The sequence below is a fragment of the Aeromicrobium sp. genome (assembly GCF_014378035.1).
Taxonomy (GTDB): domain Bacteria; phylum Actinomycetota; class Actinomycetes; order Propionibacteriales; family Nocardioidaceae; genus Aeromicrobium.
This window is the reverse complement of the sequence record NZ_JACMOM010000320.1, coordinates 1-57,671: the sequence shown is the minus strand read 5'-3', so window position 1 is coordinate 57,671 and position 57,671 is coordinate 1. Positions and strand designations below refer to the sequence as shown.

Below are 57,671 nucleotides of genomic sequence, written 5' to 3'. Positions count from 1 at the left end.
GCACGCCGAGCATGAATCCGACCAGCAGCCCGAAGATGTTCCCCAGGATGATCAGCAGCATGTCGGACACCTTCATGTCCCACACCGCATCGACTCCGGCGATGGCCGAACCGATGATGTTGCCCAGTGCGCCGATCGCGAAGGCCAGCAGCATCGAGACGATCGCCACGAGGACGGCGGCGATGGCCTTGGCCACGATGACCTGCCCCCGGTGCGGGAGCAGGGTGAACGTGATCAGACCCGTCCGCTGACTCCACTCGCCCGTCACGGACAGGATCGCGACGATGGGCAACAGGATCGTCATCGGGAAGCCGACCGCCGCGCCGAACAGCCCGAAGCCGAGGTCGGAGTCGTTGGCGATCAGGATGACGCCGACCGTCGCGATCAGGGCGACGATGCCGATGCTGGCCATGAGCCATGCTCCGGACCGGGTGTCGAACATCTTTCGAAGCTCGACCTTGACCACCCGCAGGAGCGGGATCGGGTCTTTGGTGGTGTCGATCGTGGCGATCGCAGTGGTGCTCATGCCGAGACTCCTTCGGGGATGGTGCGTTCACGTTGGGTGCCAGCGGTGAGCTCGAGGAACATCTCTTCGAGGCCTGCGCCCTCGGCGGGTCGCAGCTCAATGAGGGCGACTCCGGCAGCGGCGGTGAGTCCGCCGACCTCTTCGGGTGTCGACTCGGTGCGCATTCCGCCGTCGCCGGACGGCGCGGCCGTGAGGCCCGCTGCGGTCAGGGCATTGGCCAGGGCCGACGCATCGCCCGCCCTGACGAACGTCCCTGCCGTCTGCAGCAGATCAGCCTTCGTGCCCTCGGCCACGATGCGTCCCTCACCGATGACGATGATCTCATCAGCAATGACCTCGATCTCGTGCAGCAGGTGCGACGAGAGCAGCACGGTGCCACCGCGGTTGGCGTACTCGCGGAGCAGGAGGCGCATCCAGTGGATGCCGGCCGGATCGAGGCCGTTGGCGGGCTCGTCCAGGACCAAGATCTTCGGGTCGCCGAGCAGGGCGTTCGCGATACCTAGGCGCTGCCGCATGCCGAGTGAGTAGTTACGCACGCGGCGCTTGGACTCCTGGGGCGTCAGGCTGACGACCTTGAGCATCTCGTCGACCCGTGACATCGGGAGGCCCATCGTCAACGCACTGAGGGTCAGGATCTCACGCCCTGTTCGTCCGGCGTGCTGTGCGGAGGCGTCCAGCAGGACGCCGATCTGCGTGCCGGGGTTCGGGATGTCCTGGTAGTGGACGCCGCCGACGCGAGCGTCGCCGGACGTTGCGGGCGTCAGTCCGGCGATGATGCGCATCGTGGTCGACTTGCCGGCACCGTTGGGCCCGAGGAAGCCGGTGACGGCTCCCGGTCGGCACTCGAATGAGACATTGTCGACGGCTTTGTCGCCACCGTACGTCTTGGTGAGTCCTTCAACTGTGATCATGCCGCCAGTCTGCCTTGCCCCGGACGCCTCGTGCATCGGTCCGGTGACCATTGTGTGTCAGCCGAAAGTATGAGAGGCCGTAGCCACTCGGCCGTCGTCCAGCAGCCACCTTCGCCCTAGCCTTGGCTCGTGCAGGACATCGACTACCAACCCCGGCTCTCCCGCTGGAGCCAGGTCTGGCGCCTTGGCGTAGTCATTGTCATCTCGGGCTTCGCGTGGGCTCCCATGGCCGAGTACCAGTGGAAGCACAACCACGTGTGGCTCGCGATCGACCTGTCCGTGGGCGCGGCCAGCCTGGTGCTGGTGTGGTGGCGGCGCAGGTTCCCCGTGGCTGTCGCCTTGATCACGGCGATGGCGTCCGCCGTCTCAGGAACAGCGGCGGGACCCGCAACCCTCGCGCTGGTGTCGATGGCCACGAGGCGGCGGTGGCGCGAGATACTGCCGGTCACCGTCGTGACTTTCGCCAGCGCCATCGTCATGGAGTGGCTCAACAAGGGAAACAACGATCCGGCATTCATCACCGGGCCGGTCATCGTCGCGGCCATCGCTGTCACGGTGGGCTGGGGCCTCTACATCGGCTCCCGCCGCGAGCTGCTCAAAACCCTGCGCGAACGGGCCGACTCCGCCGAAGCCGACCAGGTGGCGCGCGCCACCCAGGCTCGGACGAACGAGCGCGCCCGCATCGCACGGGAGATGCATGACGTCCTCGCCCACCGCATCTCGCTCGTCACGATGCACGCCGGTGCCCTGACGTTTCGCCGAGACCTCGACGCCGAACAGATGCGAGACACTGCCGCCATCATCCAGGAGAACTCGCACCAGGCCCTCGTCGAGCTGCGTGCGGTGCTCGGCATCCTGCGCGAGGAGCCCGGCGATGCCGCTCCCGAGCTTCCCCAGCCCTCGGCCGAGGACCTGCCCGACCTGATACTGGAGGCCGGCCGATCTGGCATGCGCATCGAGACCGAGCGGGGTTTCGTGCTCGACGACGTGCCCGAGATGCTCGGGCGCACCCTTTACCGCGTCGTTCAGGAGGGTCTGACCAACGCCCGCAAGCATGCGCCCGACACCCGCGTCACCGTCAACCTCGATGGCGGACCCGCAGACGGCCTGACCGTCGAGGTGCGCAACCCGTTGCGCATCGGCTCGGCGATGACGGGTGCCCCTGCCTCGGGCCTCGGACTGATCGGCCTCACCGAGCGCACGACCTTGGCCGGCGGGCGCATGTCACACCTTGTGTCGGCCGACCGCGAGTTCGTCCTGCGCGCCTGGCTACCGTGGCCCTCATGACGGTGCGCGTGCTGCTGGCCGATGATGACGCCCTCGTGCGTGCGGGCCTGGCCCTGATGCTCGGCGGGTCGGACGCCATCACCGTGGTTGGCGAGGCGGCCAACGGGCAGCAGGCTCTCGACGCTGTCAAGGCGGGCGGCATCGACGTCGTGCTGATGGACATCCGCATGCCGGTCATGGACGGCATCGAGGCCACGTCACTGGTACGGAGCCTCGACGGTGCGCCCAAGGTCATCGTCCTGACGACCTTCGATGCCGACGAGTACGTCGTGCGGGCCCTGGCTGCCGGTGCCACGGGCTTCCTGCTCAAGGACACACCTCCGTCCGACATCGTCGCCGCCGTCGGCAAGGTGGCCGCGGGCGAGCCGATGCTCTCCCCCACGATCACGGTGCAGCTCATCCGCCAGGTCACCGATGCTGCACCCGACCACCGGGCCGGGGAGGCTCTGGCCAGGCTCTCGTGCCTGACGGAGCGGGAGAAGGGGGTGGCCGTCGCGATCGGGCGCGGCTCGTCCAACGCCGAGATCGCCACTGCCCTGCACCTGAGCGTCGCCACCGTCAAGGCACACATCTCCCACATCTTCACCAAGCTCGACGCGACCAACCGGGTGCAGGTCGCGATCACGATGCACCAGGCCGGTCTCCTCTAGCCTGCCCCTCGTGGGTCATCACCACCGATCGGCGTCCCCGGGGTCTTGACGCTGATGACGTCACATGTCCGAGCCCGGCGGCCACGGCCGTGCAGCCATATCGTGGACACATGCCCTCTCCCTTCACGTCTGCGCTCGACGCCCTGCTCGACAAGTCGGTGCTGCTCGGATACTCATCGATCGGTCCGGCAGTGCGTCGCCGGTGGTGGCCCGCCGACCCGCCCGTCGGCTCGTTGACCGGTCGCCATGTCGTCGTCACCGGGGCCAGCGGAGGTCTGGGACAGGCCGCGGCGACGGGTATCGCTCGCTACGGCGCGACGGTGCACCTCGTGGGGCGCACGGCTTCGAGGCTCACCGAGTCGGCCGAAGCGATCCGACGTGCCGTGCCCGATGCTGAGCTGCTCGAGGAGGTCTGTGACGTCAGTGACCTCGACGCCGTGCGGACCTACGCCGCTGAGCTTCGCGGCAGGCTCGGCGCCCTGCACGCGATCGTGCATGATGCCGGAGTCATGCCTCCGGAGAGGTCGGAGTCCGCGCAGGGTCACGAGCTGGCGCTGGCGACCCATGTGCTCGGACCGTTGCTGCTCACCGAGGAGATGCGGCCGGCGCTCGCCGCCTCCGAGTCACCGCGAGTGGTCATCGTGTCGTCGGGCGGGATGTACAGCGCACCGCTCAACGCGTCGATCAGCGACGACCTCGAGTACCGGTATGGGCGGTACGAGGGCATCCGCGCCTACGCCCGAACCAAGCGCCTCCAGGTGACGATGGCCGAGCTGCTCGCCGAACGCTATGCCTCAGACGGCATCGCGGCGCACAGCATGCACCCCGGCTGGGCCGACACCCCCGGCATCACCGACTCGATGCCCAGCTTCTCGAAGGTCGTCGGCCCGATCCTGCGCACCGCGGAGGACGGCGCCGACACCATCGCCTGGCTCACCGCTGCCGATCGCGCGGCCCTGGGGACCGGCCGATTCTGGTGCGACCGTCGTCCCCGCGACGCGTCGTACCTCCCCTGGCAGCACGACGACCCCGCCGCGCGCCGCAGCGTGTGGGAGCAGTGCTGCGCCGCCGTCGGCATCGACCCCCACGTTGCATAGAACATCAGCCCCCCAGCGGCCTGGCCCACACGGCCAGGTCAGGCTGGGTCGAGCTCCTTCTGGCCCCAGGGTGAGCCGTAGGCGGTGAGCAGCTCAAGGAACGGCTCGGCGTCGAATGCCTCCGGGCCCAACACACCCGCGCCTGCCCAGACCCCGGTGGCCAGCAGCTCGAGTGCGACGACGGGGTGGATCGCAGTCTGCCAGACGACGCACTGGTGTCCGTACTCCTTCATCGACCAGTCGTTGTCGACGACGTGGTAGAGGTACGTCGACCTCGGCTGTCCGTCCTTGCCGGTGCCCGTCACCCAGACGCCGGCGCAGGTCTTGCCGTGCATCCGGTCGCCCAGCGTCGCCGGGTTGGGGAGGCACGCCGCGACCACGTCACGGGGGCTGACCGCGACGACGGTCGGACGTCCACCGACGATCGACGTCACGTTGACCTTCTCGGTCGAGTCGAGCCCGAGCTTGTGCAACGTGCGGAGCACGTCGATGAACTCGTTGCCGAGCCCGTACTTGAACGTCGCACGCTTCGTGTCGACCCATCGTGGCATCAGGAGCACCTCCTCGTGCTCGACGTTGACGCACTCGACCGGTCCGATGCCCTCGGGGAAGTCGAAGATCTCCGGCTCACTGAACGGCGGTGTCGTGAACCACGCGCCGTCCTGCCAGATGACGGGAGGGTTGAGGCACTCCTCGATCGTCGTCCAGATCGAGAACGAGGGAGCGAAGTCATGGCCATCGACCGTGAGGTTGGCGCCGTCGCGGGTGCCGAGCTCGTCGATCGAGGAGAACAGGTGGTCAGCGGCGTAGCGGGCGAAGACGTCGGACAACCCGGGCTCGACACCCATGCCGCACAGCGCGAGCCGGCCGGCGGACTCCCACGTGCCGGCAACCGCGAACTGCTCGTCGCCGAGCTTGACCCCGGTCTCGGAGTGCGGGTTGTCGGGGTGCGGCTTCGAGAGACTCATCGCCATGTCCAGGTAGTCCGCCCCGGCGGCGAAGGCACCGTCGAAGATCGGCATGACGAATCGGGGGTCGATGGCGTTCATGACGTGCGTCGCGCCCACCTCACGTGCGAGTGCCTCGACCGAGCCAGCGTCGGAGGCGTCGACCTGGGCTGCGGTGAAGCGGTCGTCGTCCACCCCCGCGACGGCACGCTCGGCACTCTCCAGCGCGTAGTCGGCGACCACGATCGACTCGAAGAAGTCGCGGCGTGCGGCGATGGCGCAGAACGCGGAGCCAACACCGCCGGCGCCGACAAGAAGGATCTTCATCTCAGGCCTCCAGGTTCGTCATGACGTGCTTGATGCGGGTGTAGTCCTCGAAGCCGTACATCGAAAGGTCCTTACCGTAGCCGGAATGCTTGAAACCACCATGGGGCATCTCGGCGACGATCGGGATGTGCGTGTTGATCCACACGCAACCGAAGTCGAGCCTGCGGGCCATGCGCATCGCCCGGCCGTGGTCCTTGGTCCACACCGACGACGACAGTCCGTACTGGACGCCGTTGGCCCAGCGCACAGCCTCGTCCTCGTCGGTGAACTCCTGCACGGTGATGACCGGACCGAAGATCTCGTCCTGGCTGGCGTGGTCGTCCTGGCGCAGCCCGGAGAGCACCGTCGGCTCGAAGAAGTAGCCCTCCCCCAGCGAAGCGACGCGTGAGCCACCGGTCTCGAGGTTGGCGTGGTCGGGCAGGGAGTCGATGAACTCCTGGACATGTGTCAGCTGGTTGGCGTTGTTGACCGGCCCGAAGTAGGTGTCCTCGTCGTCGGGCATGCCCACCTTGGTGCCGCGTGCCGCCTCGACCAAGGCGGCGGTGAACTCGGCGGCGATGCGCGGGTGCACCAGCACCCGCGTCGCGGCAGTGCAGTCCTGGCCCGCGTTGAAGTAGCCTGCGCCGGCGATGCCTGCGGCCGCGGCGGCGATGTCGGCGTCGTCGAACACCACCACCGGTGCCTTGCCACCGAGCTCGAGGTGCGGCTTCTTGAGGCCGGCAGCGGCGGAGGCCGCGACCTCCATCCCTGCGCGCACCGACCCGGTGATGGCGACCATCTGCGGGGTCGGGTGGGTGACGAGCGCACGCCCGGTGTCCCGGTCGCCGCACACGACGTTGAGCACGCCCGGCGGGAAGAACTCCTGAGCGATCTCGGCCAGCAACGCCGTGGAGGCCGGTGTCGTGTCACTCGGTTTGAGGACGATCGTGTTGCCCGCGGCCAGAGCCGGGCCAATCTTCCAGATCGCCATCATGAGCGGGTAGTTCCACGGTGTGACTTGTGCGACGACGCCGATCGGCTCTCGCCGAATCATCGACGTGTGACCCCGCATGTACTCCCCCGCCGACCGCCCCTCCAGCGTGCGGGCGGCGCCGGCGAAGAACGTCAGCACCTCGGTGGCCTGGTACATCTCCTCGCTCATCGTGAGCGACTTGGGCTTGCCGGTGTCGCGCGACTCGACGTCGACGATCTCTGCGGCTCGCTCCTCGACCGCGGCAGCCAGCTTGTTGAGTGCCCTGAACCGTTCGTACGGCGTCGTGTCGCGCCAGGTCTCGAAGGCCGTGGCTGCAGCACCGAACGCGCGGTCGACGTCCTCGGCCCCGGACAGGGGTGCGGACGTGTAGACCTGACCCGTCGACGGATCCTCGACGTCGTACGTCGCTCCACCTGCCGCCGCGACTAGCTCTCCGTTGATGACGTTGGTGATCGCGTGTTCCATGGCTCCATGTAACCCCACGGGCTCTACGCGATGCAACGGATTCCGAAGTAAACTATGGATAAGACGACTAAATCACTTGAAATTAGTACCCGAGTCTTGCGAGAATGGCGACATGACCCTGAGCCACGAAGACTACTCACGCCAGCAGAAGGCCGCGAAGGAGCATCTGTGGATGCACTTCTCCCGCCACGGATCCTACGAGGAGAACGACATCCCCGTGATCGTCAAGGGAGAAGGCGCATACATCTGGGACAACAAGGGCAAGCGCTACCTTGACGCGCTTGCCGGACTGTTCGTCGTCCAGGCCGGTCACGGTCGCGAAGAGCTGGCCGCGGCCGCCTACAAGCAGGCCAAGGAGCTTTCCTTCTTCCCGCTGTGGACGTTCGCGCACCCCACCGCCATCGAGCTGGCCGAACGACTCGCCGCGTACGCGCCGGGCGACCTCAACCGGGTGTTCTTCACGACCGGCGGTGGCGAGGCAGTCGAGACCGCGTGGAAGGCAGCGAAACAGTACTTCAAGCTGACCGGCAAGCCGCTCAAGACCAAGGTCATCAGCCGGCAGATCGCGTACCACGGCACGACTCACGGAGCCCTGTCCATCACCGGCATCCCCGCGCTCAAGCAGATGTTCGAGCCGCTGGTGCCGTCGACGGTGCACGTGGCGAACACCAACTTCTACCGCGCGCCCGAGCACGGCGACGACATCGACGCATTCAGCATGTGGGCCGCCGACCAGATCGAGCTGGCCATCATGGCCGAGGGTGCTGACACCGTCGCCGCCGTCTTCCTCGAGCCGGTGCAGAACGCCGGCGGCTGCTTCCCACCCCCGCCCGGGTACTTCCAGCGCGTCCGGGAGATCTGCGACCGGCACGACGTGCTGCTCGTGTCGGACGAGGTCATCTGCGCGTTCGGTCGCCTCGGTGAGATGTTTGCTGCCAACCGCTACGGCTTCGTGCCCGACATGATCACGTGCGCGAAGGGCCTCACGTCGGGCTACTCCCCCCTCGGCGCCATGATCGCGTCGGACCGCATCATGGAGCCGTTCCTGCAGGGGCACACGAGCTTCGCCCACGGCTACACGTTCGGTGGGCACCCCGTGTCGACCGCGGTCGCGATGGCCAACCTGGACATCTTCGAACGCGAGAAGCTGAACGAGCACGTGCGTGACACGGAGGGCGACTTCCGCGCGACCCTCGAGAAGCTGCGCGACCTCGACATCGTCGGCGATGTCCGCGGCGACGGCTTCTTCTACGGGATCGAGCTGGTGAAGGACAAGACGACGAAGGAGTCGTTCAGCGACGCCGAGTCCGAGATGTTGCTCCGCGGCTTCCTGTCGAAGGCGTTGTTCGCCAACGGCCTCTACTGCCGCGCCGACGACCGCGGCGACCCCGTCATCCAGCTCTCGCCGCCGCTCATCGCCGACCAGAGCCACTTCGATGAGATCGAGCAGATCCTGCGAAGCGTCCTGACGGAAGCCCAGAGCCTGATCTGAGGAGCCACCCCGCGGCGAGCCGACGCCTCATCCTCGCCGCGGGGGGCACCAAGGCCCAGCAGCCCGCTACGGCCCACCCGCAAGCCATCTCCTTGACGTCGCGCAAGCTGCGCGATGACCAAGAAGGTGTCTCGTGGGTGGGCCGTAGTTGGCTCGAGAGCAAGTTGGCTCGAGAGCATTGCTGGAGCGGACAAGGTTACCCGTGGAGCGGAGCGGAGGTCAGCACCCGACGTGTGACCCCCGCCAGGATTCAGGCAGCCAATGCCTTCTGCCCCCGCCGGCGGAAGATCTCCCCACCGACGACGATCGAGATGGCGATGACGAACATCGCCGTGCCGATGACGTTGACCTCCATCGGAACACCCCGCTGTGCTGAGCCATAGACGAACATCGGGAAGGTCACCGACTGGCCGGCGTTGAGGTTCGTGATGATGAAGTCGTCGAACGACAACGAGAAGCTCAGCAGCGCCGCCGCGATAATTCCGGGCAGGACCAGCGGGAAGGTGATGCGCCGGAACGTCTCGAACTCGTTGGCGTAAAGGTCCATCGCCGCCTGCTCGAGATTGTCGTCGAGCCCGCCGAGGCGGGCCTTGACCGTCACGATGACGAACGACAGGCAGAACATCACGTGCGCGATGAGGATCGTGATGAAGCCGAGCCTGCCGCCGAACCCGCTCGACACGAACAGCGCCAGCAGCGACGAACCCATCACGATCTCGGGTGAAGCCATGGGCAGGAAGATGATCAGGTTGGCGGCTTTGCGTCCGGCAAAACGGTGCCGGACGAGAGCAAAAGCGGCGAGGGTGCCCAGGATCGTCGCAATGATCGTCGCTGCGAGAGCGATCTCGATGCTCAGGAGCACCGAGTCACCCATGCCGCTCGGCTTGAAGGGGTGCAGCCAGTTGCTGAACGTGAAGCTTTGGAACTTGTAGACGTTCCTGGACTTGCTGCTGTCGTTGAAGCTCATCAGCACCACCACCGCGATCGGCACGAAGGTGTAGACGAGGACCAGGAGACCCAGGCCGAGAATCAGGTGGTCACCGATCCATCGCCGGGCGCGGGCCATGGGGCTCATACGAGATCCTCTGTTCCTGAAGTACGGACATAGATCAGAACCGCCACGACGATGACGATCATCAACGTCACCGACAGGGCGCCGGCCGCAGCGTAGTCGCCCTGTGTCGTGAAGAGGCTCTGGATGACGTTGCCGACCATGCGCTGGTTGGGGCTGCCGAGAAGCTGCGAGTTGATGTAGTCGCCGGCTGCCGGGATGAAGGTCAGCAGCGTGCCGGCCACGACGCCCGGCAGCGACAGCGGGAACGTGACTTTGAAGAACCCACGGAGCGGAGAGGCGTAGAGATCGCTCGACGCCTCGATGAGCCTGATGTCGATCTTCTCGAGGCTGGCATACAGCGGCAGCACCATGAACGGCAGGAAGTTGTAGGTCAGCCCTGCGATGACCGCGACCGGTGTCGCCAGGAGCCGGGAGTCGGCGCCCATGATGTGCACGGTCTGCAGCGCGTCGACGACGAATCCGTCATCGGCGAGGATCAGCTTCCACGACAGGGTGCGGAGCAGGAAGCTGGTGAAGAACGGCGCAATGACCAGCACGAGCATGAGGTTCTTCCACCGCCCTGCCTTGAACGCGATCGCATATGCCAGCACGTAGCCGATGACCAGGCACAGTGCCGTGGCGACACCGGAGTACCACAGCGATCTCCACAGCTGGCTCTTGTACTGGCTGATGGCGTCGACGTAGTTGCCGAAGTGCCACGTCATGTTGTAACCGGTCAGCACCGACCCGTTGGGGTCGAACAGGCTCGTGGAGATCAGCGAGTAGAAAGGGATGAGGAAGAACAGACCAAGCCAGACGGCGCCGGGCAGGATGAGCCAGTAGCCGGTGAGCTTGCGTTTTGTCTTCGGGGCGTGGCCGCGCGGTGCGTCCGGCAAGGTGTCGAGGTTCGCCACGTCAGTCGTCCTCGATGCCGGCTTTGGCATCCTGGCTGGCGTCCAGGAGGAAGGCGTATTCCGGGCGCCACGAGATGTCGACCTTGGTGCCCACCGAGAGCATCCGGCGCGCACCGGTGTTCTGCTCGAACACCATGAGCTCCTGCGCCCACGGCATGCGCACCATGTACTGAGTGCTCACGCCGACAAAGCTGACGTCGGTGACGTAGCCGCCTGTGATGACGTCGCCCGGCGCGTCGATCGGGTGCCCCGCCTCGGCGATGAGCACCTTCTCCGGACGGATGCCCAGCCAGCCCTGGCCCGAGTCAGAGTGTGCCCGCTCGGCCGGGATCGACGCGAGCGCACCCTGCACCCGCACCTTGACGTGCTCACCATCCCGGCCCTCGATCTCGCCGGCGATCAGGTTCGACTGCCCGAGGAAGTTGGCGACGAAGGTCGTGCGCGGGTTCTCGTAGAGCTCGCTCGGCGCGCCCATCTGCTCGATGACGCCATGGTTCATCACAGCGATGGTGTCGGCCATCGTCATGGCCTCCTCCTGGTCGTGGGTGACGTGCACGAACGTCAGGCCGACCTCGGTCTGGATGCGCTTGAGCTCGAGCTGCATGCCGCGTCGCAGCTTGAGGTCGAGGGCGCCGAGCGGCTCATCGAGCAGCAGCACCTCGGGCTTGTTGATCAGGGCCCGCGCGAGGGCGACGCGTTGCTGCTGGCCACCGGACATCTGGGCCGGCTTCTTGTGCGCCTGCGACGTCAGCTCGACCAGCTCGAGCATGTCGGCCACCTGCTTCTTGACGTCCTTGACGCCGCGCCGCTCGAGACCGAACGCGACGTTCTTGGAGATGTCGAGGTGAGGGAACAGGGCGTAGTTCTGGAACACCGTGTTGACCGGACGACGGTAGGGCTTCTCGTAGGTCACATCGGTGTCGCCGAGGTGGATCGTGCCCGATGTCGGTGTCTCCAGGCCGGCGACCATGCGCAGCGTCGTGGTCTTGCCGCAACCTGACGGGCCGAGCAGGGCGAAGAAGCTGCCCTGTGGCACGACGAGGTCGAGGGACTTGACGGCGGTGAAGGTCGCGTACTCCTTGGTCAGATCAGCCAGTCGCAACGACCGATCACCATGGTCTGCAGACCTGTCGGTCGGCGCCTCATGAACCTGTGACATCAGCAAAATCCCCTTCGTAGGTGCGCATCTTGGCCTCATCGAGCGCCATGAAGCCGTGGGTCACGGCGAGTGTTTCCGCTGTCGGGAAGATCAGCGGGTTGTCGACCTGCTCGGGGTCGACCTTCTCCATCGCCGCCTGTGCACCCTTCACAGGACAGATGTAGCTGTTGTAGGCCGCGAGCTTGGCGGCCACCTCGGGCTCGTAAAAGTAATTGATCCACTGCTCGGCGTTGGCCTGGTGGGTCGCGAGGTTGGGCACGAGCATGTTGTCGGCCCAGATCATGTGACCCTCCTCCGGCGTGACGAAGACGAGGTTGTCGTCACCGGCATTCGCGATGTCGCCCGACCACGCCTCACACGCCACAATGTTGCCTGACGCCAGGTCCTGGACGTACTCGTTGCCGGTGAACGACCTGACCTGCCCGTCACTGCGTGCCTTGCGCAGGCGGTCGATGGACGTCTGCCACTGGGCGTCGGTGAAATCGTTGGGATCAGCGCCGTCGACCAGCAGCAGGAAGCCCATCGTGTCGCGCATCTCGGTGAGCAGGGCGATGCGGCCCTTGAGGTCCGGTCGCGTGACAAGCTCCTCGAACGACTTGACCTCCTTGGTCTTGGACTTGTTGTAGGCGATGCCCGTCAGGCCGCTCTGCCACGGTGCGGAGTAGTCGCGCTTCTTGTCCCACGACGGGCTCTTGAGCGAGTCGATGATGTTGGCGTGCAGGTTGGGCACCTTGGCCGCGTCGAGCTTCTGGATCCAGCCGACCTGGATCATCCGGGCCGCCATCCAGTCGGTCAGCGCGAAGAGATCACGCTTCGATGAGCTGCACGACCCGAGCTGGTTCGAGACCTTGGCAAAGAACTCGTTGTTGTCGTTGACGTCGGCGGTGTATCTGACGTTGATGCCGGTGTCCTTCTCGAACTGGGTCATCGTCGAGACGTACTTGCCGTCGTCCTGGTCGATGTACTCGGGCCAGTTGGAGAACACCAGCTGCTTCTGCGTGGCGGAAACATCCTTGGCGAAGCAGCTCGCGGGGTTCTGCTTTCGGTCGGGGGTGCCGAAGCCCGTCAGCGCGAGGGCACTCACGCCCGCGAACGCCAGACCACCCGTGCCCTTGATCAATGTTCGCCGGTCAAGCTCCGCCATGTGCCACCCTCGCTCCTCGTGTGTCCACAGATCCTCGCAAGATTCTTGGCCTGAGACAAGGGATTCCGCAGTAAATCCTGTGTTTGGATCCTGAAAGCGTCAAAATTCCGCTCAGATACAAGGGGTGGAAGCGAACATGTACGGCACAATGATCGACATGACCGAACGCAACGGCCCCATCGACCGAAGCCCCGCGACACCCCGTCGCTCCGGGCTCGACACCGTCGCCAAGCAGATCATCGAGCTGCTGCAAGACGACGGACGGTTGTCCTACTCAGCCATCGCCAAGGAGGTCGGGCTGTCTGAGGCTGCCGTCCGTCACCGCGTGCAGAAGCTCATCGACACCGGCGTCATGCAGGTCGTGGCCGTGACCGATCCGATGCAGATGGGCTTCGCCCGCCAGGCCATGGTCGGCATCAAGGTCAGCGGCAACGTACGTGATGTCGCCACAGAGCTCTCCACGATGGAGAAGCTCGACTACATCGTCATCACTACAGGTCGCTTCGACATCCTCGCCGAGCTGGTCGCCGAGAGCGACGACGAGCTGCTCGACATCGTGTCGCAGCAGATCAGCGCCATTGACAAGGTCGTGACCACGGAGACGTTCGTGTACCTCCGGCTCGAGAAGCAGACCTACGCGTGGGGTGTCAAGTGAGCGTTCAGGAGATCGTCTCGCCTGCGATGAGAGTTTCGAACACCTCGGCGTACAGCTCAAGCATCAACCCCTCGTAGCCCTCCGGGTCGGACTCCGGCGCCGGGGCCGGGTCGAGTCGACCCGCCCGGATGAGGACCGCCCAGGGAATCTCGGTATCGGGTGTCGTGAGCACGGGTGGCGTGCCCCCGAAGCCGAAGTCGGCTGTGCTCTGCGGCACCGCACCGATACGGGCACACGCCAGCACAGCCACGACCTGCTCGCGTCCGTCGCGCAGGTCGATGGCCACGCTGGTGCCCTCGTGCACGCCCGTGTCGCGCAGCGCCCCCGCCAGCGACGCCGACTCGTGCAGCAGCTGGGCGTACGACATCGGGCCACGCTCGTCGTCGAGGGCGGGGTGATCGGCAAGGCCTCCGATGACGTGCTCGTCGAGGGTGCGGTAGATCAGGCTCGTCATGTGTCCATCGTGTCACCCGGGGCGCTCGACCGTGCGCCCAGACTGGGGCCGCTCAGACTGGACCGCTCAGACCCCGCGGAAGACCGGCGTGCGCTTCTCGACCCTGGCGGTCGCCGCCTCCTGCACGTCGACGCTGGCCCAGACATCGGTGAAGCTGGCGCGGGTCGCAGGGTCGTCTGCCACGGTGCTGTTGAGGACGAGCTTGTTGTGCGCAAGTGCCAATGGTGCGAGCGTGGCGATGTCGTGAGCCCACGAGAGCGCGTCGGCCGTGGTGCCAGGTCGGTCGGCCAACCCGCACGCCAGCGCGGAACCACGGTCGAGGGCCCCGGCGGCGAGCACCAGCCGGCGCGCCGGGCCGGCGCCGGCGAGCTCGGCGAGGGTGCGGATCGTCCACGCGTCGACGGCCATGCCGTTGCGGGCCGTCGGCACAGCGAACTTCGCGGTCTCCTCGACCACCCGCAGGTCGCAGGCAATGGCGAGCTGGGTGCCCGCTCCGATGGCGGGGCCGTTGACGGCCGCGATGATCGGCACCGGCACCTTGGTGAGGTGGTGCAGCATCCCGTAGAGCGCCTCGAGAAATTCGGGACCGTACACCCCGTCGAGGTCGGCTCCGGCGCAGAAAGCCGTGCCCCTCCCGGTGATGACGATGGCCCGCGCTCCCCCGATGACCGCCTCGTCGACTGCGTCGTGGATCGCGGTGCACAGCTCGAGGTTGAGTGCGTTGCGCCGACGTTCACGCTGCAGCTCGATGACGACGACGTCTCCGTCACGGGCGCTGGCGATCATGTCTCTCCTGGACTGGAACGGATGGGGCTCGCCTCACCGTATCGGCCCCGACGCCGAAGCCACCGGGAAGGCCAACGGGCCGAGAGCTCAGATCGCGAACGACTCGAGAAGGCTGGCGACACCGTCCTCGTCATTGGAGGAGATGCGGTCCGTGGCGGCGGCGAGCACCTCCGGGTGGGCGTTGGCGACGGCGAAGCTGCGGCCGGCCCAGGCCAGCATCGGCAGGTCGTTGGGCATGTCGCCGCAGGCCCACACCTCCGAGGACCTGATTGAGCGCTCGTCGCACCACGCCGCGAGGCCCGTGGCCTTCGTGACGCCGGGGGCCGTCATTTCCGCGAGCCCCATCGCACCGGAGAAGCCGAGCTCGACCCTGCCGCCGACGACCTGCGCCACCAGACTGAGGAAATCATCAGGCCGGGAGGCAGCGGACCTGGCGAGCAGCTTGCCGACCGTCGACCCGGCGATCTCCGCGAACGGACCCACCACGTGACCGTCGTCGAACTCCCCGGCGTAGATGTAGGCCGGCTCCCTGCCCATGCCGTCGGCCCGCTCGACGGCGAATGCCACGTCAGGAATAGCGGCGCGCAGGTCGGTGACGACGGCCGCGATGTCGGCCCGGTCGAAGCTACGACTCGACGACACGGTCCGTGACGCCACGTCGTAGACGAAAGCACCGTTGCCGCAGATCGCCACACCGTGCTCGCCCACCGCATGAGCCAGCTCATCGAGCCAGCGAGGTGGTCGGGCAGTGACGAACAGCGTCGGCACACCGGACGCCGCGGCAGCGGCAATCGCGTCGCGCGTACGGGTGGAGAGCGAGCCGTCGCTGCGGAGCAGCGTTCCGTCGAGGTCGGTCGCGAGCAGCCGGGGGCGGGCCGACACGCTCAGACTTCCACCGCGGCGAGCTGGCCGCACGCGCCGTCGATGTCGCTGCCCCGGGTGTCGCGGACCGTCGTGGGGATGCCCTTGGCGATGAGCCGGCGGACGAACTCGCGCTCGTCCTCGGGCCGCGAGGCTGTCCACTTGGAGCCGGGAGTGGGGTTGAGCGGGATCAGGTTGACGTGCACCCATCCCCAGTCGCCGTACGACTGCAGCACGTCGCCGAGCAGGTCGGCGCGCCACGCCTGATCGTTGATGTCCTTGATCATGGCGTACTCGATGGAGACGCGGCGCTTGGTGGTCTCCGCGTACTCCCACGCCGCTCCGACCGCCTCGTGCACGGACCAGCGGGTGTTGATTGGCACGAGCTCGTTGCGCAGCTCGTCGTCGGGTGCGTGCAGTGACAGGGCGAGCGTGACAGGGATGCCCTCGGTGGCGAGCTGCTTCATGCGCGGGACCAGGCCGACTGTGCTGATCGTGATGTTGCGAGCCGACATCCCGAGGCCGTCGGGAGTCGGCGCGACCATGCGCCGGACAGCGCCGATGACGGCCTTGTAGTTGGCCATCGGCTCGCCCATGCCCATGAAGACGACGTTGGACAACCGACCGGGACCACCGGCCACCTTTCCCGTGGCCATCGCACTCGCACCGTCGACGACCTGGTCGACGATCTCGGCGCAGCTCATGTTGCGCTCGAGCCCACCCTGGCCCGTGGCGCAGAACGGGCACGCCATGCCACAGCCGGCCTGGCTCGACACACAGATCGTGGCGCGATCGGCGTAGCGCATCAGGACCGACTCGACGAGGGCGCCGTCGAAGAGCTTCCACAGCGTCTTGCGGGTGGTTCCCTTGTCGGCCTCGAGGGTGCGCAGCGGGTTGAGCAGCGTCGGCAGCAGCTCGGCGACGATGCGGTCGCGGCTCGCAGCCGGGAGGTCGGTCATGTTGGCGGGGTCGCGCTCGAGACGTCCGTAGTAGTGGTGGGCCACCTGCTTGACGCGGAAGGCCGGCTCACCGAGCGTCTCGGCAACGGCAGTGCGCTCATCGGCGCTCAGGTCAGCGAGGTGGCGCGGGGGCTTCTTGCGCCCACGCGGCTGCTCGAAGACGAGCGGGAGGTTGCGGGAAGACTCAGACACCTCACCATTCTCTCACCCGGTGACGAGAGCCCGAAATCGTCAGCGGCGCGGCAGCTGTGCGACGAACTGGAGCTTGTCGAGCACAGGCGCCGGGATGACGAATGGGTACAGCGCACCCTTTCCCATGCTGCGGTTGATCTGGTTGAGGGCGATGCTCAACGGGATCCAGACCTCGATCACCAGGTCGCGAAACGATGCGGACTCCTGCGGCTCCGCGACGGCCGCGAGATTGTGAGCCGACGCCGTCTCGATCGTGTCGCAGATGTGCAGGTAATGCGCGAAGGTCTCGGCGAAGTCCTCGAACGGGTGCATGGTCGCGTACCTGCTGATGTAATGATCTTCCCAGCCTGCCGGCGGGCCCTTCGCATAGTGCCTCTCGATGGCGTCGGCGTAGTTGTCCTCCTCGTTGCCGAACAGATCCCTGGCCTGCTGGATCAGGGCGCCGCGAACGTGCTGCCACTCGATGTAGTGCCCGATCTCGTGGCGGAAGTGGCCCAGCATCGTGCGGTAGGGCTCGTCGAGGTCGACCCGCACCTTCTCGCGGTGAGCGTCGTCGCTCTCGGCGAGGTCGAGCGTGATGACGCCGCTCTCGTGACCCGTCGTGACGTCCTCGGCGACGCTCGACAGCAGGTCGAACGCGAGACCGTTCTCCTCGTCCTGGCTGCGGGGGACGATCGGGAACCCCAGAGTGTCGAGCTCGACCACGAGACGACGTTTGGCCTCCTCGGCGATCTTGAACTCCCTGAGACCCCCAAGGTCTTCGTCGCTCGGGCGGGTGCGGGTCAATCCGCAGCTGAAGCAGTAGCCACCGGGTACCTCGGTCAACCACGTGCATCCCGAGAGGGCCAGGTTGGTGCACCTGTACCAGGTGCTGCCGTCGGCGTCGACGTACCGGCCGTTGTCGTCGACCGGGACGATGGCCCGTTCTTCACGGGAGAACGCCAGGTCGGTCTGGCAGGAGACACAGATCGTGTTCTCGAAGAACAGCGAGCTGCCGCACACGCGACAGGAGAAGACCCTCACTCCACCATTCTTTCAACGTCGCCGGAGCCCGCGCATGCGCGGGTCACCCCTCGTGGGCTGGCGCCACGTCGACCTCGACCGCGAGCGACGACTTCTTGGCCTCGGTGAAGATGACGCCCTTGACCGGCGGCACGTCGGCGTAGTCGCGTCCCCACGCCAACGTGACGTAGCGATCGTTGGCCCACTGGTCGTTGGCCGGGTCGAGGGCCAGCCAGCCGCCGTTCGGGATCCACACCGCCGCCCACGCATGGGTGGCATCGGCGCCGACAATGCGCTCCTTGCCCGGCGGAGGTGTCGTCGCGAGATAGCCACTGGTGTAACGCACGGCCAGGCCGTGGGTGCGCAGGCAGGCAAGCGTCAGGTGGGCGAAGTCCTGGCAGACCCCTGCTCGCTTGTCGAAGATGTCGTCGACTGTGGTGGTCACGGTCGTGGCGGTCTTGTCGTACGCGAAGTCGGCGTGCACGCGATGCATCAGGTCGGTGACGGCGTCGCCGATGGGTCGTCCCGGCGTCAGTGACAGTGCGGCATAGGCGTGCGCCTCCGCCGTGTGGTCGGCCAGCGACGACGCCAGCGCGAAGTCTTGCACCTTCCACGCGTCCGCGACGTCGTCACCTCGCAGCATCGGCCGTGCGCTCTCCCACGGAACGTCGAGCGTGGTCTGGTCATAGGTCGGCGCCTCGACCTCGACCTCGCTCGTGGCGAGGATCTCGAGCTGCTGGTGCGGTGTCGTGACCTGGAAGTAGGTGACGGTGTTGCCGTAGTAGTCGGTGTCGTCGGTGCAGTCCGACGCAGCCGGGTCGATGACGATGGCGTGGGACGCCACCTGCTGCCACGGCAGCTCACGTGGCACGAGGTAGGCGATGCCGAGGCTGTCGCTGACGTCCTCGTCGTAGGAGTACGTCGTGCGGTGGGAGACCCGATATCTCATTCCTCGACCGCCTGGGCGTTGGCGAAGCCGAACGAGCGCGGTACCGGTGCGGGGGCGAAGTGCAGCTCGCCGACGGCGTCCGCGAAACGGGTCAGCTGGTTGCGGTAGCCATCGAGGAAGCGCTCGAGGTTGGGTCGGTTCTCACCATCAATGGCCGTGAGCGCAGCGATCTCGACGCGTTCGAGCTCGTCGGCGAGGTCGTCGAGCAGCCGCTCGGGGCGAGTGGACCCGGTGGAGCCGGGCATGGCGGTGAGGTTCTGGCGCAGATCGGCTATCCCGAACGCCAGCGAGCGCGGGTTGTCGGCGTCGAGCAGCAGAAGCTCGAGCACGCCAGCCAGACGTACGTAGCCGCGGTAGCGACGCCGGTGCGTCACGGCACTCTCCGCAGCAGAAAGCACGGCGTTGTGCACGTCGCGATCGACGTCGATGCCACGACGTACGGTCGTGGTCGAGCGCAGCAGGTGGCACAGCTGGAGTCCACGCTCGATGGCTCGACCGGCGCCAATCATGCGTGAGCCCGGGTCGCGCATCATGTTGGACGTGACCCCCTGCAACGACAGGATGCCGGTGAGCATGCGGCCCGCGCTCTCAGCGACCTGGTGGCTGTAGTGGTAGCTGACCAGGGCGGACGACGCACGATCGGTCGAGCTGAACGCCTGCCACGTGTCGGGCGAGAGCTGGTCGCGGACGCTCTGCGCCGTTTCACGCAGGGCGCTGATGGACTGGGCGACCGAGCCGGGCCGGTGTGCATCGAGCAGCAGCGATCGGAAGTCCTCGTCGAGCTGCCCCTCCTCGAAGGGAGCACCGCTGAGGCGCGCGATCGCCGTCATGAGCACCGCGAGGCTCGCTCCGCCCGCCGTCTGTGGCCGCGACCGGAAGTCCTCGGCGCTGGCGTGCGCCGTCAGCACGAGCCGGAGCATGTCTTCGGCGCGTTCGGCATAGCGCCCGAACCAGAACATGTCCTCGAGCACGCGCGGCACCATCGCCACGGGCGCCCGCACGTTGGTCAGCGGCAGCACGTCCGTCAGGCCCTGGTCGGCGTCGTCGGGCTTGTCCTTCAGCACCCAGACGTCCTTGCTCGACGCCGGCAGCCCCGCCTCGAACACCGTGGCCAACCCTCCGACGAGCGGCCGGTAGGTCGAGCCGTAGCGCAGGGTGAACGTTCGCAGCGTCAGCACCTGCGGACGCACGCCACGGACATCGAGGGTCGGCGACTGTGACAGCGCGAGCGGCTCCTGTCCGACGTAACGGTGTGGCTCGCCGCGGATGATGTCACGCAGCTCATCTGCGGGCAGGTGGTCGACGTCGAGTGGGCTGTCGATGGCCCGGATGACGAGGCCGTCGAGGTTGTCGAGGATGTAGGCCAGCGAGCGGTCGTCGCCAGCCCAGTAGGTCTGCACCGACGGCAGTCGCAGCGGCTCGTCGAGCAGGGTCTCGCACATCGCTGACATGAACGGCAGGAGCGCCGGGTTCTCGAGCACGCCCGCGCCGAGGCCGTTGACGACGCGCACGGAGCCTCGCCGAACGGCTTCGGACAGCCCCGCCACCCCGAGCTGTGAGTTCTTGCGGAGCTCGAGCGCGTCGCTCCAGGCAGCATCGACGCGGCGCAGGATGACGTCAACCCGCTCGAGCCGCCCGAGCACCCGCAACCACACGGCACCCTCGCGCATGACGAGGTCGCTGCCCTCGACCAGCGGGAAGCCCAGGCTCGACGCGACGAACGCCTGGTCGTAGGCGGTCTCGGAGTGGGTGCCCGGCGAGAGCACCACCACGCGTGGGTTCGGGCTGTTGCCCGGCGCGGAGTCGATCAGTGTCGATCGCATCGCCTGGAAGAACGGAGCCATGCGGTGCAAGCCCGCCTGTCGGTAGAGCTCTGGCATGACCCGGGAGATGACCCGACGGTTCTCCATGGCGTAACCGATGCCCGACGGCGCCTGGGCGCGGTCGGCGAGCACCTGCCACTCCCCCGCGGCGTTGCGACCGAGGTCGGCTGCCGAGAGCAGCAACGGGTGGGGGTCACTCGCCGAGGCACGGGCCCCGACGCGCAAAAAACCCTGGTGGCCGAAGACGACCGAGGGTGGGAGAACCCCCGACGACAGCAGACGCTGCGGCCCGTAGAGATCGACCAGGATCGCGTTCAGCAGCTCTGTCCGCTGCGCGAGGCCCACTTCGAGCGGCACCCATTCCGCCGCATCGATGATCAGCGGGAAGGGGTCGAGCCGCCACGGCCCGGGCTCCTGCTCCGGCGGCGTGTACGTGACACCGTCGTTGGCCAGAAACCTCTCGATGTCACCGCTGACCCGTCGCAGGTCGGCCTCGGTGATCTGGATGGCGCTCTCGGCGAGCATCCGCCACCCCGGCCGCAGAGTGCCGTCGGCAGCGACGACCTCGTCGTAGTGCGGGGCCTCCGTGGTGAGGGTCGGCTGCGTGATGGCGGCGGAGTAGTCGCGAAGTGCGGTCACGAATCGTCTCCGTGGGCAGCGTCCTCAGGCACGGTCGCGCTGCGTGTGGTGCCGGCGGGAACCGTTCGACGCAGGTCGAGCGTATGGGGGTACTCGTCACTGGCGGCACGACGTCCGGCCTCCTGCATCGCGGCCACGTCGACCGCGCCGGGCGTGTGCCCGAACGGCTCGAAGCGGCTCGACCGGCGCGCCTCGGCCTCACGGGCGTTGATCGGCGGATGATCGTGGGCGCGTCCGCCGGGATGCACGACGTGATAGGTCGCCCCGCCCAGCGAGGTCGCCGACGGGACATCGATGACGTCGAACCTCAAGGGTGAGTGCACCTCGATCGACGGGTGCAGCGCGGAGGGCGGCTGCCAGGCGCGGTAGCGGACCCCGGCGAAGAACTCGCCGGCGACGCCGGTGGGTGTCAGTGGCACGGGGACACCTTGGCACGTCACGAGGTGCTGGTGCGGCAGAACACTCCGCACCAGCCCCTGCAGGCGCTCGACGGATGAGTCGACGTAGCGTGCCATGCCGCCGGACGTCGCCTCCTCGCCCAGGACGTGCCACGGCTCGATCGCCGAGCGGAGCTCGATCTCGACGTCGCCGGCGCGGGTGACCCCGATGCGCGGGAACCGGAACTCGGTGAACGGGTCGAGCCACGACTCCTGGAAGTCGATGCCGTGCGCCCGCAGGTCGGCGACCACCGAGCCGATGTCGCGTGTCGCACCGTGCGGCAGCAGGAAGTCCTCGTGCAGCGCGGTGCCCCAGCGCACCAGCGGGGCACGGTAGGGCTTCTCCCAGAACATCGCCACGAGCGAACGCACCAGCAGTGACTGCACGAGCGCCATCCGGGCATGGGGCGGCATCTCGAACCCCCGCAGCTCCAGCAGTCCGAGCCGTCCGCGTGAGGAGTCCGGGCTGTACATCTTGTCGACACAGAACTCGGCGCGGTGGGTGTTGCCGGTCAGGTCGGTGAGCAGGTGCCTCAGCGCCCGGTCGACGAGCCACGGTCGAGGCTCCTCGGCCGAAGCGGTGAGGCGGTCGATCTCGCTGAACGCGATCTCCGCCTCATAGAGCGCTTCCGGCCGGCCCTCGTCGAAACGGGGCGCTTGACTGGTGGGGCCGATGAACCGCCCGGAGAACAGGTACGACAGCGAGGGGTGACGCTGCCAATAGGTCATCAGGCTGACCAGCAGGTCGGGACGCCGCAGCATCGGGGACGCGGCCGGCTCCTGCCCACCCAGGGTGATGTGGTTGCCGCCGCCCGTACCGGTGTGCACGCCGTCGAGGTCGAACTTCTCGGTGGTGAGCCGTGCTTGACGGGCAATGTCGTAGAGGGTCGTGGTCAGCTCCCGCAGCTCTGCCCACGAGGCGGTCGGGTGGACGTTGACCTCGATGACGCCGGGGTCGCTCGCCACGACCAGCTGCGTCAGGCGCGAGTCGGGGGGCGGACCGTAGCCCTCGAGCACGATTCGCTGGCCGAGCGACGTCGCCGCCTGGTCGACGACGCGCAGCACGTCGGCATAGTCCTCCAGTCGCTCGGTGGGCGGTAGGAACACGTGCACGAACCCGTTGCGACCCTCGACCGTGAGCGCCGTGGTCGGCTCTTTGACGGGGTCGACGACAGCCACCGCCGGGATGCCGGCGACGAGCGCGGGGCCGGCCTCGACGTACGACGGGTCGCCCGTCGCCTCGGGGTCTTCCCACGTGATGGCGTCGAGCGGCAGACGCAGACCCACGGCCGACGTTCCGGGCAGGAGCACGATCCGTCCACGCCTCAACGACCAGTCGGGGCTCGTCCACTCCTCACCCGGCACGAGTGGCAGCACCCACCCGGTGGGCTCGGTGACGGTGGCGTCGACACCCGCGGCCCAGGTGGCGTCGGGATGCCCGGGGTCGAGCGACGGCCGATCGCCGTCGGGCCGGCGCAGGGCGACGACCAGCTCGGACAACGGGTCCTCGAAAGCGGGACGCAGCTGGGTGGCCGGCAGGCCGAGAAGGCGCGTCACCTCGCGCCCGAACGCCTCCGCCTGTGCGCGGGCACCGGTCTGGGCAGACTCGGGGTCCCACGGGTCGGCCAGCAACCCCGGGTCGGACCACAACGGCACACCGTCGCCGCGCCACTGCAGCGCGATCTGCCAACGCGGAAGCGGCTCGCCCGGATACCACTTGCCCTGCCCCCGGTGCACGACCCCTCCACCGGCGTAGACCTCGAGGAGCCGCCCGGCGAGCTCACTGGCCTTGATCCTCTTCTCCTCGCCGTCGGCCTCGGTGTTCCACTGCTCGGACGTCACGTCGTCGAGCCCCACGAACGTCGGCTCACCGCCTTGGGTGAGCCGGACGTCGCCGGCTTCGAGCCGGACGTCGACGGCGGCTCCGAGTGAGTCGATGCGCTCCCACTGGTCGTCGGTGTAGGGCTTGGTGACACGAGGATCCTCATGGATCCGACGGACGGTGTTGTGGAACGAGAACCCCACCTCGGCCTGCTCCATCAGCGCACCGGAGATCGGGGCCGCCGACGACGGGTGCGGGGTGGCTGACAGCGGGATGTGTCCTTCGCCGGCGAACAGCGAGGACGTCGGGTCCAGACCGATCCACCCTGCGCCGGGCACGAAGACCTCCGCCCACGCGTGCAGGTCGGTGAAGTCCTCGGTGGGGCCGCTCGGTCCGTCGAGGCTCATGGTGTCGGACGCGAGCTGGACGAGATAGCCCGACACGAAGCGCGCCGCGAGACCATGCTGACGCAGCAGCGACACCAGCAGCCAGGCGCTGTCACGACACGACCCGACGCCCCGGCGCAATGTCTCGTCGGGCGACTGCACGCCAGCCTCCATGCGGACCGAGTAGGTCACCGCCCGGTAGACCGCAGCGTTGAGCTGCACCAGGAACGGCACCATCGCCATGCCGCCGTCGGGGAGCTCAGGCAGGGCCTCGCGGAAGGCGGTGACCACGGGTCCGGGCTGTTGAGCACCGTCGCCACCGACTGGTCGTAGGTAGGGGGCGAGGTCGGCCATGAGCGAGGCCTCGTAGGTGAAGGGGAATGTCTCGGCGTAGTCCTCGATGAAGAAGTCGAACGGGTTGACGACCATCAGGTCGGCCACGAGGCCGACGGTGATGTCGAGCTTCGTCACCTTCTCGGGGAACACCAGCCTCGCGAGCCAGTTGCCGAAGGGGTCCTGCTGCCAGTTGATGAAGTGGGTGCCCGGACTGACGGTGAGCGAATACGCCTCGATGGGGGTACGGCTGTGCGGCGCGGGGCGCAGGCGTACGACGTGCGGGCCGAGTGAAACCGGCCGTCCGAAGTCGTACGTGGTGCGGTGCTCGAGTGCGACCTTGATGGACATGCCTCCACCCTCCCTCGAACCAATTACGGCGACGTGACCGGGACCAGCGTGTGCAGGATCAGCCACGCGATCGGGGCCACCGCGATGAGTGAGTCGAGCCGGTCCATCAGGCCGCCGTGGCCCGGCAGGATGTCGCCCATGTCCTTGATGCCGAGGTCACGCTTGATCAGTGACTCCGACAAGTCGCCGAGCGTCGCGAACACGACACCCGCCACACCCAGCAGGATGCCGACCCACCAGTCGCCGTCGAGGCCGTAGGTGACGGTGAGAATGCCCGCCGCGATGCCGAAGATGAGCGACCCCGCGAAGCCCTCCCATGACTTCTTCGGGCTGATCGTCGGCGCCATGGGGTGCTTGCCGAGGAGGACGCCTGCGATGTAGCCGCCGATGTCGGAGGCAATCGTCGCCACCACGAAGGCCACGATGCGCCACGTGCCGTCGGTCTCCGCCAGCATCAGCACCACGAAGACGCCCATGAGGAACAGGTAGGTGAGAACGAAGATGCCGGCGCTGCTGTCGCGGACAAAGCCGTCGGCACCCTCGGACAGACGCCATACCAGCGTCCCGATGACCGTGAGGGCCAGCGCGACGGACGCCGTCTCGGTGCCCCCGAAATAGCCACCGACCAGCATGATGACACCGCCGACCAGGACCGGAGGCATCGGGATCGTGATGTCGGCGGTCGCGAAAGCCCGCGCAAGCTCGAACAGGCCGATGACGAGGGCGACGGCGACGACCGCGATGAACGCTTCCTTGACGAAGAACAGCGAGGTGATGACCACCGCGCCGAGGCTCAGGCCCACCGCGATCGAGGCCGGCAGGTTGCGACCTGCCCGGCTGACCTTCTCGGCGGGGACAGGCGTCTCGTCGGCGGGTGGATCAGACCTCAAGGAGCTCTGCTTCTTTGTTCTTGAGCAGCTCATCGACGATGTCGACATACTTCTTCGTGAGGCCGTCGAGGCGCTTCTCCGCACCAGTGTTGTCGTCCTTGCTGATCTCGGAGTCCTTCTCGGCCCTGTCCATCGCCTGCTTGGCGGTGCGGCGCAGGTTGCGCACCGCCACGCGTCCCTCCTCCGCCTTGGACTTCGCCAGCTTGATGTACTCCTTGCGGCGGTCCTCAGTCAGCTCGGGCAGCGTCACGCGCAGGACCTTGCCGTCGTCGCTGGGATTGACGCCGAGATCGGACTCGCGGATGGCCTTCTCGATCGCTGGCTTCGCGCCCGCGTCGTACGGCTGGATGATGACGGTGCGCGGCTCGGGCACCTGGAAGCCGGCGAGCTGGTTGAGCGGGGTCTGCTGGCCGTAGTACTCGGCCGTGATCTGGGCGAACATCGCCGGTTGCGCACGGCCCGTGCGGATCGCAGCGAACTCCTCGCGGGTATGCTCGACGGCCTTGGCCATCTTGCTGTCAGCGTCACGCAGGGTCTGGTCAATCACGATGTCTCCCCATCCGGGTATGCGTCTGGCCCGCCTAGGCGGCGTGGACCAGCGTTCCGATCTTCTCACCACGGAGCACGCGGGCGATGTTGCCCTCGCCCTCCATGCCGAACACGATCATGGGCAGCCTGTTCTCCATGCAGAGGGCAAATGCCGCCGCGTCGACGACCTTGAGGCCCATCCGAAGTGCGTCGTCGAAGGTGATTTCATCAAACTTCTTCGCCGTCGGATCGGTGCGCGGGTCGGCGGAGTAGACGCCGTCGACGCCGCTCTTGGACATCAGCACCGCGTCGGCACCGATCTCCAGAGCCCGCTGTGCCGAGACGGTGTCGGTGGAGAAGTAGGGCATGCCCGCCCCGGCGCCGAAGATGACGACCCGGCCCTTCTCGAGGTGACGGATCGCACGGCGCGGGATGTAGGGCTCGGCGACCTGACCCATCGTGATGGCCGACTGGACCCGGGTCTCGACGCCCTGCTTCTCACAGAAGTCCTGCAAGGCCAGGCAGTTCATCACGGTGCCAAGCATACCGATGTAGTCGGCTCTCGACCTGTCCATGCCCCGCTGGCTGAGCTCAGCGCCGCGGAAGAAGTTGCCCCCGCCGACGACGATGGCGACTTCGACGCCCGCGGACACCGCCTCGGCGATCTGCTTAGCGATGCCGTTGACCACGTCGGGGTCGATGCCGATCTTGCCGCCACCGAACACCTCGCCGGAGAGCTTCAGCAGCACCCGCTTGAGCTCATGACGAGAGGCCGGATCATCGACCTGAGGTGCAGTGGTCATGATTCGGCCTCTCGTTCAGCAGATGGTGTGCTTCAACGGGTGTTGCTGTGCCTGGTCGTGCGGGTGCTCAGGCGCCGATCTCGATGTGGGCGAAACGTGTGAGCGTCACTCCGGCATCGTCGAGCAGCGACTTGACGGTCTTCTTGTTGTCCTGGACCGACGTTTGGTCGAGCAGCACCGTGTCCTTGAAGAAGCCGTTCAGCCGGCCCTCGGTGATCTTGGCGATGGCCTGCTCCGGCTTGCCTTCTTCGCGAGCCGTCGCCTCGGCAATCTCGCGCTCCTTGGCGACGACGTCAGCCGGCACCTCTTCGCGCGTGAGATAGCGAGGACGCATGGCGGCGATCTGCATCGCCACCCCGCGGGCCACCTCGTGCGCCTTGTCGTTGCCGTCGTCCTCGAACTGCACGAGGACGCCCACCGCGTGGGGAAGGTCGCTGGCGCGGCGGTGCATGTAGGTGGCGACCGTGCCATCGAAGCTCGCGACCCGACCGAGCTCGAGCTTCTCGCCGATCAGGATCGCGAGGTCGGCGACGGCTTCGGTGACCGTCTTGCCCGACTCGAGGGTGGCGGTCGCGAACTCCTCCGCGTTGGCCGGCTTGACCGTGTCGGCGAGGACTGCGAGCTCCTCTGCCAGTGCGATGAACTGCTCGTTCTTCGCGACGAAATCGGTCTCGGAGTTCAGCTCGACGATGGCGTTGCCGAAGTTGGCGACGAGCCCGGCCGTGGCGTCACGCTCGGCACCACGCTTGGCGGCCTTGGCAGCCCCCGAGATGCGGAGGACCTCGATGGCCTTCTCGAAGTCGCCGTCTACCTCGGTGAGTGCCTTCTTCGCGTCCATCATGCCGGCGCCCGTTGCGTCGCGGAGCCTCTTGACCTCTGTGGCGGTGATAGCCATGTGCTGTTCCTTTACGAGTGTCTGACAGTCAGCTGGTGGTCACTTGGCGCCGGGTGCCGTGAAGCCTGCGGCCTCAGCGGACTCGGCGGTGTCGAACCAGACCTCGGCGACGGTCTGCTCGTACCACTGGCCGTCTTCAGTGTGGAAGAGACCCGAGTCGGCGTTGCCCTTGACGGTGAAGCCCTTGGGGGCGTTGCCGCTCTTGAGCGGAGCCTTCGAGCCCGGACCATACGGAGCGGCGGCGGTGGCATCCTCAGGAGCCTTGACGGCGGGGTCCTTCGACTCTTCTGCCTTCGGCTCGGCGACGGGCTTGGCAGCAGCCTCCTTGGCGGCACCTTCGGCAGCCGGGGCCTCGGTGATGACGGCATCGGTGCTGACCGGCTCGGTGAGCGTGGCTTCGGCCGCGTCCTCCACCGGTGCCTCGGTCGGGGCAGCAGCCGGGGCTGCAGCCGGAACGGCGTCGTCGGCCGCCTTGGCGATCGCGTCGGGTGCGTCGGTCGGGGCGTCAGCCGCCTTGGAGTCGGCAGCGGCAGCCTCGGCCGCCTTCGACTCGAGCAGCTCGCGCTCCCAGTCGGCCAGGGGCTCCTCGGCGCCGAGCTCGGCGCCGGGCTCCTCTTGACCAGTCTTGCTGCCACCGCGAGCGATGAGGCCCTCGGCGACGGCGTCGGCGATGACCCGCGTCAGCAGGCCGACCGAACGAATGGCGTCGTCGTTGCCCGGGATCGGGAAGTCGACGTCATCGGGGTCGCAGTTGGTGTCGAGGATGGCGATGATCGGGATGTTGAGCTTCTTGGCCTCGTCGACCGCGAGGTGCTCCTTCTTCGTGTCGACGATCCAGACGGCTGAAGGCGTGCGGCCCATGTCGCGGATTCCACCGAGGGTGCGCGAGAGCTTCGCGTACTCGCGGCTCATGCCCAAGAGCTCTTTCTTCGTGCGGTTGGATCCCGCGACGTCGTCGAAGTCGACCTCCTCGAGCTCCTTCATGCGCTGGAGGCGCTGGTGCATCGTCTGGAAGTTCGTGAGCATGCCGCCGAGCCAACGCTGGTTGACGTAGGGCATTCCCACACGCTTCGCCTGCTCCTCGATCGGCTCCTGCGCCTGGCGCTTCGTACCGACGAACAGGATCGTGCCGCCGCGGGCCACGGTGTTCTTGACGAACTCGTAGCCGGCATCGATGTAGGCGAGCGACTGCTGCAGGTCAATGATGTAGATGCCGTTGCGCTCGGTGAAGATGAAACGCTTCATCTTGTGGTTCCACCGACGGGTCTGGTGCCCGAAGTGGACGCCGCTCTCGAGCAACTGGCGCATGGTGACGACTGCCATGGTCGTATCTCCTTGTGGCACAGACGTGCCTTGTCCTGGTTGAGTGCACTGCCGGTCGGCGGTGCCCTGGCGCCCGTGTCTATGGCCCGCTCCTGCAGTGATCAACACTGCGTGAGACCAGGACCACGACCGTATTCAGCTCTCGCGTCATACGGAGACGGGCACGCGGATTTCACTCCCGGAGGAGTGATCGGCCCCAGTCTAGGGCACCGGGGCGCCCCGGAGGAAATCCACACTGCGTTGTCCGACACGCCCTGTCCACAGCCCTTGCCACGACTGGTGCGTCGGGCCCGGCAGAGGTCTTGTCTGAAGAGCATGAACAGACGTTCGTCCGCACTCGTCCTCACCCTGATGCCGATCCTCGTGCTCGTCCGGGCACCGGCGACCCTCGCCGCATCGCCCGACCCATGGTCGTGGCCACTCGATGACCACGCGCTCGGTGAGCGCTTCGATCCGCCGCAGTCCGACTACGGGGCGGGCCACCGCGGCGTCGACATCTCGGCCAGGGCGGGCGACGTCGTGCGCGCCGTCGCCGCCGGGATCGTCACCTTCGCCGGTCAGGTGGGCGGCGTGCCCGTGGTGACGATCGACCACGGTCGCGAACGTTCTACCTATCAGCCAGTCAGGTCACACATGCACGTTGGCGACGCCGTGCAATCCGGCCAGGCCGTCGGCACCCTCCTCGGCTCGCCCAGCCACTGCGCCGGGGCGTGTCTGCACCTCGGCCGCCTTGCGGGCGACGACTACCTCGACCCGCTCGCCCTCCTCGGCGGCGGTGCTGTCCGCCTGATCGACCCCCACGGGAAGCCGCCGGCCCCACCCGCCGGTGTCGGCGAGGCACGGCTGCAGCGTCCGGTCGGCGGGCCTGTCACCTCGTCGTTCGGCATGCGGGTCCATCCGGTCACCGGCGTGCGCAAGCTGCATGACGGCACCGACTTCGGCGTGCCGTGCGGAACGCCGGTGCACTCGGCCGGCGCCGGAACCGTGGTCGGACGCTCGTTCAGCGCGGCCTACGGCAAGCGGGTGACCATCCGACACCGGCCCGGGCTGGAGACGTCCTACAACCACTTGAGCGACCAGTCCGTGTCAGTGGGCGAGCGGGTAGGCGCCCGCGACGTCGTCGGCCGCTCGGGCACCACCGGGCTGTCGACGGGCTGCCATCTGCACTTCATGGTGCTGAAGGCAGGACGAGCGGTGAATCCGCAAGATCTCCTCTGATGGCGTCTGCGTCTCCCTGCGCCTTCGTTACGCGCGGCCTCGTCACGCGCGGGGATGGGCCAGCCGGTAGGCAGACCTGAGGCGCTCGTTGCTGACGTGCGTGTAGATCTGTGTCGTGCCCAACGAGGCGTGACCCAGGATCTCTTGCACACTGCGCAGGTCGGCGCCACCCTCGAGCAGATGGGTGGCGGCGGTGTGACGCAGGCCGTGCGGGCCGATGTCGGGTGCACCATCGACGGCGGCCAGGCGCTCGTGCACGACACGTCGCACGGCTCGCTGGTCGATACGGCCCCCGCGCGCACCCAGGAACATCGCAGCGCCGCTTGACTCGATCGCCGTCGACGGCCTGCCCCGCTCGAGCCACAGCTCGACGGCCTCCGAGGCCGGCAGCCCGTAGGGCACAGACCTCTCCTTGCGCCCCTTGCCGAAGACTCGCACCACCCGCCGCCCGCGATCAAGGTCGTCGATGTCGAGCCCGACGAGCTCACCCACGCGGATGCCGGTGGCGTACAACAGCTCGAGGATCGCCAGGTCACGCAGTCCGTGGGCTCCTTCGTTGGCGAGCGACTCGACCGTCGCGTCGAGCAGTGCGCGCACCTCGAGCTCGCTGAGGGCCACCGGAAGCTCGCGGTGCGCCTTGGGGCTGGCAAGCAGCGCGCCGGCGTCCGACGGGGCGCGTCCCGTCCGGGCGAGCCAGGCCGTGAACACCCGTGCAGACGTGGCACGGCGGGCCATCGTCGTGCGCGCCTTGCCCAGCGTCTGCAGGTTGGCCAGCCAGCTGCGAAGCGTACGGATGCTCAGCCCGGCTGGCTGGTCGATGCCGAGCCGCGACGCGTGGGCGGCGAGGCTCTCGAGGTCGGCAAGGTAGGCACGTACCGAGTGGGCCGACAGGTCGCGCTCGGCGGTCAGGTGCGTCTCGTAGTCGGCCAGCACTGCCGCCCATGCCTCGCCCAACCCGACGCTCTCGTGATCTGTCATCACGTCCAGTGTGCTGCGACAGCGCGGTCAGCCCACGTCGGCGCGCCGGGAGAGCAGCCACCCGGAGCCGATCCGCGACGCCAGCGCCCGCCGCTCGAGCAGTGCGAGCGCCGGCCCGACCTGGCGCGCGGAGAGGTGCGCGACGACGGCCACCTCCGATGCCGACCGTGGCTCGCTCCAGTCGAGTCCGTCGAGTGCCTTCTGGGCGGTGGGCGGGAGCCGATCGAAGTCGGTGAGGAGCAGTGGTGCCTCGTCGGCGCTGTCGGCTCCCAGCCCGCGCATCTCCTCGACCACGTCCTTGCCACTGGTCACGAGCACCGCCTTGCCGCCCCGCAACGCCGCGTGGACTCCCGTCGACTGGCGCGACGTCACCGGACCGGGGAGACCCATGGTGGTCCGACCCAGCTGGTCGGCCCAGCTGAGGGTGTTGAGCGACCCGCTGCGCGATGCCGCCTCGATGACCACCGTGCCCTGGGTCAGCGCGGCGATGAGCCGGTTGCGTGACAGGAACCGCCCCTTCATCGGGCGTTGGCCAGGAGCCTGCTCGCTCACCACCAGACCGTCCTCGGCGATGCGCGCGAGCAGTGCCCCGTGCGACAACGGGTAGTCAATGTCGGCCCCGCAGGCCAGAACCGCCACGGTGGGAGAGCCCATCATCACCGCTCCCCGGTGGGCACAACCGTCGACACCGTAGGCAGCACCGCTGATGACGGTGTAACCCGCATCTGCACAGTCGATCGCGAGCTCGGACGCGCACTCGGCACCGTACGTCGTGCACTCACGGGCGCCGACGATCGCGACACTGGTCTGGCTCAGCGCAGCCAGGTTGCTCTTGCCCCGCACCCACAGGCCGAGCGGGGCGCCGGTCGCGCCGTGCAGCGGCTCGACGTGGTCGAGGTCGGACAGTGCCCCCGGCCACCCGTGGTCGCCCGGACACAGCCAACGCAGACCCCCGGCCGCCGCCCTGGCCCTCGCCGTCTCGACGGTCCGGTCGAGGTCGTGGCCCCGCTCCGACCAGGCCTCCGGCACACGTGGTTGCCCGCGTGCGTGACGGCCGCGGACAGCAGCGACGATCGCGCCCGGCTCGAGATCGAGCAGCAGGTCGCGCAGCCGTGGGTCGCCGGGTTCGACGACGAGGCTCAGGGCCAGGCGATCCTGCCGGGTCGAGCTCACGACGCCTGCACCATGTCGCGCAGCGCCCCGCCGAGCGGCGTGCCACGGCGCAGCGCCAGGGCTGAGCCGACGTCGTCGCCCGACGGGATGTCGTGCCCCACGAGGTCGGCAAGGCTCCATGACAGCCGCAGGATGCGGTCGGCCGATCTCGCGTTGAGCTTCTGGCTGCGGAGCTGCTGGTCGGGCAGCGCCCGGCCCCTGTCGCTGACGGGCCAGTGCTTGCGCAGCTCAGTGCCCGGAACCTCGCTGTTGAGCCGCCAGGACGTCGCCCGGAGTCGGCGGGCTTGTCGCTCACGGGCCTGCGCCACCTCGCCGGCGAGCTCAGCGGTGGATCTCGCGCCGGTCAGGGCGTTGACGAGCTCGGGCCGGGACAGCGCCGTCAGCGACCGCTGGATGTCGATGCGGTCGCGGATGGGCCCCGACAACCGATCGGAGTAGCGACGACGCATCAGGGGCGTGCAGCGGCACAGGTCGCTGACCGACGAGCTGAGACCGCACGGGCACGGGTTGGCCGCGAGCACGAGCTGGAACCGCGCTGGGTAGGCCGCGGTCTGGGCGGCACGCGAGACCACGACCCGGCCACTCTCGAGGGGCTGCCTCAGCGCCTCGAGCACGTTGGAGGCGAACTCCGGCGCCTCGTCGAGGAACAGGACGCCGTGGTGTGCCAACGAGAGGGCACCGGGACGGATCGTCCTGCTCCCGCCGCCGACGATCGAGACCGCACTCGCCGTGTGGTGCGGGTCGAGAAACGGCGGCCGCAGCAGCAGCGGTGAGGCGCTTGGCAGGACACCCGCCACTGAATGAACGGCACTGACCGCGAGCGACTGCTCGTACGAGAGGTCGGGAAGCAGACCCGGCAGTCTCTGCGCGAGCATCGTCTTGCCGATGCCAGGCGGGCCGGTCATCAGCAGGTGATGCCCGCCGGCAGCCGCGACCACGAGAGCCATGCGGGAGTCCTCCTGGCCTGCGATGTCGGCGAGGTCGAGATGGGCAAGCCGCTCACCCGACGTCCAGGACATCGACGGGAGGTCGTCGAGCGGCGGCACAGGCGGGTCGTCGGGCTCCTCACCGCCGGTGAGGAGTGCCACCGCCTGTCGTAGTGACCGCACGCCCACGACCGTGATGCCCTCGACCAGCTCGGCCTCGGGGACGTTGACCTCGGGGACGAAGATGCGCTCGAAGCCTGCCTCTGCCGCGGCCAGCGTGGCTGGCAGGACGCCACGGATGGCGCGAAGCCGCCCGTCGAGCGCGAGCTCGCCGAGGAAGGCTGCGCCGGCGAGGCTCTCTGCCGGCACCAAGGACTTGGCGGCAAAGACCGCCAACGCGATGGCCAGGTCGTAGTGCGAGCCGGACTTGGGCAGCGTCGACGGCGCCAAGTTGATCGTCACTCGCTGGTCGGGCCACGTCGTGCCGGAGTTGGACACCGCCGAGCGACACCGGTCGCGTGCCTCGTTGACCATCGTGTCGGCAAGTCCGACGAGCACCGTCGTGGGCAGCCCACCGGAGATGTCGACCTCCACCTCGATGGGACGACCTGCGAGCCCGTCGAGCGTGACCGAGTGAGTCGCGGAGGCCATCAGGCGACACCGGCGATGCGCGCGACGACCGGCGCTCCACGGGCCGGCACGACCACCGAGACGACATCGATGCGCACGCTCGGCGGGTCGACGTCGTGCACCTCGAGCCAATGCGTCGCGAGCCGTCGCAGCCGGGCGGCCTTGTGACCCGTGACCGCCTCGAACGGCCCCCCGTACGTCGTGCTCGTGCGGGTCTTGACCTCACAGATGACGAGGGTCGAGCCGTCGCGGGCCACGATGTCGATCTCACCGAACCGGCACGTCCACTGCCGGGCGAGGATCACCATGCCGAGCGACATCAGGTGATGGGCTGCCACTGCCTCGCCGAAGTCACCGAGTGCCTTGTTGCGCGCATAAGTCATCGCACCAGACTTGCGACGCGGGACTGCGACCGTCAGGGACGTTCGGCCGTGCTGTGGACATCCCCGCCATTGTCAGTGGGCTGTGGACAGGTTCAGTCGGTGCCGGGCATCTTGAAGTCGGAGTCCTGCAGCTCTTCGACGTTGACGTCCTTGAAGGTGAGGACCTTGACGCTCTTGGCGAACCGCGCGGGCCGGTAGATGTCCCACACCCACGCATCGCTCATCGACACCTCGAAGTAGGCATCGCCGGTCTCGGACCGCACCTTCACGTCGACCGAGTTGCACAGGTAGAAACGCCGATCGGTCTCGACGACGTACTTGAAGATCGAGACGACGTCGCGGTACTCGCGGTACAGCGACAGCTCCATCTCCGACTCGTAACGCTCGAGATCCTCAGAGCTCATGCCTTCACCTCGGTGCTCTCGGTCATCGGTCCTCCATGGCGGCTCGTACGTTCACGTAGGTCTTGCGGTGCTCGTCGCACGGCCCGTGCAGCCGGAGCGCGTCTTGGTGCACAGCCGTGCAGTAACCCTTGTGCGTGGCGAAATCGTATGCCGGGAAGTCCCCGTGCATCTGCACCATGATGCGGTCGCGTGTCACCTTGGCGATGACAGACGCCGCAGCAATCGATGCCGCGACCCGATCGCCCTTCCACACCGCGAGCCCGGGCACCCCGAGACCGTCGACGGGAAAGCCGTCGGTGAGCACGTAGCCGGGACGCACCGTGAGACGGGCGAGAGCTCGCCGCAAGGCCGCAATATTGGCCACGTGCAAGCCCATCCGATCGCACTCGGCTGCCTGCACGATCACGACCGCCACGTCGACCGCGCGCTCCATGATGAGGTCGAAGCACACCTCGCGGCGCCGCTGTGAGAGCAGCTTGGAGTCGGCGAGACCGGCGATGGACCGATCGAGCACGACCGCCGAGGCGACCAACGGTCCGGCGCACGCCCCCCGACCCGCCTCGTCGACGCCTGCCACCGGGTGGAGGCCCTGACGGGCGAGGGCACGCTCGTAGCCGTAGAGCCCAGCGTCGCGCCGGATGGTCGCACCCTTGGCCAGACGAGTCATTTGCCGTTGACGCCGGCAAAGGCCTCGGGCTTGTGGATGAACCCGGCACGACCCAGTGGCCACACTCGGAGCCATGCCTTGCCGACCACGGTCTGCTCACGGATGAACCCGCCGCCCGGATCGCCCTGGTGCACGCGCGAGTCGGCCGAGTTGCCCCGGTTGTCGCCCATCACCCAGAGGTGGTTCTTCGGCACCTTGACGTCGAAGACGATGTCCTTCGTGGCCGACTCGTCGAGCAGGTAGGGCTCATCGAGCTTGGTGCCGTTGACGGTGAGCTTGCCGTCGCTGCAGCACTTGACCTCGTCGCCACCGACACCGACGACCCTCTTGATGAGATGGCCACCAGTCGGGAAGAGCCCCACCGTCTCGAGCGCGCGCTGCAACGGGTTGTTCGCCTTGCGCGAGTCGGCCGCGTCGAGCCACCCTCCCGGATCGTCGAAGACGACGATGTCGCCACGCTTGACGTCACCAGTCCAGTAGGAGACCTTCTGCACCAAGATCTTGTCGTTGACGAGCATCGTGGGCTCCATCGACTCCGATGGAATGTAAAACGCCTGCAGGAAGAACGTCTTGACGATGACTGCCATCACCATGGCGGTGACGACCAGGAGAATCGACTCCTGCCAGACGGGCAACTGTCTTTTCTGGCTCTTCTGGGTCACGCGCAGAGCCTAGCCGGGGCTATCAACGGACCGGCGCTCAGACGTCGCGCTTTTCCTTGATCTTCGCGGCCTTGCCGCGGAGGTTGCGCAGGTAGTAGAGCTTGGCCCGTCGGACGTCACCGCGGATGGCGACCTCGATCTTGTCGATCACAGGTGTGTGGAGCGGGAACGTGCGCTCGACACCGACACCGAAGCTGACCTTGCGGACCGTGAACGTGCGGCCGACACCCGAGCCCTGCACCTTGATGCAGACACCCTTGAAGACCTGGATGCGCGAGCGGCTGCCCTCGATGACCTTGACGTGCACGTCAAGCGTGTCACCGGCGCGGAAGTCGGGGAGGTCGGTGCGCAGTGATGCGCTCGCAACCTGATCGATGATGTTGGTCATGGTCTGCTCCTCGGTGGTGCCACAGGTCACCCACGGATCGGTTCGTGTGTGAAGGTTGAGCGGCGGTGTGCGACGGTCCCCTGCGGCAGATCCGTCCAGCGCCAAGGGTCAATGTTGCCACACGCGTGCGGTGCACAGGAAATCGCGTCGGTCGCAGGAACACCTGGCCACCGTCCAACGTTGCACCGACGTCAACCCACCGCCATCCGCAGGAGGAATCCGTGCCGCTCGTTCGTATCGACGTCATCCAGGACCGCTGGTCCGACGACCGGCTTTCCGACCTCGCCCAAACTGTGCAGGACGTGATGGTCGACGTCTTTGCAGCGCCCGAGCGCGATCGCTATCAGGTGATCAGCGAACACCGGCCTGGTCGGATCATCGCGCTCGACACCGGACTCGGCTTCGAGCGGTCTGACGACGTGGTCATCGTGCAGGTCACGCAGCAGGGTCGCAACACCGCACAGAAGACCGCGCTCTACGCCGCGCTGGCGTCACGGCTGCACGACAGCGTCGGCCTCGACCCGAAGGACCTCGTGGTCTCGGTCGTCGAGAACACCCAGGCCGACTGGTCGTTCGGCTACGGTCGCGCCCAGTTCCTCGAGGGTGACCTCTGACCGCTGTCCCCTCGCAACCGGCGCGGCGGCTCAGCCGAGAAGGTCGGGACGGCGTTCCTGCGTGCGCGCACGGGCCTGCTCGAGACGCCACGCGGCAATGGCGCCATGGTTGCCCGACAGCAGCACGTCGGGCACGTCGAGCCCGCGCCAGCTGGACGGCTTGGTGTACACGGGGTACTCGAGCAGGCCGGCCTCGCCGTGCGATTCCTCGACGAGCGAACCCGCGTTGCCCATGAAGCCGGGAATCAGCCGCACTATCGCCTCGATCATGGCCAGCGCCGCCACCTCTCCCCCGTTGAGCACGAAGTCGCCGAGAGAAATTTCCTCGACCCGCCCCCGTTCCGCCGCATGATCGATGACTCGCTGGTCGATGCCCTCGTAGCGTCCGCAGGCGAAGAGCAGGTGCGGCACGGCGCTGAGCCTCTCGGCGTCGCGCTGGGTGAAGGGGGTGCCCGACGGCGTCGGCACGATGACGACGGTGGCCCCCGTCGTCAAAGCATCGAGCGCAGCTCCCCACGGCTCGGGTTTCATGACCATGCCCGCACCGCCGCCGTAAGGGGTGTCGTCGACGCTGCGATGCTTGTCGCGAGTGAAGTCACGTAGGTCGTGCGCCGCGAACTGCAGCAGGCCGGACGACTGCGCCTTGCCCGCGAGTGACAGCTGCAGGACGTCGAGGTAGGCCGGGAAGATGGAGACGACATCGATCTGCATGCGGACCTCAGGACGTCGAATCAGTGGCAGCGTTGTCGGCCTTGGTCGGGTCGAGCAAACCGTCGATGTCCTTGACCGTGACAAAACCGCCGGGGACGTCGATCACAGGGACGAGCTCGGTGACGAAGGGCACGAACACCTCGCGACCGTCGATGTCGACGGTCAGGGTGTCCTGGTGCGGAAGATGCAAGATGCCGGTGACGACGCCCACGGCCACGCCACCGGCACGCACCTCGAGCCCGACGAGCTGGTGGTCGTAGAACTCCTCGGGGTCGTGCGGGACATCGCTCGGGTCGATCAGCATCTCGATGGTCCGACCGTGCAGGCCCTCTGCGGCGGTGCGGTCGGGGATCTCGGTGAAAGAGACGACGAGTCGTCCGCTGTGGTGTCTGGACGTCGCGATGGTGAGCGTGCGGTCGCCACAGACGACTGACGAGCCCGGGGCGAATCGCCGTTCGGGCTCGTCAGTGCGGATGTCGACGTTCAGCTCTCCGCGGATGCCGTGTGCGCGGCCGATGCGGCCGATGACGACCTGCACGGATCAGCTCCGGCGGTCGACGTCCACGAAGTCGATGCGCGCGCCGCCACTTCCGGCGATTGCGCCCGCGACCTTGCGGATGGCCGTGGCCGTGCGGCCCTGGCGACCGATGACCTTGCCGAGGTCGTCGGGGTTGACCCTGACCTCGAACAGCTCGCCGTTGCGGGTCTGCTTGGCACGCACGACGACATCGTCAGGACTGTCGACAATGCCGGAGACGAGATGCTCGATGACCTCGATGAGGGGGGCGGCCACGATCAGGCCTTGGCCCCGTCAGCGGGAGCCTCATCAGCCTTCGGCTCCTCAGCCTTGGCGTCATCAGCCTTCGGCGTCTCGGCCTTGGCGTCATCAGCCTTCGGCTCCTCAGCCTTCGCGTCGTCGGCCTTCGGCTTGTCAGCCTTGGCGTCATCAGCCTTCGGCTTGTCAGCCTTGGGCTTGTCGGCCTTGGCGTCGTCGGCCTTCGGCTCCTCGACCTTGGCGGCGGCCTTCTTAGCGGCCGCCTTCTTGGTCGTCGCGTCAGACTTGCTCTCGCTGTGCATCTCCTTGAGGGCGTCCTGGAAGATGTCTTCCTTGCTGCGCTTCTCCTCGGCGAACTTCATGGTGTTCTTGCCACCGATGTCGCCGGTGATCTTCAGGAGCGCAGCGACGGCCTCGGTCGGCTGAGCGCCGACTCCGAGCCAGTACTGAGCGCGCTCACCGTTGACCGTGATGATCGACGGGTCGGCCTTGGGGTTGTACGTGCCGATCTCCTCGATGACCCGACCGTCGCGCTTGGTGCGCGAGTCGGCGACGACGATGCGGTAGAACGGGGTGCGGATCTTGCCCATACGCTTCAGGCGAATCTTGACTGCCACGAGTGTGGTGTCTCCTTGGAATTTTGAATGTGATGACCTGCCGGTGCCGCATGGGGACACGGCCGACGAAATCGGTGAGCCGGGTGGCGCGAAGATGAGAGGGTCCTCGCGCGTTCCGGACGCAAGGAATCATTCTGCCAGAACTCCGGGGCAGGCTCCAATCCGGCATCGAGCTGTCCGCCCGGGTGCAGTCAGAAGTCGCCGTGGCGCCCCTCACCACGGGTGAAACGAGCTGCCCCGTCGACGCCCTCGAGCAGCACGATCGGGACACCCTGAACACCTTCAAACCGCAGAGCCGCATCGAGCGGCAGGTCCCACTGCCGGTAGGCAGACGCCCGGTCGGCCCGCATGCACTCCGCCGGGAAGGCAGCAATCTGCTCGGCCAGTGCATGTGCGACGGTGAGCGACTCCCCCACCGGCACGACCCGGTTGGCCAGACCCATCTGCAGCGCCTCGTGCGCATCGACGGGTCGACCGGTGAGGATCATGTCGAGCGCCCGGCCCTGGCCCACGATGCGCGGCAGTCGCACCGTCCCTCCGTCGATCAACGGCACCCCCCAGCGTCGGCAGAACACACCGAAGACGGCGTCCTCCTCGACGACGCGGAGGTCGGCAAGAAGAGCCAGCTCGAGCCCACCGGCGACCGCGTGACCCGCGACCGCGGCAATGACTGGCTTGCGCAATTGCATCCTGCTGGGGCCCATCGGCCCACGGCCCAGCCCCTCGGGGTCCAGCTCGGGTCGGCGGTCGGGATCGTCGACTGCGGACAGATCGGCGCCGGAACAGAATGTCCCACCAGCACCGGTGAGCACGGCGACCGCCAACGAGTCGTCCTCCTCGAACCGGAGGAACGCGTCGTGCAGTCCGGCGGCCATCGGGCCGTCGACGGCATTGCGCACTTCCGGCCTGTCCATCGTGATCGTGCAGATGGAGTCGTCGACGTCGTAGCGAACGTGGCTCATGTGCCCATTGTCGTGACAGCCATCAACCAAGTGACAGTGAGGTGCAGATAGCCTGTGCCCGTGAACCTGCCGCCATGCCCCCAGTGCTCATGCGAGTACACCTATGAGATGGGCACGCTGCTGGTGTGCCCCGAGTGCGCCCACGAGTGGTCGGCGTCAGATGCCGCAGACACCGACGACTCCCCCGGTGAACGTCTGGTGAAGGACGCCTTCGGCAATGTTCTCGCCGACGGCGACTCCGTCACCGTGATCAAGGACCTCAAGGTGAAGGGCCAGTCGCTGTCGATCAAGGTCGGCACCAAGGTGCGCAACATCCGGCTCGTCGATGCTGGTGATGGCCACGACATCGACTGCAAGGTCGACGGGTTCGGATCGATGCAGCTCAAGTCGAGCATCGTCAAGAAGGCCTGAGACACCCGGGTACCGGGTCAGACCGGCGAGCTGCCGATGTTGAACATCCAGACCACCCCGAACTGGTCCCTGACCATGCCGAAGCTGTCGCCCCATGGCGCCTTGGCCAGCGGTTCGAGGATCGTGCCCGCCGCGCTGAACCCGTCGTAGTAGCCGGTGAGCTCGGCCTCATCGCTGCCGCTGAGCGAGACGGAGATGTTCGAGCCTGCCTCGAACGCCATCGACATGGGGGCGTCCGAACCCATCAGCACGAGCCCTGCCGTGCTGACGAGCTGAGCGTGCATCAGGTTGTCCTGCTCCTCCGCTGTGACGCTGTCGGGCATGGCTTCGCCGAAGGTGGTGGTGCCGAGCTCGCCGCCGAGCACGGATCGGTAGAACTCCATCGCCTGTCTGGCCTGGCCGCGGAAGCTCAGGTACGGGTTGAGCGTGGTCGCCATGGTGGTCTCCTCGTGATCGGTCTGTCCTGCCATCGTGGCCGACGGCGTGGGTCCAGGGGAAGGACCCGACGACGATCCGTCAGCTGGCCGCTCCGCTGAACTGGGCCGAGTAGAGACGTTCATAGGCGCCGCCTGCTGCCCGTAGCAAGTCGTGCGTGCCCTGCTCCACGATGTGGCCGTCCTCCATCACGATGATGTGGTCGGCGTCACGGATCGTGGAGAGCCGGTGCGCGATGACGAACGAGGTACGGCCTGAACGCAGCTGCTCCATGGCGCCCTGCACCAGCGCCTCCGTGCGGGTGTCGACCGAGCTGGTGGCTTCGTCGAGCACCAGGATCGCCGGGTCGGCGAGGAAGGCTCGCGCAATGGTCAACAGCTGGCGCTGGCCAGCGCTGACGTTGGCGCCCTCGTCCTCGATCACGGTGTCGTAGCCATCGGGCAGCGTGCGGACGAAGTGGTCGACGTACGCAGCCTCGGCCGCGGCGATGACGTCGGCCTCCACGGCACGGTGCGCCCCGTAGGCGATGTTGTCGCGGATCGTGCCCTTGAACAGCCAGGTGTCCTGCAGGACGACCCCGAAGTTCTCTCGCAGCAGCCCCCGGTCCATGTGGGCGATGTCGACGCCGTCGAGCGTGATGCGACCGCCCTGCACGTCGTAGAACCGCAGGATGAGATTGGTCAGAGTCGTCTTGCCGGCACCGGTGGGGCCGACGATCGCGACTGTCTGACCCGGCTCGGCCGTGAGGTCGAGGTGGTCGATCAGAGGCTCGTCAGGCTGGTAGGAGAACGACACGTCCTCGAAGACCACCCGGCCACGAACCGGGTCGGGGAACGGCGCGTCGGCCTTGTCAGCGCTCTCCTCCCTCTCGTCGAGCAGCGCGAACACCCGCTCGGCGGAGGCGACGCCCGACTGCAGCAGGTTGATCATGGAGGCGACCTGCGTGAGCGGCTGGGTGAACTGCCTCGAGTACTGGATGAAGGCCTGCACGTCACCGATGCTGAGGGTGCCTGATGCGACCCGCAGGCCTCCGATCACCGCGACGAGGACGTAGTTGATGTTGGACACGAACATCATCACGGGCTGGATGACACCGGAGATGAACTGCGCCTTGAACGCCGAGCTGAAGAGCTCCTCGTTGCGCTGATCGAACACCTCACGCGCCTCGGCCTGCCGCCCGAACACCTTGACGACCTCGTGCCCGGTGAAGACCTCCTCGATGTGTCCGTTCAGCCGCCCCGTGCTGGACCACTGCTTCATGAACTCCGGCTGCGAACGCCTGGTGACGGCTCTCGTGATGACGAATGCCAGCGGCAGCGTGAGCACCGCCACGAGTGACAGCAACGGCGAGATGACGAGCATCATGGCAAGAGTGCCGACGACCATCAGGATCGAGCTGAGCAGCTGACTCATGGACTGCTGGAACGACTGCGCGATGTTGTCGATGTCGTTGGTCGTGCGGGACAGCACCTCACCGCGGTCAGTGCGATCGAAGTACGACAACGGCAGCCGGTTGATCTTGGCCTCGACATCGTTGCGGAGGTCGGCGACGGTGCTCTGCACGACGACGGTGGTGAGCCGCCCCTGGAACCACTGGAGCAGCGATGCCAGGACGTAGAGCACCAGCACGCCACCGAGAACGAGGTAGAGGCTCCTGAAGTCGATGCCGGCGCCCGGCTTGAGGTCGACCGAGGCGACCAGCGAGGCGCGCTTGTCCTCGCCGGCTTGGCGCAGACGAGCAACGATCTCTGCCTTGGTGGAGCCGGCGGGGAACTGGCCCGAGAGGTAGCCGGTGAACAGGATGTCGGTCGCCCGCCCGAGCACCTTGGGACCGACCACTGACATGGCGGTCGCCACCACACCGAATGCCACGACCCCCCAGACGAGAAGGCGGTTGCGAAGCAGCCGATCGGCCAGGCGGCGGAACGTGACCCCGAAGGTGCTCGCCCGCGCGGGCGGCATGCCCATGCCGACCATCCCACCGCCGGGCCCGCGGCCGCTCATGCCGCCTCCTCCTCGGTGAGCTGGGAGAGCACGATCTCGCGATAGACGTCGCACGCCGCCATGAGCTCGGGGTGGGTGCCGGTGCCGACCACCCGGCCCTCGTCGAGCACGACGATGCGGTCGGCGTTGCGGATCGTCGACACCCGCTGGGCGACGATGACGACGGCCGCATCGGTGGTGACGGTGAGCAGCGCAGCCCTCAGTGCCGCATCGGTGGCGTAGTCGAGGGCCGAGAAGGAGTCGTCGAACAGGTAGATCGGGGGGCGCTTGACGAGGGCCCGCGCGATGGCGAGTCGCTGGCGCTGGCCACCGGAGACGTTGGTGCCCCCCTGCGAGATGGGCGCGTCGAGCTGTTGGGGCATCCGGGTGACGAAGTCGGTGGCCTGCGCGATCTCGAGCGCCTCCCACAGCTCGGCGTCGGTGGCATCGGGCCTGCCGTAGCGAAGGTTGGACGCGACGGTGCCGCTGAACAGGAAAGGTCGTTGGGGCACAAGGCCGATGGACCCCCAGACGTCCTCCGGATGCAGCGACCGCAGCTCGTGACCATCGATCTTGACCGACCCGGCGGTGACGTCGAACAGGCGCGGGATGAGTCCCAGCAGCGTCGACTTGCCACTGCCGGTCGACCCGATGATCGCGGTGGTCTCACCGGGCCTCGCCACGAGGTCGATCTCGTGCAGGACGTCCTGCTCGGCCCCCGGGAAGGCGAACGATGCTCCGTGCAGGTCGACACGGCCACCACGAAGCTGCACCCTTGGGGCTCCGTCGGGCGCGAGGACGCTCGGCTCGGTCTGAAGTATCTCGGTGATGCGCTCCGCGGAGACCTCGGCCCGCGGCCACAGCATCAGCATGAACGTCGCCATCATGACCGACATCAGGATCTGCACGAGGTAGTTCTGGAACGCCGTCAGCGTGCCGACGTCGAGCTGCCCGCTGCTGATCCGGTAGCCGCCGAACAGGGTCGCCAGGACCACCGAGGCGTTCATGATCAGCATGACGATGGGGAACATCATGGACATCAGCCTGCCGACCGCGATGGCGACCTCCATGTTGTCGCGGTTGGCGTCGCCGAAACGTTGGGCCTCGTAGTCCTCCTTGACGAACGCTCGGATCACGCGGATGCCCATGATCTGTTCGCGCATCACCCCGTTGATCGTGTCGATCTTGGTCTGCATCTGTCGGAACAGGGGCCGCATCTGCCGGATGACCAGCCCGATGCTGACGATGAGCGTGGGGATGACGAGCAACAGCAGGCCCGACAGCTGGACATCCTGGCGCAGCGCCATGAACACGCCGCCGAACGCCATGATCGGTGCCGCGACGAGCAGGGTGAGGGCCATGAAGACGATCAGCTGCACCTGCTGGACGTCGTTGGTGGTGCGGGTGATGAGCGTGGGTGCGCCCAGCTGCGTCATCTCTCGGGCGGCGAAGGTCTCGACCTTGCCGAAAACGCCCGCACGCAGATCGCGGCCGAGGGCCATCGAGGTGCGGGCGCCGAAGTAGACCGCGATGACGGTGCACAGCACCTGGAGCACCGTGATCGCCAGCATCGTCATGCCGGTGTCGATGATGAACCCCGTGTCACCGCCGACGATGCCCTTGTCGATGATGTCGGCGTTGAGACCGGGCAGATAGAGGTTGGCGAGGGTCTGGGTGAGCTGGAAGACCAGGACGAGGGCGATGGGTCGCTTGTAAGGGGCGAGATAGGTCCGCAGGAGCGGGATGAGCATTGCCCAAACCTACCTGCGCGCGACGACCGGTCAGCACGACGAACGTCCCGGGTTTCGGGGCAAGGTCAGATGACGAGGCCCACGCCCAGGACGGTGACAAGACCGGTCACCGAGAGGACGGTCTCCATCAACGACCACGTCTTGATCGTTTGTCCGACGGTGAGCCCGAAGTACTCCTTGACGAGCCAGAACCCTGCGTCGTTGACGTGGGAGAAGAACAATGAGCCCGCGCCGATGGCCAGCACCAGCAGCGACACCTCGGTGGTGCCCTGCTGCGCGGCGATGGGGGCGATGATTCCCGCGGCGGTGACCGTGGCGACCGTCGCTGACCCCGTGGCAACCCGGATGAACACCGCGACGAGCCACGCGAGCAGAAGGATCGAGAAGCCGCTGTCCTGCACCCAGCTGGCCACGACCTCCGCGATACCGGTGTCGATGAGGGTCTGCTTGAACCCGCCGCCAGCAGCCACGATGAACACGATGCCGGCGATCGGGGGCAGGCCCTTCTCGACCGTCGACATGATCTCGTCGCGGCTCATGCCTCCCCCGCGGCCCAGCGTCAGCATCGCGACGAGCACTGACAGCAGCAGGGCGACCAGCGGCGTACCGATGAAGTCGAGCCCCGTCGCCACGGGGCCCTTCGCATCGGGTGAGATGGCGTCGGCGACGGTCTTGCCCAACATCAGCACCACCGGTAGCAGCACCGTGCCGAGCGTGACCGGGAACGACGGCCGGTTCTTGCGGGGCTCCGGTGCCTCGAACGACGATGGCGCAGGCACGTCGACCCAGCGCGCCGCGACACGGGCGAACAGCGGACCCGAGACGATGATCGCCGGGATCGCGACGAGGATGCCGAGCCCCAACGTGAGTCCGAGATCGGCGTTGAGCAGGCCGACCGCGGTGAGCGGGCCCGGGTGGGGCGGGACGAAGCCGTGCATTGCCGAGAGGCCGGCCAACGCCGGGATGCCGAGCGCGATGATCGACTGCTGCGTCCTCTGGGCCACGAGGAACACGACCGGGATGACCAGGACCAGCCCGATCTCGAAGAACATGGGCAACCCGATGATGGCGCCGATCAGCGCCATGGCCCACGGCAGCGTACGGGTCGTGGAGTGGCTCACGATGGTGTCGACGATCTGGTCGGCTCCGCCGGAGTCGGCCAGCAGCTTGCCGAACATCGCGCCGAGGGCGATGAGGGTGCCGACGCTCGCGACGGTGTCGCCGACGCCTTTCGTGTAGCTCACGAGGATGTCGGCGAGGGGGCGCCCGGCGATGGCACCCACGAGGATCGAGCCGACGGTCAGCCCGAGGAACGGGTGCAGCTTGACGACCGTGATGAGCACGACGATCACGACGATGCCGATCAGTGCAGCCGCCATGAGCTGGCCCGTGCCCGCGACGGCCTTGACCGGTTCGGGTACGTCTGCCGTGGCGAGGGCGTGGAGGATCACGCGTGACCGCCTTCTGACAGCTCGACTTCTCCGAGGAACCCATCGATGATCTCGGCCGGTGTCGGAGCGACGTCGAAGGCCCAGCCGTGCTCGTCGTCCTGCAGCGGCTCGAGAGTCTTCTCCTGCGACTCCAGCAACGATGTCGGCATGAAGTGGTCGCGTCCCTGCATCCGCTTCACGATGAGGCCGTGCGCACCCGTCAGGTGCAGGAACGTCGTGCGGGGTGCGGCCGCCACGAGGACGTCACGGTAGGCGCGTCTGAGGGCCGAGCAGCTGACCACACCGCCCTCACCGTCATGCTCGGCGAGCCAGGCGCCGATCGCATCGAGCCACGGCCACCGGTCCTGATCGGTCAAGGGTGTGCCGGCGGACATCTTGGCGATGTTCGACTCGGAGTGAAAATCATCGCCGTCGGCGTAGGGCACGTGCTCACGCTCGGCGAGCTCTCGGCCCACCGCAGACTTGCCGACTCCGGAGATGCCCATGACCACGACCAGGTGCGGCTGACTCATGCCTTCGACTGTATGTCCGGACAGAGACCGGCCGGTGCACGCCCCTCTGTGTCACAGGAGGTCCTTGAGCTCCTTGGGCAGCTCGAAGTCGTCCTTGCGGCCTGCGGGGAAACCGAAGGCGCTCGCACCGTCGGGCTTGGGAGCCTCCACGGCCGAGGCTGCTCGCTTGGCAGGGTTGCCCGAGACGCGCTTGCCCTTCTTGCTCTTGGGCTTCTGCTTGGCACCGGCCCGCTTGCCGGAGCCTGGCAGTCCGGGCATACCCGGCATGCCTCCCATTCCGGGCATTCCCGGCATGCCGCCGCCCTTGGCCATCTGCTGCATCATCTTGCGCGCCTCGAAGAAACGGTCGACGAGCTGGTTGACGTCCTTGACCTGCGTGCCGGAGCCCTTGGAGATACGTGCCCGTCGCGAACCGTCGATCATCTTGGGGTTGTCGCGCTCGGTGGGTGTCATCGACAAGATGATGGCCTTGATGCGGTCGACCTCACGCTCGTCGAAGTTGGCGAGCTGCTCCTTGAACTGGCCCATGCCGGGGAGCATGCCCACGATCTTGGACATCGAGCCCATCTTGGCCATGGCTTCCATCTGACCGAGGAAGTCCTGCAGCGTGAACGAACCACCGGTGAGCTTCTCGGCAGCCTTGGCGGCCTCGTCAGCATCGAACGCCTTCTCGGCCTGCTCGATGAGCGTCATCACGTCGCCCATGTCGAGGATGCGCGAGGCCATGCGGTCGGGGTGGAAGGCATCGAAGTCGGTGAGCTTCTCGCCGGTGGACGCGAACATGATCGGGCGGCCGGTGATGGAGCGGACGGAAAGCGCAGCACCGCCGCGAGCGTCGCCATCGAGCTTGGTCAGCACCACACCGGTGAAGTCGACACCTTCGAGGAATGCCTGCGCCGTGACGACAGCATCCTGACCGATCATCGCGTCGATGACGAAGAGCACCTCGTCGGGGTCGACGGCGGCACGGATGTCGGCCGCCTGCTGCATCAGGTCAGCGTCGATGCCGAGGCGTCCGGCGGTGTCGACGACGACCACGTCGTGCAGGGTGCGGCGGGCTTCGGCCAGGCCGTCGCGCGCCACCTTGACCGGGTCGCCGACGCCGTTGCCCGGCTCGGGAGCGTAGACCGTGACGCCGGCCTGCTTGCCCACGACCTCGAGCTGGGTGACGGCGTTGGGGCGCTGGAGGTCGGCGGCCACGAGCATCGGCGACTTGCCCTGCTCCTTGAGCCACAGGCCGAGCTTGCCGGCGAGCGTCGTCTTGCCCGCACCCTGGAGACCGGCCAGCATGATGACGGTGGGCGGGTTCTTGGCGTAGCGGATACGCCGGGTCTCACCACCGAGGATTGCGACGAGCTCGTCGTTGACGATCTTGATGACCTGCTGCGCGGGGTTGAGCGACTGGCTGACCTCGGCGCCGGAGGCACGTTCCTTGACGTTGGCGATGAACTCCCGCACGACCGACACGGCGACATCGGCATCGAGCAGTGCGATGCGGATCTCGCGTGCAACAGCATCGATGTCAGCCTCGGACAGGCGACCCTTGCCGCGCAGGTTCTTGAACGCTGACTGCAGCCGATCTTGCAGGGTGTCGAACATGGGGCGGAGGCATCCTCGGGTCGGGTTGAGGGGTTTGTGCAAGCCTATCCGAGAGCGCCACCGCCCATCCCCCGACCGGGCGGTGGGTCAGCGTCCACCCCAACCCCGCGGCGGTGGGTTGGCGTCCAAGGTTCGGCTCGGCGTGGACGCTGAGGCACCGCTGTCGGGATGACTCGGCTCGGCGTGGACGCTGAGGCACCGCCCAACGAGGTGGGTCAGGAGAGGGCTGCAGCCACGGTCTCGCGTAGAGCTGCCGCCGCTTCGTCCTGGAGTCGCTGACCGTCGGCACCGACGACGTAGAAGACGTCGCGCACCTCCTCGCCGTACGTCGACATGTGGGCCGACCGGATCGAGAGCCCCAGGCCAGCGATGGCGTCACACACCGTCCAGACCAGACCGCGCCGGTCGCGGGTGCGCACCTCGATCAGCGTCGCCGTCTCGGACAACCGGGCGAGGAGTCGGACGCGTGCGTCTTTCGCATCGGCGATCGAGGTCAGCTCGAGACGTCCGGCGAGGTCGAGCTCTCCGGCCATGGCCGGTCGGAGTCGTTCGGTCAGCCTCGCCGCGTCGATGTCCGGGCGGCCGACCTCCCACAGCGACACCGCCGCGTCGCCGAGGGTGACGGTGCGCGCCGAGCGGATCGCGAGCCCCGCGAGGGCCAGCCCACCGGCGAGGTCTGCGATGACGCCGCGGCGGTTGGCGGTGACGATCTTGAGCAACGAGACCTCCCCGTGCGACTCGACCGTCAGCGTGAAGTCGGCTGGGCCGGTTGCCCCGTGATCGGGAATCGGCACGTCGGCAGGCCACCCCTCGTAGGCCTCGGGATCGGGGGTCCTGACCGAGTCGTCGAGCACCTCCCTCACCTTGTCGACGAGACCCACCACGAGACCCTGACGCCAGGTCGACCACGCCGCCGGGCTGGTGGCCTGCGCATCAGCACCCGTGAGCGCCGCGAGCAGGTCGAGGAAGTCGTCGGACCCGACGATCTCGGCGACGTTGGCCGCGGTCGACGGGTCCTCGATGTCGCGCCGGGTGGCGATCGTCGGAAGCAGCAGGTGCCACCGGACCAGCCTGCCGATCACCGCAGCGTCCGCGGGCGTGAAGCCCCAGCGCGTCGCGATGCCCACGGCCATCGGCTCCCCGACCTCTGAATGATCGCCGTCGACGCCCTTGCCGATGTCGTGCAGCAGCGCCGCGACCGCGAGCAGGTCAGGACGCGCGACGTCGCGCTGCACCTCGGCGGCATAGACGCAGGTCTCGAGACTGTGCCGGTCGACCGTGAAGCGATGCACCGGCGACGACGACCCGCGCAGCCGGATGGCTGCCCACTCCGGCAGCAGCCGATCGATGACACCAGCGAAGTCGAGCTCGACCCACACCCCGACGAGGCTCGGCCCTGCCATCAGCAGGTCGATCAGCAACCGTTGGGCCGACGCCGGCCACGGTTGGGGCAGCTCCCCCATGGTCTGCGCGAGACGCCCCGCCGATCCTGGACTCAGCGGGAGCCCCTCGCGCACGGCCGCAGCCGCCGCCCGCAGAGCCACCTCCGGATCACCTGCCGGGTCGGCCTTCTGGATGACTATCACCTCGCCGTCCAGCACCCCGACTCCCTCCGCCAGCCGTGTGACGACCGGGCCGGTGGAGGTGAAGGTGCCTTTGCGTGCCGGCGCGAGGGCCACGTCGACGCGACGCCATGCCAACGACGAGAGGTGTGCGATGCGACGTCCGAGCTGGCGGGTGTGCAGGTCGAGCTCCTCGGCGCCCGTGCCGAGAAACCGCGCCACCTCCGGGATGATCTCGGCATCGAGCCGCTCGACCCGTCGCCCGGCGGTCTCGTGCAGCGCGTCGCGCACGTCGAGCAGCGCTGACCGGAGCGCCTCGGACTCACCGTGCGGGACGTCGATCAGCCACGTTGCGACGAGCGCGCGCAGGGTGACGCTGTCACGCAGGCCGCCGCCCGATTCCTTGAGATCAGGGATGGCAGAGTCGGCGAGCCATCCGGAGCGCTCGATGCGGGCCGACCGCGCCTCACGCACCTCCTGCACGCGGGTGCGCGCCTCGCGTCGCCAGTCGGCGAGCACCTGGGCACGCAGCGTCAGGACCAGGCCCGCGTCGCCGGCGACCGCGCGCGCGTCGAGCATGCCCATCGCGGCACGATGATCGGTCGTCGCGGTCTCCCTCATCTGGACGGTGTCGCGTACGGAGTGGTCAAGGGCCACCCCGTCGTTCCAGAGGGGATACCAGATCGACTCAGCGACCTCACGGATGTACGCGTCGTCGAGCGACGGGTCGTGCAGGAGCACGACGTCAAGATCGCTGAACGGCGACAGCTCTGACCGGCCGTAGCCCCCGACGGCGACCAGCGCGATACCCGCGCCCTCGCGCGGGTCTGTGCCGTCGGCGGGCACGGCCTTCGCAAAGAGCTGACGCAAGACCCGATCGGCCTCGAGGGCACGATCACTGCGGCGTTGCGCCAGCTCTTCCCTTGCTGGCACGTCCTGGTGGGGCACGTGTCTAGAGTGCCGCCTCATCGGTCTCGCCCGTGCGGACACGCACGACCGACTCGACGGGCATCACCCAGACCTTGCCGTCACCGATCTTGCCGGTCTGTGCCGACCCAGTGATCGTGGTGACCACGCTCGCGACATCGGCATCGTCGACGACGACCTCGAGTCGAATCTTCGGGACCAGCGAGACGTCGTACTCTGCACCGCGATAGACCTCGGTGTGACCCTTCTGCTGGCCATACCCACTTGCCTCGGTGACCGTCATTCCGGCGACACCGGCGGCGGCGAGAGCCTCACGGACGTCTTCCCACTTGTGCGGCTTGATGACTGCAGTGACCAGCTTCATGCTCAAAACTCCTTCGTGAGGTGTGAACCGCCAGTGCTGCTGCCGGCATAATCGTACGCGGTCTCCAGGTGCTCGACCTGATCGATTCCGACCACCTCGTCCTCTTCGCTCAGGCGGAACCCGATGGTGACATCGAGCAGCTTGCCCAGGATGAACGCCGCCACGAAGGAAAAGCCACCGACGCAGACGACGGCGAGCGCCTGGTTGCCCAGGACGCTGATGTTGCCCCCGTAGAACAGGCCCTCCGTGCCGGAGTAGTTGGAGATCAGTCCCAGCGAAAGGGCACCAATGGCTCCACCGACGAGGTGGACGCCGACGACGTCGAGCGAGTCGTCGAAGCCGAACTTGTACTTCAGACCCACGGCGAGAGCGCAGACCGCACCCGCGACGAGGCCGAGACCGACGGCGCCGATCGGGGTGACGAAGGCACAGGCAGGCGTGATGGCCACCAGACCCGCCACGGCACCGGAGGCCGCACCGAGGCTGGTCGCCTTCTTGTCGCGGACGGTCTCGACGAGCATCCAGCCGAGCATGGCGGTGGCGGTGGCGATCATCGTGGTGAAGAAGGCCTGGCCTGCCAAGGCGTTGGCGCCGAGCGCCGAACCGGCATTGAAGCCGAACCAGCCGAACCACAGCAGTGCGGCGCCGAGCATGACGAGCGGGAGGCTGTGGGGACGCATGGGGTCGCGCTTCCAGCCGACGCGCTTGCCGAGAACGATCGCGAGCGCCAGACCAGCCGCTCCAGCATTCACGTGGACCGCCGTGCCTCCTGCGAAGTCGAGGACACCTCTGGCGGCCAACCAGCCAGCTCCGTTTCCATCAGCATCACCGAAGTCGAAGACCCAGTGCGCGACGGGGAAGTAGACCAGCGAGACCCACAGGGCCACGAAGATCAGCCAGGTGCCGAACTTGGCACGGTCGGCGATCGCTCCACTGATCAGCGCGGGCGTGATGACCGCAAACATCAGCTGGAAAGCCGCGAAGACCAAGAGCGGAATGCCGTACACGGAGCCGTTGAGCGTGGTCTCCACCGACGTCATGTGCTTCATGCCCGCCCAGTCGAAGCCACCCCACAGACCGCTGTCGCTCTCGCCGAAGGCGACCGAGAAGCCGTAGAGCACCCACAGGAGGGAGACCACGGCGATGGTGCCGAAGCTCATCATCATCATGTTGAGCACGCTCTTGCCACGGGTCATGCCGCCGTAGAAGAACGCCAGGCCGGGCGTCATGAGCAGGACCAAGGCCGAGCTGACCAGCACCCACGCTGTATCACCGGTATTCATGAAACCTCCGAAAGAAGTGTTGTCGTGCGCAGCCGGGGGGCCGACTGCTGCGCTACAGACTGGCGTCAGGGAGTTTCAGCATTCGATGCTTCGTGTTGCGGGAACATCACGAAGTCGGTCGATGTGTAAACAGCATGTTACGTGGGTGGGGACGTGCGGAGCTACGCGAGCAGCGCGTCGACGAACTCCTCGGCGTCGAAGGGTGCGAGGTCGTCGGCGCCCTCTCCGAGTCCTACGAACTTCACCGGCACGCCGAGCTCGCGCTGGACGGCGATGACGATACCGCCCTTTGCCGTGCCGTCGAGCTTGGTGAGGACGATGCCGGTGACGTCGACGACCTCACCGAAGACGCGCGCCTGAGTGAGGCCGTTCTGGCCAGTTGTCGCGTCGATGACAAGCAGCACCTCGGTGACGGGCGCCTGCTTCTCGATGACGCGCTTGACCTTGCCGAGCTCGTCCATGAGTCCGGACTTGGTGTGCAGGCGGCCGGCGGTGTCGACGAGCACCACATCGGTGCCATCGGCGATGCCGCGCTCGACGGCCTCGAAGCCGACGCTGGCCGGGTCGCCGCCCTCGGGGCCGCGCACGGTGGGCACGCCCACACGCTCGCCCCACGTCTGCAGCTGATCGGCGGCCGCCGCGCGGAACGTGTCCGCGGCACCGAGCACGACGGTCTTGGGCTCCCGCACGAGCACCCGCGCCAGCCGGCCCACCGTCGTGGTCTTGCCGGTGCCGTTGACGCCGACGACGAGGACGACTCCGGGCTTGCCGTCTGCCCCCGTTGACGCGAGCGACCGGTCGAGCGACGGGTCGATGACTCCGACAAGCTCTTCACGGAGCACTGCCTTGGCGCGGGCGGGGTCGTCCACGCCCTCGACCCGGAGCCGGGTGCGAAGGTGGTCGACGAGCTCTTGCGATGCCGCGACGCCGACGTCGGCCGCCAGAAGGGTGTCCTCGATCTCCTCCCACGCTGCGTCGTCGAGCGTCGTGCGGCCGAGAACGGCGAGGAGGCCCTTGCCCAGCGACCCCTGCGAGCGGGCGAGCCGCGTCCGCAGACGTACGAGGCGACCCTGCGCTGCTTCAGGGCGTTCGATGGTGTCGACGGCCGACGCCGGTTCGTCCTCGGAGTCGGGCTCGGGCGTCCCCTCCGTGATCGCGTCGGACACCGAGGGAGGAGGAAGCTCCTTGCGTCCTCGCGTCAGGACGAGGGCAGCGCCACCGCCGAGCACGAGGACACCGGTGGCGATGATCAGGATCAGCTCAAGCAAGGTCACCCCCCGATCCTAGGCGCGCCCACCCCGCTCGCGAGTCACGCAGGACCACTCGCGAGTCACGCAGGACCACTCGCGAGTCACGCAGAACCCCTCACGAGTCACGCAGGACCACTCGCGAGTCACGCAGAACCCTCGTGATGGACCCGGACGGTCCGCCACATCGTCACCACACTCAGCGAGCATTGCGATGACGATCGAACCGACAGATACCGCGAACACTTGCGGACGGAGCACCCCTTGCTCCCGCAGAGGGCAACTGGCACACGGCCTACTCGACCCAAGCCCACTCGTCCGCATGTCATTGGTTGCGCCCTGGCGTCGTGAAGTGCCGTCCTGAGTGACTCGCGAGCCGTCCTCAGTGACTCGCGAGCGGGGTGGTGGCGTGGCGGATGACGTCGGGAACGGGGGTCGACCTCCGGGTCTTGGCATCGACGTAGACGTGGACGTAATGCACCAGCGCGGCCGGCTCGTCGCTGTCGCCCTGGAAGAGCCCGATGCGGTAGACGATGCTCGAGGTGCCGAGCCGCGTCACGCTGAGCCCCACCTCGACGTCGGCCGGGAAGCGCAGCTCGCGGAGGTACTCGCAGCGACTCTCGGCAACCAGGCCGACGGCGTCGAGTCGTCGGGTGTCGGACCCGGTCGCGTCGATCAGGTAGCCGTTGACCGCGGTGTCGACGTAGGACAGGTAGACGACGTTGTTGACATGCCCGTAGACGTCCTCGTCGGACCAGCGGGTGGTGATCGTCCGCACGACCGGGAAGTCGGTGCGAAGGCGCGCCTCGTTGGTGTCGCCCACGATCAGGCGGACGCTTCGTCACGGAGGCGCTGGCTGATGACCGCCGAGACTCCGTCACCGCGCATCGACACGCCGTAGAGCGCGTCGGCGACCTCCATGGTGCGCTTCTGGTGGGTGATGACGATGAGCTGTGAGTTGGCGCGGAGCTCTTCGTAGATCTCGAGAAGACGGCCGAGGTTGGTGTCGTCGAGCGCCGCCTCGACCTCGTCGAGGATATAGAACGGACTGGGTCGTGCCTTGAACAGCGCCACCAGGAACGCCACCGCCACGAGCGATCGTTCGCCGCCGGACAACAGCGACAGACGCTTGACCTTCTTGCCAGGGGGACGCGCCTCGACATCGATGCCGGTGGTCAGCATGTTCTGCGGGTCGGTGAGGATCAGCGCACCCTCGCCGCCCGGGAAGAGCCGCGAGAAAACGTCCTCGAACTCGCGCTCGACGTCGTACCACGCCTCGGTGAAGACCTGCTCGACCTTGGCGTCGACCTCATCGACGATGTCGAGAAGGTCCTGCCGGGTCTTGCGGAGGTCGTCGAGCTGCTCGGACAGGAAGCGGTGGCGTTCCTCCAGCGCAGTGAACTCCTCGAGCGCCAGCGGGTTGACCTTGCCCAGCATGGCGAGTGAGCGCTCGGCACTACGCAGACGCTTGGTCTGCACGTCGCGGTCGTACGGCACGGGATCGCCCGGCTCAGCCTCATCGTCAGCCGTGATCGGCGGTACGAGCTGGTCTGGACCGAAGTCGGTGACGAGCGACTCGACGTCGAGCCCGAGCTCTTCGAGCGCTCGGCCTTCGAGCCCCTCGAGGCGCAGACGAAGCTCGGCCCGCGCCATCTCGTCCCGGTGGACCGAGTCGGTGAGGCCGTCGAGCTCAGCGCTCAGCTCGCGCAGACGGCCCCTCACTGTGCGCAGGGTCTCCTCGCGGCCGGTGCGCGACGTCTCGATCTCGGTGCGAAGCGCCGAAGCGCGAGCCACCGACTGCTCGAGGCGAGCCAGCACCTGGTCGCTCGCGACGATGACGGCACGGGCGGTCTCGGCCTCGCGGAGCTGGCGCTCGCGGCGCTCCTTGGCCCTGATCCTCGCCTCGCGCTCGGCCTCGGCCGCCTCGAACAAGGCAGTCACCTGACCGGCCAGCGCTCGGGCGCGCTCCTCGTTGGTGCGCAGCGCCAGTCGGGCCTCGGTCTCGGCACGACGAAGAGTGGATGCCTTCTCGGCGAGCTCCTCCAGGAGCGCGGTGTCAGGCTCCTCCTCGGGTGCCGACTCGGCCTGGGCGAGCCGCTCCTCGAGCTCGGCGAGTCCGGAGAGGTCGCCGGCGCGAGACTCCTTGGCCGTCGCGATGGCGGACGACAAACGGTCGGCCTCGCCGCGGGCAGCGCGGGCTGTGGCACCGAGATGGCCCAGGTTCTCAGCGACGGCGGCCATGGTCGCGTCGGACTCGTGCAGATGGCTGAGGGCCGCATCGACGCGTTCCTGCGCAGAGTCACGCTGCGCTTCGGCCGCGTCGTGCTCGAAGCGCAGACGCTCGAGCGTGTGCACGGCTCGGCCGAGGTCGTCATCGGCCTGTGTGATCGCGGCTTGCACCTCGATGAGGCTCTGCTTGGACATCGAACCGCCGGCAGCGAAGTGTGCGCCGAGAACATCTCCGTCGCGGGTGACGGCGACGACGTCCGGCGCATGCCGTATGAGCTCCTGCGACTGTTCGAGACCGTCGACCACGGCCACCTTGAACAGCAGGCGTCGCAGCGCCCCCTGGAGCGGGGCCGGACCCTCGACCACGTCTATTGCATAGGTCGCGAAGTCGGGGAGGCCGGGCCAGGTCGAGTCGTCGACCTCTCCGCCGCCGAGCAACATGCCGGCGCGGCCGAGGTCCTCGGACTTGAGCTTCTCCATCGCCGAGACAGCCGTGTCGAGGTGGTCGACGGCGACAGCATCAGCGGCCGAGCCGAGCGCGGACGCGATGGCGGTCTCGAAACCTGCACGGACGGTCAGGAGTGCGGCGACCGAGCCGAGCAGCCCGCTGATCTCGTCGGTGGCAGCCAGGAGCGCGCCGGCTCCGTCCTTGCGCGCCAGGCCAAGCTCAAGGGCTTCCTTGCGGGCGGCCAGCGCCGACTGCTGACGCTCGGCCTCATGCGCCTCCACACGCATCGAGGCAAGCTGTTCGGTGACCTCTGCGAGCGCCTGCTCGGCAAGCTCGAGCTCGTGGTCGAGCCCGGACTCACCGGCGTTGAGACCGGCGATCGTGTTCTCGAGTGCGCTGAACTCGCGCTGCGCCTCGACGGCTCTGGACTCTGCCTCCTCGCGAGCGGCAGCCAGGCGTCCGATCTCCTCGCCCGCAGCCGTGGAGCGGCTCCGGAGCGCATTGACCTGACCATGCAGACGGGCCAGACCCTCGCGCTGGTCGGCGGCCGCGCGGAGCAGGCCGGCCACCCGTCGTTCCTCCCCCGTGTAGGCGGCCTCAGCGTCGTGCCGGTCGGCGATGACGGTCTTGAGCGACTCGGTGGCCTGGGCAACGCCGGCATCGAGCTGCCGGTGCTGCTCCTGTGCCCGGCGAGCGTCGGCCTCGAGCTCCTCGGGCTCACGCCCCACCCGACGGTCGTCGGCCTCGACCGCTGCCAGTCTGACGCGCTCGTTAGCCAGGCCCGACGTGCCGCGAAGACGCTCGCGAAGCCCCGAGAGGTTGTACCAGGTCTCTTGGGCAGCGGAGAGCCGCGGAGAGTCATCGCGCAGCTGATCTTCGAGCTCGGTCTCGTGCTCACGCGACGACCCGATGGCCTGCTCGACCGACTGCCGACGTTCTTTCAGCGCCGTCTCGTCGGCGAGCTCCTCCGCGATGACCGACCGGGCCCCCACGATGTCGTCGGCGAGGAGACGCGCGCGTGCATCGCGACCGTCGGCCTGGATGACGGCGGCCCGGCGGGCCACCTCGGCCTGCCGGCCCAGCGGCTTGAGCTGACGTCGCAGCTCGGTCAGGACGTCATTGAGCCGGGTGAGGTTGCCCTGCGTCGCATCGAGCTTGCGGAGCGCCTTTTCCTTGCGCTTGCGGTGCTTGAGCACGCCCGCGGCCTCCTCGATGAAGCCCCGCCGCTCCTCGGGGGTCGCACGCAGGGCGCTGTCGCGCTGGCCCTGCCCGACGATGACGTGCATCTCGCGGCCGATGCCCGAGTCGCTGAGGAGCTCTTGGACGT

The 57,671-nt window shown here is 67.6% G+C and carries 52 protein-coding genes and 2 pseudogenes (1 of these 54 running past the window's edge); 8 read left to right on the top strand and 46 right to left on the bottom strand.

All coding sequences use genetic code 11. The features are described 5' to 3' along the window. Together H7290_RS16865 and H7290_RS16860 are read right to left on the bottom strand one after the other, a co-directional pair. A protein-coding gene (locus tag H7290_RS16865) for an ABC transporter permease (RefSeq protein ID WP_290515182.1) crosses the window boundary here: on the bottom strand, positions 1-526 show its 5' portion. It extends 263 nt beyond the left edge of the window; only the first 526 of its 789 coding nucleotides appear in the window; it begins with the start codon at positions 524-526; its stop codon lies beyond the left edge, outside the window. Then, a complete protein-coding gene (locus H7290_RS16860) occupies positions 523-1,437 on the bottom strand; it encodes an ATP-binding cassette domain-containing protein (RefSeq protein WP_290515181.1) in 915 nt (304 codons plus the stop codon). Before H7290_RS16860 ends, H7290_RS16865 begins: the two co-directional genes overlap by 4 nt. A gap of 129 nt (positions 1,438-1,566) precedes the next feature. Between H7290_RS16860 and H7290_RS16855 the strand changes: the two genes are divergently transcribed. From H7290_RS16855 to H7290_RS16845, 3 genes are all read left to right on the top strand, one after another. Beyond that, positions 1,567-2,724 (top strand): histidine kinase, encoded by a 1,158-nt coding sequence (locus H7290_RS16855; RefSeq protein ID WP_290515180.1) that lies wholly within the window; start codon positions 1,567-1,569, stop codon positions 2,722-2,724. Next, positions 2,721-3,374, top strand: a complete 654-nt coding sequence (locus H7290_RS16850) for a response regulator transcription factor (RefSeq protein WP_290515179.1) — start codon at positions 2,721-2,723, stop codon at positions 3,372-3,374. Before H7290_RS16855 ends, H7290_RS16850 begins: the two co-directional genes overlap by 4 nt. A gap of 110 nt (positions 3,375-3,484) precedes the next feature. After that, positions 3,485-4,471: an SDR family NAD(P)-dependent oxidoreductase gene (locus H7290_RS16845; protein WP_290515178.1), complete on the top strand. Its 987-nt coding sequence runs from the start codon at positions 3,485-3,487 to the stop codon at positions 4,469-4,471. Positions 4,472-4,509: 38 nt separating this feature from the next. Here the strand turns inward: H7290_RS16845 and H7290_RS16840 are convergent, their stop codons facing one another. Further along, positions 4,510-5,745, bottom strand: a complete 1,236-nt coding sequence (locus H7290_RS16840; protein ID WP_290515177.1) for a saccharopine dehydrogenase C-terminal domain-containing protein — start codon at positions 5,743-5,745, stop codon at positions 4,510-4,512. 1 nt (position 5,746) lies between these two features. Next, positions 5,747-7,183: a gamma-aminobutyraldehyde dehydrogenase gene (locus H7290_RS16835; protein ID WP_290515176.1), complete on the bottom strand. Its 1,437-nt coding sequence runs from the start codon at positions 7,181-7,183 to the stop codon at positions 5,747-5,749. 112 nt (positions 7,184-7,295) lie between these two features. On the opposite strand from H7290_RS16835, the gene H7290_RS16830 reads away from it, so the two are divergent. Then, positions 7,296-8,675, top strand: coding sequence for an aspartate aminotransferase family protein (locus H7290_RS16830; RefSeq protein WP_290515175.1), 1,380 nt, complete (start codon positions 7,296-7,298; stop codon positions 8,673-8,675). A gap of 250 nt (positions 8,676-8,925) precedes the next feature. On the opposite strand, the gene H7290_RS16825 is transcribed toward H7290_RS16830, so the two are convergent. The 4 genes from H7290_RS16825 to H7290_RS16810 are packed head-to-tail and all read right to left on the bottom strand — an operon-like array spanning position 8,926 to position 12,946. Then, positions 8,926-9,750, bottom strand: a complete 825-nt coding sequence (locus H7290_RS16825) for an ABC transporter permease (RefSeq protein ID WP_290515174.1) — start codon at positions 9,748-9,750, stop codon at positions 8,926-8,928. Next, positions 9,747-10,643, bottom strand: coding sequence for an ABC transporter permease (locus H7290_RS16820; RefSeq protein ID WP_290515173.1), 897 nt, complete (start codon positions 10,641-10,643; stop codon positions 9,747-9,749). Before H7290_RS16820 ends, H7290_RS16825 begins: the two co-directional genes overlap by 4 nt. A 1-nt stretch (position 10,644) precedes the next feature. Further along, positions 10,645-11,802, bottom strand: coding sequence for an ABC transporter ATP-binding protein (locus H7290_RS16815; RefSeq protein ID WP_290515172.1), 1,158 nt, complete (start codon positions 11,800-11,802; stop codon positions 10,645-10,647). Then, positions 11,786-12,946, bottom strand: a complete 1,161-nt coding sequence (locus H7290_RS16810) for a spermidine/putrescine ABC transporter substrate-binding protein (protein WP_290515171.1) — start codon at positions 12,944-12,946, stop codon at positions 11,786-11,788. The genes H7290_RS16815 and H7290_RS16810 overlap by 17 nt, the downstream gene beginning before the upstream one ends. A gap of 157 nt (positions 12,947-13,103) precedes the next feature. Between H7290_RS16810 and H7290_RS16805 the strand changes: the two genes are divergently transcribed. Next, positions 13,104-13,601, top strand: coding sequence for an Lrp/AsnC family transcriptional regulator (locus H7290_RS16805; RefSeq protein WP_290515170.1), 498 nt, complete (start codon positions 13,104-13,106; stop codon positions 13,599-13,601). Between the two features lie 4 nt (positions 13,602-13,605). On the opposite strand, the gene H7290_RS16800 is transcribed toward H7290_RS16805, so the two are convergent. The 13 genes and pseudogenes from H7290_RS16800 to rpsB all read right to left on the bottom strand — a co-directional run. Further along, on the bottom strand, positions 13,606-14,055 hold the full coding sequence (locus H7290_RS16800) for an AMP-binding protein (protein WP_290515169.1): 450 nt from the start codon (positions 14,053-14,055) through the stop codon (positions 13,606-13,608). Between the two features lie 66 nt (positions 14,056-14,121). After that, entirely contained in the window at positions 14,122-14,841 is a 720-nt protein-coding gene (locus H7290_RS16795) for an enoyl-CoA hydratase (RefSeq protein WP_290515168.1), read from the bottom strand. An 87-nt stretch (positions 14,842-14,928) separates the two neighbouring features. Further along, the gene (locus tag H7290_RS16790; RefSeq protein ID WP_290515167.1) at positions 14,929-15,723 is read right to left on the bottom strand and encodes an HAD family hydrolase; all 795 of its coding nucleotides are present in this window, start codon (positions 15,721-15,723) and stop codon (positions 14,929-14,931) included. A 2-nt stretch (positions 15,724-15,725) separates the two neighbouring features. Continuing rightward, positions 15,726-16,853: a 23S rRNA (adenine(2503)-C(2))-methyltransferase RlmN gene (gene rlmN / locus H7290_RS16785; protein ID WP_290515166.1), complete on the bottom strand. Its 1,128-nt coding sequence runs from the start codon at positions 16,851-16,853 to the stop codon at positions 15,726-15,728. Between the two features lie 39 nt (positions 16,854-16,892). Next, a complete protein-coding gene (locus tag H7290_RS16780) occupies positions 16,893-17,876 on the bottom strand; it encodes a putative zinc-binding metallopeptidase (protein WP_290515165.1) in 984 nt (327 codons plus the stop codon). 43 nt (positions 17,877-17,919) lie between these two features. Next, positions 17,920-18,804, bottom strand: a complete 885-nt coding sequence (locus H7290_RS16775) for a transglutaminase family protein (protein ID WP_290515164.1) — start codon at positions 18,802-18,804, stop codon at positions 17,920-17,922. Further along, entirely contained in the window at positions 18,801-21,266 is a 2,466-nt protein-coding gene (locus tag H7290_RS16770) for a circularly permuted type 2 ATP-grasp protein (RefSeq protein WP_290515163.1), read from the bottom strand. The genes H7290_RS16775 and H7290_RS16770 overlap by 4 nt, the downstream gene beginning before the upstream one ends. Next, on the bottom strand, positions 21,263-24,595 hold the full coding sequence (locus H7290_RS16765; RefSeq protein WP_290515162.1) for a DUF2126 domain-containing protein: 3,333 nt from the start codon (positions 24,593-24,595) through the stop codon (positions 21,263-21,265). The genes H7290_RS16770 and H7290_RS16765 overlap by 4 nt, the downstream gene beginning before the upstream one ends. 23 nt (positions 24,596-24,618) lie before the next feature. Beyond that, positions 24,619-25,485, bottom strand: a complete 867-nt coding sequence (locus H7290_RS16760) for a phosphatidate cytidylyltransferase (protein ID WP_290515161.1) — start codon at positions 25,483-25,485, stop codon at positions 24,619-24,621. Next, positions 25,475-26,029, bottom strand: coding sequence for a ribosome recycling factor (gene frr / locus H7290_RS16755; protein ID WP_290515195.1), 555 nt, complete (start codon positions 26,027-26,029; stop codon positions 25,475-25,477). Before frr ends, H7290_RS16760 begins: the two co-directional genes overlap by 11 nt. 37 nt (positions 26,030-26,066) lie before the next feature. Beyond that, complete coding sequence (pyrH, locus tag H7290_RS16750) at positions 26,067-26,816, bottom strand: UMP kinase (protein ID WP_290515160.1); 750 nt, start codon at positions 26,814-26,816, stop codon at positions 26,067-26,069. Positions 26,817-26,883: 67 nt separating this feature from the next. After that, the gene (tsf, locus tag H7290_RS16745) at positions 26,884-27,711 is read right to left on the bottom strand and encodes a translation elongation factor Ts (RefSeq protein ID WP_290515159.1); all 828 of its coding nucleotides are present in this window, start codon (positions 27,709-27,711) and stop codon (positions 26,884-26,886) included. Between the two features lie 402 nt (positions 27,712-28,113). Further along, positions 28,114-29,034 (bottom strand): annotated as a pseudogene (gene rpsB / locus H7290_RS16740) (30S ribosomal protein S2); the annotation flags it as partial. A 315-nt stretch (positions 29,035-29,349) separates the two neighbouring features. Here rpsB and H7290_RS16735 point away from each other — a divergent pair. Then, a complete protein-coding gene (locus tag H7290_RS16735; protein WP_290515158.1) occupies positions 29,350-30,252 on the top strand; it encodes a peptidoglycan DD-metalloendopeptidase family protein in 903 nt (300 codons plus the stop codon). 42 nt (positions 30,253-30,294) lie between these two features. Here the strand turns inward: H7290_RS16735 and H7290_RS16730 are convergent, their stop codons facing one another. The 8 genes from H7290_RS16730 to rplS all read right to left on the bottom strand — a co-directional run bounded on the left by H7290_RS16730 (position 30,295) and on the right by rplS (position 36,463). Then, the gene (locus H7290_RS16730) at positions 30,295-31,230 is read right to left on the bottom strand and encodes a tyrosine recombinase XerC (protein ID WP_290515157.1); all 936 of its coding nucleotides are present in this window, start codon (positions 31,228-31,230) and stop codon (positions 30,295-30,297) included. Between the two features lie 27 nt (positions 31,231-31,257). Beyond that, entirely contained in the window at positions 31,258-32,403 is a 1,146-nt protein-coding gene (locus tag H7290_RS16725) for a DNA-processing protein DprA (protein WP_290515156.1), read from the bottom strand. Continuing rightward, positions 32,400-33,980: a YifB family Mg chelatase-like AAA ATPase gene (locus tag H7290_RS16720; protein WP_290515155.1), complete on the bottom strand. Its 1,581-nt coding sequence runs from the start codon at positions 33,978-33,980 to the stop codon at positions 32,400-32,402. The genes H7290_RS16725 and H7290_RS16720 overlap by 4 nt, the downstream gene beginning before the upstream one ends. Then, on the bottom strand, positions 33,980-34,342 hold the full coding sequence (locus tag H7290_RS16715) for a YraN family protein (protein ID WP_290515154.1): 363 nt from the start codon (positions 34,340-34,342) through the stop codon (positions 33,980-33,982). Before H7290_RS16715 ends, H7290_RS16720 begins: the two co-directional genes overlap by 1 nt. 92 nt (positions 34,343-34,434) lie before the next feature. Then, a complete protein-coding gene (locus H7290_RS16710) occupies positions 34,435-34,746 on the bottom strand; it encodes a DUF2469 domain-containing protein (protein WP_290515153.1) in 312 nt (103 codons plus the stop codon). Positions 34,747-34,768: 22 nt separating this feature from the next. Further along, positions 34,769-35,413, bottom strand: a complete 645-nt coding sequence (locus H7290_RS16705) for a ribonuclease HII (RefSeq protein ID WP_290515152.1) — start codon at positions 35,411-35,413, stop codon at positions 34,769-34,771. Then, positions 35,410-36,075, bottom strand: coding sequence for a signal peptidase I (lepB, locus tag H7290_RS16700; protein ID WP_290515151.1), 666 nt, complete (start codon positions 36,073-36,075; stop codon positions 35,410-35,412). Before lepB ends, H7290_RS16705 begins: the two co-directional genes overlap by 4 nt. Positions 36,076-36,112: 37 nt before the next feature. Further along, the gene (gene rplS / locus H7290_RS16695; protein ID WP_290515150.1) at positions 36,113-36,463 is read right to left on the bottom strand and encodes a 50S ribosomal protein L19; all 351 of its coding nucleotides are present in this window, start codon (positions 36,461-36,463) and stop codon (positions 36,113-36,115) included. 221 nt (positions 36,464-36,684) lie between these two features. On the opposite strand from rplS, the gene H7290_RS16690 reads away from it, so the two are divergent. Next, a complete protein-coding gene (locus H7290_RS16690) occupies positions 36,685-37,077 on the top strand; it encodes a tautomerase family protein (protein WP_290515149.1) in 393 nt (130 codons plus the stop codon). Between the two features lie 30 nt (positions 37,078-37,107). Here the strand turns inward: H7290_RS16690 and trmD are convergent, their stop codons facing one another. The 5 genes and pseudogenes from trmD to H7290_RS16665 all read right to left on the bottom strand — a co-directional run bounded on the left by trmD (position 37,108) and on the right by H7290_RS16665 (position 40,142). Further along, on the bottom strand, positions 37,108-37,788 hold the full coding sequence (gene trmD, locus H7290_RS16685; RefSeq protein ID WP_290515148.1) for a tRNA (guanosine(37)-N1)-methyltransferase TrmD: 681 nt from the start codon (positions 37,786-37,788) through the stop codon (positions 37,108-37,110). A gap of 7 nt (positions 37,789-37,795) precedes the next feature. Continuing rightward, a complete protein-coding gene (gene rimM, locus H7290_RS16680) occupies positions 37,796-38,326 on the bottom strand; it encodes a ribosome maturation factor RimM (RefSeq protein ID WP_290515147.1) in 531 nt (176 codons plus the stop codon). 3 nt (positions 38,327-38,329) lie between these two features. Beyond that, positions 38,330-38,581, bottom strand: coding sequence for an RNA-binding protein (locus H7290_RS16675; protein WP_290515146.1), 252 nt, complete (start codon positions 38,579-38,581; stop codon positions 38,330-38,332). 170 nt (positions 38,582-38,751) lie between these two features. Beyond that, positions 38,752-39,180, bottom strand: a pseudogene (rpsP, locus tag H7290_RS16670) (30S ribosomal protein S16); the annotation flags it as partial. 191 nt (positions 39,181-39,371) lie between these two features. Further along, positions 39,372-40,142, bottom strand: a complete 771-nt coding sequence (locus H7290_RS16665) for a crotonase/enoyl-CoA hydratase family protein (protein WP_290515145.1) — start codon at positions 40,140-40,142, stop codon at positions 39,372-39,374. Between the two features lie 60 nt (positions 40,143-40,202). Between H7290_RS16665 and H7290_RS16660 the strand changes: the two genes are divergently transcribed. Beyond that, positions 40,203-40,553, top strand: a complete 351-nt coding sequence (locus tag H7290_RS16660; RefSeq protein WP_290515144.1) for a zinc ribbon domain-containing protein YjdM — start codon at positions 40,203-40,205, stop codon at positions 40,551-40,553. A 17-nt stretch (positions 40,554-40,570) separates the two neighbouring features. On the opposite strand, the gene H7290_RS16655 is transcribed toward H7290_RS16660, so the two are convergent. The 12 genes from H7290_RS16655 to smc form a co-directional block, all read right to left on the bottom strand. Beyond that, positions 40,571-40,990, bottom strand: a complete 420-nt coding sequence (locus H7290_RS16655; RefSeq protein ID WP_290515143.1) for a VOC family protein — start codon at positions 40,988-40,990, stop codon at positions 40,571-40,573. 79 nt (positions 40,991-41,069) lie between these two features. Further along, positions 41,070-42,992, bottom strand: a complete 1,923-nt coding sequence (locus H7290_RS16650; RefSeq protein WP_290515142.1) for an ABC transporter ATP-binding protein — start codon at positions 42,990-42,992, stop codon at positions 41,070-41,072. Continuing rightward, entirely contained in the window at positions 42,989-44,722 is a 1,734-nt protein-coding gene (locus H7290_RS16645) for an ABC transporter ATP-binding protein (protein ID WP_290515141.1), read from the bottom strand. The genes H7290_RS16650 and H7290_RS16645 overlap by 4 nt, the downstream gene beginning before the upstream one ends. 65 nt (positions 44,723-44,787) lie before the next feature. Next, positions 44,788-46,101 carry a gluconate:H+ symporter gene (locus H7290_RS16640; protein WP_290515194.1) on the bottom strand — a complete coding sequence of 438 codons (1,314 nt, stop codon included), beginning with the start codon at positions 46,099-46,101 and terminating at the stop codon, positions 44,788-44,790. Positions 46,102-46,169: 68 nt separating this feature from the next. After that, a complete protein-coding gene (locus H7290_RS16635) occupies positions 46,170-46,685 on the bottom strand; it encodes a gluconokinase (RefSeq protein ID WP_290515140.1) in 516 nt (171 codons plus the stop codon). Between the two features lie 51 nt (positions 46,686-46,736). Next, on the bottom strand, positions 46,737-48,284 hold the full coding sequence (ffh, locus tag H7290_RS16630; RefSeq protein ID WP_290515139.1) for a signal recognition particle protein: 1,548 nt from the start codon (positions 48,282-48,284) through the stop codon (positions 46,737-46,739). A gap of 215 nt (positions 48,285-48,499) precedes the next feature. Continuing rightward, complete coding sequence (locus H7290_RS16625; RefSeq protein WP_290515138.1) at positions 48,500-50,794, bottom strand: [protein-PII] uridylyltransferase; 2,295 nt, start codon at positions 50,792-50,794, stop codon at positions 48,500-48,502. 4 nt (positions 50,795-50,798) lie between these two features. Beyond that, positions 50,799-51,137, bottom strand: coding sequence for a P-II family nitrogen regulator (locus tag H7290_RS16620; RefSeq protein ID WP_290515137.1), 339 nt, complete (start codon positions 51,135-51,137; stop codon positions 50,799-50,801). Positions 51,138-51,139: 2 nt separating this feature from the next. Beyond that, positions 51,140-52,420, bottom strand: a complete 1,281-nt coding sequence (locus tag H7290_RS16615) for an ammonium transporter (protein WP_290515136.1) — start codon at positions 52,418-52,420, stop codon at positions 51,140-51,142. A 161-nt stretch (positions 52,421-52,581) separates the two neighbouring features. After that, positions 52,582-53,694, bottom strand: a complete 1,113-nt coding sequence (gene ftsY, locus H7290_RS16610; RefSeq protein ID WP_290515135.1) for a signal recognition particle-docking protein FtsY — start codon at positions 53,692-53,694, stop codon at positions 52,582-52,584. 355 nt (positions 53,695-54,049) lie between these two features. Continuing rightward, positions 54,050-54,490, bottom strand: coding sequence for a thioesterase family protein (locus H7290_RS16605; protein ID WP_290515134.1), 441 nt, complete (start codon positions 54,488-54,490; stop codon positions 54,050-54,052). A gap of 2 nt (positions 54,491-54,492) precedes the next feature. After that, the coding region (gene smc / locus H7290_RS16600; RefSeq protein WP_290515133.1) for a chromosome segregation protein SMC at positions 54,493-57,671 on the bottom strand (3,179 nt) is incomplete at its 5' end.

Excerpts from the sequence above, each read along its gene's own strand:
- H7290_RS16775 (WP_290515164.1), bottom strand. The coding sequence starts at position 18,804 with ATGAGATATCGGGTCTCCCACCGCACGACGTACTCCTACGACGAGGAC.
- H7290_RS16650 (WP_290515142.1), bottom strand. The coding sequence starts at position 42,992 with ATGAGCGGCCGCGGGCCCGGCGGTGGGATGGTCGGCATGGGCATGCCG.
- H7290_RS16645 (WP_290515141.1), bottom strand. The coding sequence starts at position 44,722 with ATGCTCATCCCGCTCCTGCGGACCTATCTCGCCCCTTACAAGCGACCC.
- H7290_RS16840 (WP_290515177.1), bottom strand. The coding sequence starts at position 5,745 with ATGAAGATCCTTCTTGTCGGCGCCGGCGGTGTTGGCTCCGCGTTCTGC.
- H7290_RS16635 (WP_290515140.1), bottom strand. The coding sequence starts at position 46,685 with ATGAGTCAGCCGCACCTGGTCGTGGTCATGGGCATCTCCGGAGTCGGC.
- ffh (WP_290515139.1), bottom strand. The coding sequence starts at position 48,284 with ATGTTCGACACCCTGCAAGATCGGCTGCAGTCAGCGTTCAAGAACCTG.
- H7290_RS16655 (WP_290515143.1), bottom strand. The coding sequence starts at position 40,990 with ATGGCGACCACGCTCAACCCGTACCTGAGCTTCCGCGGCCAGGCCAGA.
- H7290_RS16830 (WP_290515175.1), top strand. The coding sequence starts at position 7,296 with ATGACCCTGAGCCACGAAGACTACTCACGCCAGCAGAAGGCCGCGAAG.
- H7290_RS16835 (WP_290515176.1), bottom strand. The coding sequence starts at position 7,183 with ATGGAACACGCGATCACCAACGTCATCAACGGAGAGCTAGTCGCGGCG.
- pyrH (WP_290515160.1), bottom strand. The coding sequence starts at position 26,816 with ATGACCACTGCACCTCAGGTCGATGATCCGGCCTCTCGTCATGAGCTC.
- H7290_RS16730 (WP_290515157.1), bottom strand. The coding sequence starts at position 31,230 with ATGACAGATCACGAGAGCGTCGGGTTGGGCGAGGCATGGGCGGCAGTG.
- H7290_RS16665 (WP_290515145.1), bottom strand. The coding sequence starts at position 40,142 with ATGAGCCACGTTCGCTACGACGTCGACGACTCCATCTGCACGATCACG.
- H7290_RS16705 (WP_290515152.1), bottom strand. The coding sequence starts at position 35,413 with ATGACTCGTCTGGCCAAGGGTGCGACCATCCGGCGCGACGCTGGGCTC.
- H7290_RS16795 (WP_290515168.1), bottom strand. The coding sequence starts at position 14,841 with ATGATCGCCAGCGCCCGTGACGGAGACGTCGTCGTCATCGAGCTGCAG.
- H7290_RS16715 (WP_290515154.1), bottom strand. The coding sequence starts at position 34,342 with ATGACTTATGCGCGCAACAAGGCACTCGGTGACTTCGGCGAGGCAGTG.
- H7290_RS16825 (WP_290515174.1), bottom strand. The coding sequence starts at position 9,750 with ATGAGCCCCATGGCCCGCGCCCGGCGATGGATCGGTGACCACCTGATT.
- H7290_RS16615 (WP_290515136.1), bottom strand. The coding sequence starts at position 52,420 with ATGAATACCGGTGATACAGCGTGGGTGCTGGTCAGCTCGGCCTTGGTC.
- H7290_RS16805 (WP_290515170.1), top strand. The coding sequence starts at position 13,104 with ATGACCGAACGCAACGGCCCCATCGACCGAAGCCCCGCGACACCCCGT.
- H7290_RS16815 (WP_290515172.1), bottom strand. The coding sequence starts at position 11,802 with ATGTCACAGGTTCATGAGGCGCCGACCGACAGGTCTGCAGACCATGGT.
- H7290_RS16800 (WP_290515169.1), bottom strand. The coding sequence starts at position 14,055 with ATGACGAGCCTGATCTACCGCACCCTCGACGAGCACGTCATCGGAGGC.
- H7290_RS16810 (WP_290515171.1), bottom strand. The coding sequence starts at position 12,946 with ATGGCGGAGCTTGACCGGCGAACATTGATCAAGGGCACGGGTGGTCTG.
- H7290_RS16735 (WP_290515158.1), top strand. The coding sequence starts at position 29,350 with ATGAACAGACGTTCGTCCGCACTCGTCCTCACCCTGATGCCGATCCTC.
- H7290_RS16845 (WP_290515178.1), top strand. The coding sequence starts at position 3,485 with ATGCCCTCTCCCTTCACGTCTGCGCTCGACGCCCTGCTCGACAAGTCG.
- H7290_RS16860 (WP_290515181.1), bottom strand. The coding sequence starts at position 1,437 with ATGATCACAGTTGAAGGACTCACCAAGACGTACGGTGGCGACAAAGCC.
- H7290_RS16620 (WP_290515137.1), bottom strand. The coding sequence starts at position 51,137 with ATGAAGCTGGTCACTGCAGTCATCAAGCCGCACAAGTGGGAAGACGTC.
- rplS (WP_290515150.1), bottom strand. The coding sequence starts at position 36,463 with ATGACCAACATCATCGATCAGGTTGCGAGCGCATCACTGCGCACCGAC.
- H7290_RS16720 (WP_290515155.1), bottom strand. The coding sequence starts at position 33,980 with ATGGCCTCCGCGACTCACTCGGTCACGCTCGACGGGCTCGCAGGTCGT.
- trmD (WP_290515148.1), bottom strand. The coding sequence starts at position 37,788 with ATGCAGATCGATGTCGTCTCCATCTTCCCGGCCTACCTCGACGTCCTG.
- H7290_RS16765 (WP_290515162.1), bottom strand. The coding sequence starts at position 24,595 with ATGTCCATCAAGGTCGCACTCGAGCACCGCACCACGTACGACTTCGGA.
- H7290_RS16710 (WP_290515153.1), bottom strand. The coding sequence starts at position 34,746 with ATGAGCTCTGAGGATCTCGAGCGTTACGAGTCGGAGATGGAGCTGTCG.
- H7290_RS16850 (WP_290515179.1), top strand. The coding sequence starts at position 2,721 with ATGACGGTGCGCGTGCTGCTGGCCGATGATGACGCCCTCGTGCGTGCG.
- tsf (WP_290515159.1), bottom strand. The coding sequence starts at position 27,711 with ATGGCTATCACCGCCACAGAGGTCAAGAGGCTCCGCGACGCAACGGGC.
- H7290_RS16640 (WP_290515194.1), bottom strand. The coding sequence starts at position 46,101 with ATGGCGGCTGCACTGATCGGCATCGTCGTGATCGTCGTGCTCATCACG.